The following is a 57,671-nucleotide window of genomic DNA, read 5'->3' as shown; positions in this document are numbered from 1 at the left end:
TCGCCGACCACGAACACGTGGCCGGAATCGCCGGCCAGCACGCGCACGAAGGCGTACTGGATGGCGTTGGTGTCCTGGAACTCGTCCACCAGGATTTCGCGGAAACGGGCGCGGTAGTGCGCCAGCAGGGCCGGGTTGTCGCGCAGCAGTTCGTGCGCGCGCAGCAGCAGCTCGGCGAAGTCGACCAGGCCGGCGCGGTCGCAGCGTGCCTGGTACTCGATGTAGGCCTGGCGCATGGTTTCCAGCCAGGCGTCATGCGGCTCGGGCTGGATGTGCTGCGGGCGGCGGCCCTCGTCCTTCTGCGCGTTGATCCACCACGCGATCTGCTTGGCCGGGTACTTGCCGTCGTCCAGTTCCAGCGCCTGCACCACGCGCTTGACCAGCCGCAGCTGGTCGTCCGAATCCATCACCTGGAAGCCTTCCGGCAGCTTGGCGTCCTGCCAGTGCAGGCGCAGCAGGCGGTTGGCCAGTCCGTGGAAGGTACCGATCCACATGCCACGGCTGCCATTGGGCAGCTGGGCGTCGATGCGGTGGCGCATTTCGCCGGCCGCCTTGTTGGTGAAGGTCACCGCGAAGATGCCGTGGGTCGGCACGCCGTCGACTTCATGCAGCCAGGCGATGCGGTGGGTGAGTACGCGGGTCTTGCCGGAACCGGCACCGGCCAGCACCAGGTGGTGGCCGGGGGGAGCGGAGACGGCTTCGCGCTGGGCCGGGTTCAGGCCATCAAGCAGGTGGGAGACATCCATGCCCCCATTTTACGGCATCGCCGTCGCGGCTCCTGCGACCACCTGGGTTGCCAGTGCGTGCGCCTGCTGACGCAGTTCAGGCACCGCCAGGCTTTCCCACAGGCTGCCGATGCGCAGGCTGCCGAGCACGCCCAGCCGCGCCTGCGGCTGTCCACCAGCGGCACACAGGCGGTCGCCCGGCACCGTGCTGTCCAGGCCCAGCCCATGTGGGCCGGGGCGCGCCATGCCGTCGGCCTGCAGCTGCTGCAGCAACGGATTGCGCAGCGCGCTGGCGCGGGTCTCCACGCCGGTGGCGTTGATCACCCCGCTGATCGTCCACTGCTGTTCATTGCCCGAGGCATCGCGGCCGGACAGCTGCAGCGCATTGCCGTCGCGCCAGACGCGTTGCAGGCGGGACCGGTGGATACGCAGCTGGCCGCTGTCCTGCAGGGACTGCAGCTGCGCATCCACTTCTTCGGCGATGCGGTGGCGATGCACGTCCCAATAGCGCACCACATGGCGCAGGAAGCGACGCTGGTCCGCCTCATCGAGGCTGCACCACAGCGCCTGCCCGTGCGGACGGATGCGGTCCATCACGCCCTGCCACGGCAGGCCGTCGGCCTGTGCCTGGCGCGCGAAGCCACGCAATGCGCGCAGGCGCTGGCGCAGGTTCATCGGCAGCAGCGTGGCCGGGTCGAACGTGGGCAGGCCACCATGCGCGTGCGGCAACGGCAGCAGGCCATGGCGCGAGATCACATGCAGCGGGCCGGTGTGGCCGGCAGCGACCAGCGCCAGCACGGTGTCGGCCATGCTCAGGCCGGAACCGACAATGGCCACGGCCTGCTCACCGGCCAGGGTGCGTACGCCGTCGTAGTCCCAGGCCTCGATCACGTCATCCGCAGGCAGCGCATCAGCACCGGCCACCGGCAGCGGGCGCATGCTGTTGCCGGTAGCCAGCACCGCCTGTGCGGCGTGCAGCGTCTGGCCATCGCCCAGCTGCAGCCGGTAACCGTGGTCATCCGGCTGCAGGCCCAGTACCGGCTGCGCGATCACCTGCAGCTGCGCCGGGCTGGCTGCGGCAGCGTCCTGCAGGCGCTGCTGCAGGTAGGCCGCGAAGTAGTGGCGGCACACGTAACGCTCGCCCAGCACCTCGCGCGCCTCGCCCGGGTAGGCGTTGGCGGCCATCAGGTAGTCGAGGAAATCGCCGGGCTGGTCGGCAAACGCACTCATCTTCGCCGCCGGCACGTTCAGCAGATGCTCCGGCCACGGCGTGGCATAGGCGATGCCCTGGGCCAGCTGCGAGGCGGGTTCGAAAATGGCCAGCGCCAGCGGCGCCTTGGCCTGGCGCAGTACCTGGATCGCCACCAGCACCCCGGCCGCACCACCACCGATGATTGCCAGGTCCAGTTCGCCATTACGCGGTGAATCAGTCATGTGCCGATTGTAGGCCATCGGCGATGACAGGCCGGATTGCCGAAGCGGGCGGCCGGCATTGCCTTACATCAACGCATCGGCCAGCCGTGCGATGCCCTCGCGGCTGCGCCGCCACGTGGGGCGGCTGCGCCACTGCTGCAGATCCAGCTGCCGCGACTCACGCAGATAACCATCCTCGATCTCGCACAACTGCGTCACCAGCGCGCGGTCGTAGCAGATCAGGCCGATCTCGGCATTCAGCGCAAACGAGCGGATATCCATGTTGATCGAGCCGAGCACGGCGATGTCCTCGTCCACGCTCATGTGCTTGGCGTGCAGGAACTGCGGTTCGTACAGGGCGATGCGCACACCACAGCGCAGCAGCTCGTCGTAGTACGCCTCCTGCGCCCACGAGGTCAGCCGCTGGTTGTTGCTGGCCGACAGGATCAGCTGCACGTCCACGCCGGACAACGCCGCGATGCGCAGCGCGCTCAACGTGGCTTCGTCGGGCACGAAGTACGGCGTGACCATCACCAGCCGCCGCCGCGCCAGGTGGATCAGCGCGGCCACCGCATCGCGTGCGTTGCTGTACGGATAGGCCGGGCCGCTGGGCAGCAGCTGGGTGGCGATGTCATCGCTGCACTCGGGCACATCGGCGATCACGTCCAGACGCTGGCCGGTCTCCATGTACCAGTCGCTGGCGAACACCGCTTCCAGATGCGCCACCGCCGGGCCACGCACGCGCGCCACCAGTTCGCGGTTCGGGTGGCCGGGCACGAACCCGGGGCCGGCCAGGTTCTGCGAACCGACATACGCCACTTCGTTGTCGATCACCGCGATCTTGCGGTGGTTGCGCAGGTCCATGCGCCCGCTGCGCCGCCAGCGCAGGCCACCGGGCAGCATCGCGCGCACTTCGATGTCGCGCGCTTCCAGGCGCTTGCGATAGGCGCGCAGGCCGCGCTTGGCACCCACCGCGTCGAGCAGCACGCGGCACTGCACGCCACGCGCGGCGGCACGCTGCAGCGCCTCGACCACCGCCTCGCCCACCGCGTCATCGAACATCAGGTAGTACAGGAGGTGCACGCGGTCTTCGGCCTGGTCGATGTCGGCGATCAGCGTGTGCAGCGATTCGTCGTAGTCGGTCAGCAGGTCCACCGCGTTGCCGTGCACCGGCATGAAGTCGCCCTGGCGCTGCACCAGCGGCACGATCTCGGCGCTGGCGGTGTCCGGCTGCGGGGCCCAGCGCAGGCGATGCTGCAGCGCCTGTTCCTCGCGGATCACCTGCGAGGCCTCGGCCTGGCGGCGGATGCGCTCACGCGACAGCCACGGGTGGCCGAACAGCAGGTACAGCGGCAGGCCCAGCAGCGGCACGAAGCCGACCAGCAGCAGCCAGCTGCGCGCCGCCCCCGGCGTGGTGCGGGTGGGAATCCAGCACAGCGCGACCAGCCGGATCAGCCAGTCGATCAGCAGCAGGTAGGAACCCAGCAACCACTCGAACAGCATCGCGTCGCCCGTCGGGAGGTGATGGGTCATTCTGCCCAGCGGGGTGTGTAGAGTCGAGCCGCGCTCGACTGCTTTGAAGCCGTGTGCCAACCAAGGTTGGCACCTACCGGGTGAAGGGACAGCGTGTCGACCAAGGTCGACACCTACCGGGGGCGGGACAAGTTGCCAACCAAGGTTGGCACCCACCATCTGGATGCCAGGCATGAAAAAACCCGCCACAAGGGCGGGTTTCTTCGCGGGGATCAGCAATCCTTGCGGATTACTTGATCTTGCCTTCCTTGTACAGGACGTGCTTGCGCACGACCGGATCGTACTTCAGGAATTCCATCTTCCCCGGGGTGTTCTTCTTGTTCTTGTCGGTCGTGTAGAAGTGGCCGGTACCGGCCGAGGAAATCATACGGACCTTATCGCGCTTGCCTGCCATGATGCTTTACTCCTCAGACCTTTTCGCCGCGCGCACGCAGCTCAGCCAGAACGGAATCAATGCCGTTCTTGTCGATGGTGCGCAGTGCATGCGCGGAAACACGAAGCTTGACCCAGCGGTTCTCGCTGGCCACCCAGAAACGGCGCTCGTGCAGATTCGGCAGGAAACGACGACGGGTCTTGTTGTTGGCGTGCGAGACGTTGTTACCCGTCTGCACTCGCTTGCCGGAAACCTGGCATACGCGGGACATTGCGCACCTCGATAGTAGTAGTTGTCAGCCCGTAGCCCGGGAGACGGCGGCCTCGATGGTTGCCCACCACACGTCAAGAGAATCAAAGGGTTACGCTGGCGTTGGGCGGCCGGGGACGTGTTCCCGGGGGCGCCGCCCGGTAGAAAACCGGACACAGCCAGCCGCGCATTATGCACGGGTTCAAGCACTTGCGCAAGTTACCCACAGGCTGGGGCTGAACGCGACGGCCGCCTTCCTGTAGAGCCGAGCGTGGGCTCGGCTCTACACAAGCGGCCGGGCCGGCTCAACGCAGGTGCGGAATCACCTGGGCCAGCAGATGGGCATCCTTCAACGCGCCATGCAGGCCGCGGTTGCCGGGAATGCGCAGGCGCTGCAGCACATCATCCAGCTTGTTGCCCTGGCCGGGCCAGCGCCCGCGCGCCAGCTTCAGGCTGCAGGTGATGCGGCAATGCTGGGCCAGGCTGGCGGGGATGCCCGCCAGGCGCAGCTCGTTGTCCAGGAACCCCACGTCGAAGGTGGCGTTGTGCGCGACCATTTCGCTGCCGCGCAGGAAGTCCAGCAGTTCGGCGGCCTTGCTGGAAAACAGTGGCTTGCCCACCAGCATCGCATCGCTGATGCCATGCACGCGCTGCGCGCCCCAGTCGACCTTGCGCTGCGGCTGCAGGTAGGTGTGGAACTGGCGGCCGCTGAGCTGGCCATCGATCAGTTCGACAGCACCGATTTCGATCACCCGGTGCCCCAGGCGGTGGGAGATGCCGGTGGTTTCGGTATCCAGTGCGACGATGCGGCTCATCAGGGTGTGCGTTCTCCAGTACGTGCAGCCGGATTTTCGCACGCGACCGATGCACTCACCCCAACGCTTCCACCACCCAATCAATGAATACCCGCATCCGCTGGCTCATGTGCCGGTTCGGCGGGAACATCACATGCATCGGCATGGGCGGCAGCTGCCAGTCCTGCAGCACCGGCAGCAGCTCACCACGCGCCACGTGCGGTTCGGCCATGTAGCTGGGCAGCGCCACCACGCCCAGCCCCGCCAACGCAGCCGCCAGATAGGCGTTGCCGTCGTCGAAGCCGACCGTGTAGCGGCCCTGCACCTCGACGCGCTCATCGACGCGCTGCGCGCTGAACGCCCGGGCCCGGCCACTGCGCGGGCTGAGGAAACCGACCATGTGGTGGTCCGGCCCTTCCAGCGCGCGCGGATCGGCCGGCAACCCGAAACGCTGCGCATAGCCCGGGCTGGCATGGAAACCGATCGGCAGCGCGCCGAGCGGCCGCGCCACCAGTGCCGGGTCGGCGGGGGTGCCACCACGGATCACGCAATCGACGTTGTCGGCGATGACGTCGACCTCGCGGTCACTGACGCCGATATCCAGCTGGATCTCCGGGTAGCGCGCCTGGAAATCCGGCAGCGCCGGCACCAGCCGCAAGCGCGCGTACGGCCCGGGCACATCCACGCGCAGGCGTCCGCGCGGCTGGGTGGCCGCGTCGCCCAGCCCGCCCTCCACCTCTTCCAGCTCGGCCAGCAGGCGGGCGATGCGCGGGTAATAGGCGGCGCCATCGGCGGTGACGCTGACCCGGCGCGTGGTGCGGTTGAGCAACCGCAGCCGCAGGTGCGCCTCCAGCTGCTGCACCAGCTGGGTGGCCGTGGTGCGGCTGATCTGCAGGGTCTGCGCGGCGCGGGTGAAGCTGCCGGTTTCCACCACCCGGGCAAAGGCCCGCATCGCCTCGAAACGGTCCATGGCTGACCATGATTGTTTGGGATCAGCAATCAATCTAGGCCGATCATCGCGGTTTATCCAGACAGCGCTGGCGCGGAGGATGGGCGTTCTCTCCCACGGGATCTTCCCCATGTCACAGCGTGATGTCGTTTTCCCCGCCGGCCGCCAGGCCCTGTACGAGCGCAACCGCTACTCGCCGGCGATCCGGTCCGATGGCTTCCTGTTCGTCTCCGGCCAGGTCGGCAGCCGCGAGGACGGCTCGCCCGAGCCGGATTTCGAAACCCAGGTGCGCCGCGCCTTCGGGAATCTCAACGCGGTGCTGGCTGCCGCCGGCTGCACCTTCGACGACGTGATCGACGTGACCATGTTCCTGGTCGATCCGGAAACCAACTTCGAGAAGGCGTGGGCGATCGTGCCCGAGTACTGGGGCGAAGCGCCACACCCGACCCTGACCGGTATCGGCGTGACCTGGCTGTACGGGTTCCAGTTCGAGATCAAGGTGATCACGAAGCTGCCTGCAGACCGGTAGTGCCGGCCGCTGGCCGGCGACGGCAGGCGATTGCCTGCGCTCGTGAGGTTGCCGGCCAGCGGCCGGCACTACCCAGACGAAGGGCACTGCCCCCGCGCGGCCATCATTCCGCAGCAAATTCCAGTGTCCGACGCCAACGCAATGGCTTGGTCGCACGCGCCGGGTCAGGGCCGAACTGGCTCAACCAGCCAGCGGCCATTGCACGGGCACGCAAGCGTTCGCCAACGCCTTCGGCGACTTCCACTTCAACGCGGGTTACCTTGCCTTCGGCATCCACGTCCAGCACCCAGACCAGCTTGCCCACCCATTCGGCCGCCGGGACGGACGGGTCGTAGTTCGGGCGGCCAGCAACGTAGGGGCCGTCGTGCCCTAGATACAGCGGAGACTCCTCCAAGCGGTGATCGACACGAACGGCGGCTTTGCCGGTCCGGCCGTCGCCAAGAACGGCATCCACCGTCCACGTGCCGGCCGTCCCCGCAGTGCCAAGGTCCGCTGGGAAACAGGTCTTGCGGCCACGGAAACCGTCATGCCGGACCTGCGAGATGCGAACGCCATTGGCGTCGCGAATGGTGAGTTCCAATCCGCCCACATCGGCGTCTTCTCCACCGGCGGCAACGCAGATGCGGTGGTCGTGCAGTCCGTCGGCAACGAACTGGTAGGCCACTGATCGCGCGATGGCGTCCGCGGGTGTCGGCGACCACAGTAACTCGACGTAGACGTCATCCGAAGCCTGGACAGCGGGGCTGACCAACACCATCAGCAGCCCAACAGCAGCGACGCGTGCGTTCATCGTTCCCTCCCTGGTGACGAATCCCGATCGTCACCGAAGGCGTTGCAAGGTGCAATGGACCGCCCGTGCAAGGGCAATCCGCAGTGCAGGACGCCACCTGAACGGGAGATTCCGACGAATTCCCGAAGCGTCCATTGATATTGTATCCGGCGAAAACCGCTTGCTAGCCTCCCCTCCATGCGCCGGATCTCCCGCCACCTTCGCTCGTACCTGCTGATGCTGCTGATGGCGGCATTCGTGGTCGTGCCGGTGGCCGACGCGCTGGCCTGCACGGTGGAACCGCACGCCAGCACGGTGCATGTGGAGTCCGCTCCGGATGCCGATGGCGATGGCGATGCCGACGGCAAGCACGTCGGTGCCTGTGGCCACAACCACTGCCACCACTCCAACCTGAGCCTGCCGGCCAGTACCCTCGCCGCCTTCGGTGCGCCACTGCCGTCGCGCTGGATGAATGCCGGCGACGCGGCGACCTATGCGGTCGCCCAGGATGAATTGACGCGTCCCCCCCGGGCGTGAGTTGAGCGCGTCCCGCGATTGCGGGCTCCCGTTTCACTCACAACCGGAATCCCCCTATGTCGATCCTGACACCTCGGTCGCCGCGCGCGGCCGGGCTGGTCGTCGCCGTGTTGCTGGGCCTGGCCCCGGCGGCATCGGTGATGGCGCAAGCCGCCCCTTCCTACGACACCCTGCTTGAACGCCTGGACCAGCTGCCCGGTACCCGCGTCGGTACGGCGCTGGCCGAGGCCGCCGACGCGCGCGCCGACCAGGCCCGTGCGCTGCCCAATCCTTCCCTCTCCTACTCCGCCGAGAACGCCTGGGGCACCGGCTCCTATGGCGGCATGGGCAAGGCCGATACCGTGCTCACCCTGTCCCAGCCGCTGGAGGTCTGGGGCCAGCGTGGCGCGCGTGTCCGTGCCGCCCGTGCCGAGGCACAGGCCGCCAACCTGCGTGGTGCCCAGAGCCGCAGCGACGTGGCCAGCCAGCTGGCGGTGGTCTACGCACAGGCGGAAAGTGCACTGCGCCGCTACTCCCTGGCCGAGGAGGCGCTGACCCTCACCCGCGATGACGCCAGCGCGGTCAACGCGATGGTCAAGCAGGGCCGCGAGCCACAACTGCGCGCGGTGCAGGCGCAGAGCGAAGTGGCCAATGCCAGCGCTGCGCTGGATGAAGCGCAGGCGTTCCGCGACGCCGCGCTGGCCCGCCTGGCCGGTGCCGCGCTGCTGGATGCGCCGGTGCAGTCGATCGACAACAGCCTGCTCGACCGTGCCCCGCCGCTGCCGCGTGGCGCCACCGACGTGGCGCTGGCGGTGCGCATCGCCGAAGCCGAAGCCGATGCAGCCGGCAAGCTGGTCGACGTGGAGCGCAAGCGCGCCCTGCCCGACCTCAGCGTCACCGCCGCGCAGACCCGCTTCCGCGAAGGCGGCGAGCGTGCCTACAACCTCGGGGTCAGCCTCAGCATCCCGCTGTTCGACCGCAACCGCGGTGGCATCCGCGCCGCCAATGCCGACCAACGCGCGGCCGAGGCACGCCTGGACCAGCAGCGCCGCGACAGCGAGGCCGAACGCCTGTCCGCCGTGGCCGGGCTGAAGGCGGCCGGCAGCCGCACCCGCGCCGCCGATGAAAGCGTGGTCGCCGCCGAAGAGGCGTATCGCCTCGCACGCGTCGGCTTCGACGCCGGACGCATCTCGCAGCTGGAACTGCGCAGCACGCGCAGCGCCCTCATCGCCGCCCGCGGCACCGCCGTGGATGCGCGCCTGTCGCGCGTCGGCGCCGAAATCGATCTTGCCCGCCTTGAGGGGCGCGCACCTTTTGTGGAGGCCAAATGACTCTCTCCCGTACTTTCCCGCTGATCGGCGGCGTGCTGCTGACCATGCTGCTGGCCGGCTGCGCTGGCAACGCGCAGACGCCTGCCAATGAAGACCCCGCTGCGGCCAAGGCCGGCACCGACGATGGCCACGGCCATGCCGCCGACAGCAAGGAGGCCAAGGCGGAAACCGCCAAGGCCCCCGCCGACGCCGATGAAGGCGTGGTGCAGCTGACCCAGGAACAGATCAAGGCCTCCGGTATCGAAGTGGTCGCGATCGGTCGCGGTGGCGGTGGCTCGACCCGGCTGTCCGGCAGGGTCGAGCCCACCGTGGGCGCCCGCGCGTCGGTGGCATCCACGGTGACCGGCCGCGTCGAACGCGTGCTGGTCGCGCCAGGCACGGCGGTGAAGCAGAACCAGGCGCTGGCGATCGTGGTCAGCGGTGAGGCTGCGGTGTTCCGCGCCAATGCGCTGGCTGCATCGGCCGAAGCCGAGGCCGCGCGCCTGGCCTATGGCCGCGACAAGGCGCTGGTCGACCAGGGTGTGGTCGCCCGCCAGGAACTGGAGGCCTCGCGCGCCCGCTCGCTGGCGGCACAGGCCCAGGCCGCTGCCGCGCAGGCCCAGGCCGCCGCCAACGGTGCGCCCGATGCCAGTGGCCGCGTGCGCATCACCAGCCCGGTGGCCGGCATCGTCGGCAACGTGCAGGTCACCCCGGGCGGCGTGGTCGCTGCCGGCAGCGCGGTGGCCGATGTCGCCGATCCGGCGATGAACGAACTGGTGTTCACCGCGCCGCCCGCGCTGGCCGCACAGGTCACGCCCGGCATGAAGCTGGAAGTGAGCGTGCCGGGTGGCAGCTTCACCGCCACCGTCACCGGTTCGGCCGCTGATGTGCGCCAGCAGGGCGGCGTCGCGGTGATCCGCGCCACGCCGGTGGACGCTTCGCTGCCGCCGGCCGGTTCGCCGGTATCGGCGGTGGTGGTCACCGAAGGCCAGGACGGTTCGCTCAGCGTGCCCGCCGATGCGGTGCAGAACGTCGATGGCGGCAGCGCGGTGTTCGTTGCCGTCGACGGCGGCTTCAAGGCTCAGCCGGTGCTGGCCGGGCGCCGTGCCGGCGACCGCATCGAGATCCTCGGTGGGCTGACCGGCAACGAGCGCATCGTCGGTGCCAACGCCTTCCTGCTCAAGGCCGAACTGGCCAAGGGCGAAGCCGAGCACGGCCACTGAGGAGGCGACCATGTTCAAGCTGATCATTGAAACAGCGGTGCGCCACCGCTGGCTGGTGGTGTTCATGGCGGCGCTGATCGCTGCCGTGGGCCTGTTCCAGCTGGGCAAGCTGCCGATCGACGCGGTGCCGGACATCACCAACCGCCAGGTGCAGATCAACACGGTGGCACCGGCACTGACCCCGGAGCAGATCGAGCGGCAGGTGACCTATCCGCTGGAAACCGCGCTGGCCGGCATTCCCGGCCTGACCACCACGCGTTCGCTGTCGCGCAATGGCTTCTCGCAGGTCACCGCGATCTTCACCGATGCGACCGACATCTACTTCGCCCGCCAGCAGGTGGCCGAACGCATGCGCGAGGCATCCGAAGACCTGCCCGATGGCGCGTCGCCGATGCTGTCGCCGGTCACCACCGGCCTCGGCGAAGTGCTGATGTGGACCGTGGACTTCACCGCGTTCGATCCGGCCAGGCTGGCCAAGCCCGGTGAAGCCGGCTGGCAGGCCGGCGAGGTCTACCGCACGCCGGAAGGCAACCTGCTGCGCACGCCGGAAGAACGTGCCACCTACCTGCGCACCGTGCAGGACTGGATCATTGCGCCGCAGATGCGTTCCAGCCCGGGGCTGGCCGGCGTCGATACGGTCGGCGGCTACGTCAAGGAATACGGCGTGCATCCGGACAGCGCCCGACTGGCCGCGCACGGCCTCGGCCTGGCCGATCTGGTCACTGCCCTGCAGCGTTCCAACGTGCAGGCCGGTGCCGGTTTCGTGCAGCGTGCCGGCGAAGGCCTGGTGGTGCGTGCCGATGGCCTGGCGCTGACCACCGACGACCTGGCACAGGCCCCGGTGGCCACCCGCAATGGCGTAGTGGTGCGCGTGGCCGATGTGGCCGAGGTCGAGCTGAGCCGCGCGCCACGCCTGGGTGCGGCCAGCCGCAACGGCCATGAAGCCGTGCTGGGCACCGCGCTGATGATCGCCGGCGGCAACAGCCGCACCGTGGCCCAGGCCGCCGCCGCGCGCCTGGAACAGGTGAACAAGTCGCTGCCGGCCGACATCGTGGCGGCACCGGTGCTGGACCGCAGCGTACTGGTCAATTCCACCATCAAGACCGTGGCCAAGAACCTCACCGAGGGCGCGCTGCTGGTGGTGGTGGTGCTGTTCCTGCTGCTGGGCAACCTGCGTGCGGCGACGATCACCGCGCTGGTGATTCCGCTGTCGTTCCTGTTCGCAGTCATCGGCATGAACCGCTTCGGCATCAGCGGCAACCTGATGAGCCTGGGTGCGCTGGACTTCGGCATCCTGGTGGACGGTGCGGTGATCGTGGTCGAGTCGACGCTGCTGATGCTGGGCCAGCGCCGTGCCGAACTGGGCCGTGCGTTGACCGCGATGGAACGCCTGCGCGTGGCCGCCGATTCGGCGATGAAGATGGCCCGCCCTGCGGCCTTCGGCCAGCTGATCATCCTGCTGGTGTTCGCGCCGATCCTTACCCTGGAAGGCGTGGAGGGCAAGACGTTCCACCCGATGGCGGCCACCTTCATGCTGGCCCTGGTCGGTGCCTTCATCTTCTCCTTCACCTTCGTGCCGGCGATGGCCGCACTGCTGGTGCGCGAGCCCAAGGTGAAGGACGGCGATACACATGCTGACGATGGCGAGCACGAGACGAAGCTGATCCGCGTGCTGCGTGCGCGCATCGAGCCGGTGGTGCGCAAGGCCGTGGCGCATCCGCGCACGGTGCTGGCCGGTGCGGTGATGATGGTGGTGGTGGGCATCGGTTCGTTCTCGCTGCTGGGCCGCGAGTTCATGCCGACGCTGGACGAAGGCAACGTGGCGATGCAGGCCCTGCGCGTGCCGTCGACCTCGCTGGAGCAGTCGCTGGCGATGCAGCTGGCACTGGAAAAGGCAATTGCCAAGCAGCCGGAAGTAGAAACCGTGTTCTCGCGCACCGGTACCGCCGAGGCGGCGATCGACCCGATGCCGACCAACATCTCCGACAGCGTGATCGTGCTCAAGCCACGCAAGGACTGGCCGGATCCGAAGCTGGGCAAGGACGCGCTGGTGGCACGCTTCGAAACGCTGGCCGGGCAGCAGCTGGGCAACAGCTTCGAGTTCAGCCAGCCGATCGAACTGCGCTTCAACGAACTGATCTCCGGCGTGCGTACCGACCTTGCGGTGATGATCTTCGGCGATGACTTCAGCCAGCTGCAGAAGGTGGCCGATCAGGTAGCGCTGAAGCTGCGTGCGGTGAACGGCGCGGCCGACGTGCGGGTGGAACAGATCTCCGGCCTGCCCACGCTCAACGTGGCCATCGACCACGTGGCGGCGGCGCAGTATGGGCTGACCGCGGCGGACGTGAGCGATGCACTGTCCACCGGCATTGGTGGCACGGCGGCCGGCAAGATCTTCGAGGGCGACCGCCGCTTCAACGTGGTGGTGCGCCTGGACGATGCCTCGCGCAACGATCCGGACCAGTTGGCGTCGTTGCCGATTGCTACGCCATCGGGGCTGGTGATTCCGCTGTCGTCGGTCGCGCGCATCACGGTCAGCGAAGGGCCGAACCAGATCAGCCGCAACAACGGCAGCCGCCGCGTGGTGGTGCAGGCCAACGTGCGCGGCCGCGACCTGGGCGGTTTCGTCGGCGAAGCGCAGGCCGCAGTGGCCGACGTGGCACTGCCGCCGGGTGCCTACCTGACCTGGGGTGGCCAGTTCGAGAACCTGCAGCGCGCGGAAAAGCGGCTGGCGACGGTGGTACCGGTGGTATTCCTGCTGATCGGCAGCCTGCTGTTCATGGCCCTGCGCAGCGGCAAGGAAGCCATTCTGGTGTTCAGCTGCGTGCCGTTGGCGCTGGTCGGCGGCATCCTCGCGCTGCTGCTGCGTGGCATGCCGTTCTCGGTGTCGGCGGCGGTCGGCTTCATCGCCGTCTCCGGCGTGGCCACCTTGAACGGTCTGGTACTGATGCAGGCGATCCGCGAGCGCCTGGATGCCGGTGACCTGCCGCTGCAGGCGGCGATCAACGGTGCGTCGAGCCGCATCCGCGCGGTGCTGACCACGGCGCTTGTGGCGATCGTCGGCTTCATTCCGATGGCGATCGCCAGTGGTTCCGGTGCGGAGGTGCAGAAGCCGCTGGCGACGGTGGTGATCGGTGGCCTGATCACCGCCACCGTGCTGACCCTGCTGGTGCTGCCGACCTTCGCGGCACGGGTGGCCAAGCCGCGGGCGGTGGGGTGATGTGATGCCGGGGTCGGAGCCCTTTCCGTGGGAAAGGGATCCGACCCCATGACCGGGCCGGATTGCCGGCCAGCGGCCGGCACTACCCTTGCACGGTCAGGCCTTCTTGCGTTCGGCGATGTAGGCCTGGATCTGCTGTTCCAGCACCGGCAGCGGCACCGAGCCCTGCTTGAGCAGGGTGTCGTGGAAGCCCTTGATGTCGAACTTGTCGCCCAGCTCCTTCTCGGCCTGCGCGCGCAGGCGCACGATGGCGATTTCGCCCAGCTTGTAGCTCAGCGCCTGGCCCGGCCAGGAAATGTAGCGGTCCACTTCGGTGGTCACTTCATGCTCGCTCAGCGCGGTGTGGTCACGCAGGTAGGCCAGCGCCTGCTCGCGGCTCCAGCCCTTGCTGTGCACGCCGGTATCGATCACCAGGCGTGCAGCGCGCCACATTTCGTAGGTCAGGCGGCCGAAATCCTCGTACGGGGTTTCGTAGATGCCCATCTCCACGCCCAGCTTCTCGCAGTACAGCGCCCAGCCTTCGCCGTAGGCGGAGATGTAGGCGTTGCGGCGGAACTCGGGCAGGTTCTTCTGCTCGGCGGCAATGGCACCCTGCAGCGCGTGGCCCGGATCGGATTCATGCAGGGTCAGCGCCGGCAGGTTGTACAGCGGGCGCGACGGCAGGTTGTAGGTGTTGAGCCAGTAGGTGCCCATGCCACCACGGCCGGCGGTCCAGAACGGCGCGATGTCCGGCGGCACCGGCACAATGGTGAAGCGCGCGCGCGGCAGCGTCATGTACTTGCCGAGCTGGCCATCGGCCCGCTTGGAGATCCACGCCGCGCGCGACAGCAGTTCCTCCGGCGTCTTGGCATAGAACTGCGGATCGGTGCGCAGGAAGGTCAGGAACTCGGCGAAGCTGCCCTTGAACTTCACCTGCTTGATGATGTCGTTCATTTCCTTCTGGATACGCGCGACTTCACCCAGGCCGATGCGGTGGATCTCGTCCGGCGACAGGTCCAGCGTGGTGTATTCGTGGATCTGCTGCTTGTAGTACGCCTTGCCGCCCGGCATCGCTTCGGCGGCCAGGGTGGTGCGCGCCTGCGGCACGTACTCGCTGACGAAGAAGGTGCGCAGCTGCTGGAACGCAGGCACCACCTTGCCACTGATTGCTTCGCGCGCCTGCGCCTGCAGCCTGGCCTGCTCGGCGGCCGGGATGCTGTTGGGCAGCTTCTTGAACGGTGCGTACAGCGGCGACTCGGTGGGATCCATCAGCTCGGCGACGGTGGCGATGGACACCTCGCGGCCATCGAGCACGGCACGCGGCACGCTGAAGCCACGCTTCAGGCCGGCGCGCATGTTCTCGGTCTGCTGGCCGAAGTAGCGCGGCACATCGTTCAGGCGGGCGATGTAGTTCTGGTAGTCCTGCGCGGTCTTCATCTCGCGCCGGGCCATGAAGGACAGGTTGGACCAGAACGAGGAGTCGGCGTTGAACGGCATCTCGTAGCCGCGCAGGCGCACGTCTTCGGCCAGGTTGAACACCTGGTCGCGGTAAATCGCGTAGTTGACCTGGTTGTCGGGCGACAGGGTCTTCGGGTCGATCTTCTTCAGCGCGGCCAGGGTCTCGTCCCACACCTTCAGGCGTGCCTGCTGCGCCGCCGGGCCGACGTCGGGCATGCGGGTGGCATTGGCCGGGGCATCCTCGTCCTCGCTGGCCTCGCCGCCGCCCTCCTGGCGCCACTTCCATTCCTTCTCGTACACCGCACGGAAGGCGGCGTCGGCAGGCGATTCGGTGGCCACGCTGGCCGGTGCGGCGGTGGCGGGCGGCGCGGCCAGGGCCACGGCGGGGGCGGACAGGGCGATCAGCAGGGCAACGGCAAGACGGGTTTTCACGAGCACAGGTTCCCGGGAAGGCAGACCCCGATCATGGCACCGCCCACGGCCCATGGCATGGGACGAAGGTCCTGCCTGCAACGCAGACCGGAGCCCCGGTAGCGGCCAACCTTGGTTGGCCCCCCAAACCCAGCGCCGACCAAGGTCGGCATCTACCGTAGCGTGGCAGACCGGGGCTCCGGTAGCGGCCAACCTTGGTTGGCCCCCAAACCCAGCGCCGACCAAGGTCGGCACCTACCGGATGGGGCCCCGACGGCCTAGTGGCTGGCCTTGTCCCGCTTCCAGCCCCGGTGCTTGATGTCCAGCTGCAGGCTGTACAGCGCGGTGAACGCCGGGAACAGGTTCTGCAGCACGCCCACCGAGTCCTGCTTGGCCGAGAACAGGAAGTAGCTCAGCGTCATCAGGCTGCCGACCACGCTCATGTACCAGAACAGGCGCGGGATCACCGGCTTGCCGGCGCGCTTGGAGGCGATGAACTGGACCAGCCAGCGGCCACCAAACATCAGCGCGCCGGTATAGCCGATCAGCTTCCAGCCGGTCACATGCAGGCCGGTCCAGTACAGCCAGGTCAGCGGCTGGTCGAGCCAGTGCAGCTCCAGGCCCATCACCGCTCTTCCACCGCGGTGCGCTTGCTGCGGGTGATCAGCCAGGCCACGCCGCGCAGGTCACGGATGCCGACCAGCGCGCGGCCGAGGTTGTTGTACTTGGAGACGCCGGAGGTACGGTGGCGGTGGTTGACCGGCACGCTGGTGGTCTTCCAGCCGGCACGCTGCATCAGCGCCGGCAGGTAGCGATGCATGTGGTCGAAGTACGGCAGGTCGAGGAACGCACTGCGCTCGAACAGCTTGATGCCGCAGCCGGTGTCGGGCGTATCGTCGCGCAGCATGCGTGCACGGATGGCGTTGGCCCAGCGGCTGGCCCAGCGCTTGCTGCCGCTGTCCTGGCGGTTGACGCGCCAACCGGCGAACAGCTTCACCTGTGCTTCGGCGGCATCGCGCGCAACCAGCAGCTTGGGAATATCCGCCGGATCGTTCTGGCCATCGCCATCCAGGGTGGCGATCCACGGTGCACGCGCGTGCTTGACCCCGGTGCGCACCGCCGTGCTCTGCCCGCTCTGGTTCACGTGGTGCAAGACCCGCAGTTCCGGCGTGGTCGCCTTCAGGCCCTGCAGCACCGCCAGGGTGTCATCGCGCGAGTGATCATCGATGTAGACGATCTCGAACGGCAGCCGGCCGCGCAGCGCAGCGGTGATTTCGGCGACCAGCGGGGCGACATTGTCGCGCTCGTTGAACACGGGGACGACAACGGAAAGCTCGGGTTGGCTCATAAGGCACTCGGCCAAGGGGGGACAAAGACCGCGCATTCTCCGAAACCGAGGTTATCCGAAGATGAACCCGGCCGCGTGAGGATTGCGGCTCAGGCGCGGTCGCCAAAATACTCGCGGCACCACTGCACGACAGGCGGCAGCCCTTCTTCGATCGGGGTCACCGCGTCGAAGCCGAAGGCGTCATGGGCGCGCCGGGTATCGGCCATCGTGCGCACCATGTCGCCGGGCTGCATGGGCTTGTAGACCTTCTGCGCGGGGCGGCCGGCGGCCTGCTCGATCACGCTGATGAAGCGCTCCAGCTCGACCGGCGTATGGTTGCCGAGGTTGAACACCCGGTGCGGCACCGGACCGTCGGCCGGATGCGCGAGGGCGCCGAGGATACCCGACACGATGTCGGAAACATGTGTGAAGTCGCGCTGCATGCGGCCTTCGTTGAACACGTCGATCGGCCGCCCGGCCAGCACCGCGCGCGAGAACAGCAGCGGTGCCATGTCCGGCCGGCCCCACGGGCCATACACGGTGAAGAAGCGCAGGCCGGTGGCGTGCAGGCCGTACAGCTGCGCGTAGGTGTAGGCCATCAGCTCGTTGGCCGCCTTGGTAGCCGCGTACAGCGAGCGCGGCTGGTCCACGCGCTGGTCCTCGGAGAACGGCGGTGTGGCCGAATCACCGTAGACCGAGCTGCTCGACGCATACACCAGGTGCTGCACGCCACGGTGGCGGCACAGCTCGAGGATGTTGACGAAGCCGACCAGGTTGCTGTCGACATAGGCATGCGGGTTTTCCAGCGAGTAGCGCACGCCGGCCTGTGCGGCCAGGTGGATCACCGCAGTCGGCTGCACTTCGTCGAACAGCGCGGCCAGGCCTTCGCGATCGGTCAGGTCCAGCGTGCGCAGGTCCAGCGCCGGGCACAGCGCGGCCACGCGGTCGCGCTTGATCTGCGGGTCGTAGTAGTCGTTGAAGTTGTCCAGGCCAACCACCGGCTGGCCCGCCTCCAGTAGCGCGCGGGCGGTGTAGGCACCGATGAAGCCGGCAGCGCCGGTGAGCAGGATGGTCATTGCAGTTGCCTGGAAATCAATGAGTACAGGTGCAGAGGATACGCTGCGGGCTCAGAACAGCCCGAAACGCTTCCTGGCCACGTTGGTGCGGCCGGGTTCGATCACGTCCTGGATGTTCTTCGCATCGAAGCGATCGAGCAGCGCCTCGGCGCCCTTTTTCAGCTTCAGGTCCATCTCCTCCGGGTACAGCGGCATCAGGGTCATGAAGGCGATGGTCCTGCCATCTTCCAGCACCAGCTCGGCGAATTCTTCCGGGGTGGTTACCGGCGGCAGCACGATGGCGCCGTCGAAGCCCACGCCGGGCGCATAGGGCTCGCTGGGATGGCCGTTGGGAATGGTGTGGCCGAAGCCCAGCCAGGTGTCGTACTCGTGCGGCAGCCGCGCCATGCCCTTCAGCAGGCGCACCGGCCAGTAGTTGCGCTCGTCCTCGAAGGCGTCCTGCGAGATCGGCCAGTCGGCCGGCAGGGTCACCATCAGCTCCATGTAGCGCGGCACGTCCGCCTCCACTTCGGCGGGCACGGTCATCGGCAGGTCGCTCATGCCGGAGGTCACCAGCCGCAGATACGGGAACTGGTCGGTGGCCGGCACCACGTGCACGTCGATGTGCACCAGGTCGGAGATGATCTCGTGGAAGACACCGGACACCGGGCCCAGATGGCGCTCGATGTGCGCGCCGATCGCCTCGATGTGTTCTTCGCCCTGCGCCGGCGTGAAATCCTTCTGGCGGCTGTGCACCAGGATCGGGCTGCCGCCCGGGCTGACGTCGTCGAATGCGTTGCTCATGTCCTGCTCCCTGGATGAGGCCACGGACCGGAGAGCAGTGCATCCCCCGGCACGCGCGGCGGTGCGTTCCCTGTCATCGGCAGGACGCGGCGGGAACGGGCCGCGCCCCCTGTCACCGCGCCGGGCTCAGCCCTGGCGCGTGCGCAGCTTTTCCAGCACGCCGTCCAGGGTGTCCAGGTCGGTGTAGTGGATGATCAGCTTGCCCTTGCCGCCGCGACCATGGTTGATCGCCACCTTGGCCCCCAGGGCTTCGGACAGCTCGGTTTCCAGCGAGGCGATGTCGGCCTGCTGCACCTTCGGCGTGGCCACCGGGCGGTTGCTCGGCACCTTGCCGGCAGCGAAAGCCTGCGCACGGCGCTCGACCTCGCGCACCGACCAGCCTTCATCGGCCGCTTCCTGCGCCAGCTTGCCGGCCAGCTCGGGGGCCAGGGTCAGCAGCGCGCGGGCGTGGCCCATTTCCAGGCGGCGGGTTTCCAGCAGTAGGCGGATCGCCACCGGCAGCTCCAGCAGGCGCAGCAGGTTGGACACCGCCGCGCGCGAGCGGCCGACGGCCTCGGCGGCCTCGGCATGGGTCAGGGTGAACTCGCTGATCAGGCGCTGCAGCGCCTCGGCTTCTTCCAGCGGGTTGAGGTCTTCGCGCTGGATGTTCTCGATCAGCGCCATCGCGATGACGGTGCGGTCTTCCAGCTCGCGCACCACCACCGGCACTTCGTCCAGGCCGGCCAGCTGCGATGCGCGCCAGCGGCGTTCGCCGGCAACGATTTCGTAGTTGCCCGCCGGCAGCTGGCGCACCAGGATCGGCTGGATCACGCCCTGCGACTTGATCGAGTCGGCCAGCTCGGAGAGCTTGCCCTCGTCCATCTCGCGACGCGGCTGGTACTTGCCCGGCTGCAGCTGGCCCACGGCCAGCTTGCGCAGCACTTCACCCGGCAGCGGCTCGATCACCGCGGTGGTGGCCTGCACCTGGCTGACCGCACCCTTGGGACCCAGCAGGGCATCCAGGCCACGGCCGAGGCCTCGCTTCTTGGCTGCCGGCTTGCTGCTGGTCATCAGACGGTCTCCACGGCCTTGGCGGCCTTGTTGCGTTCGTTGTTGCGGCGGATGATCTCGCCGGCCAGGCCCAGGTAGGCCACGCCACCGCGCGAGGCGCGGTCGTAGCCGACGATGCTCTGACCATGGCTGGGCGCCTCGGCCAGGCGCACGTTGCGCGGCACGATGGTGCGGAACACGCGGTCGCCGAAGTGCTCGGTGAGCTCGGCCGAGACCGCGTTGGCCAGGTTGTTGCGCACATCGAACATGGTGCGCAGCACGCCTTCGATCTCCAGCGCCGGGTTCAGGCTGGTGCGCAGCGCCTCGATGGTCTCCACCAGCGCGCTCAGGCCTTCCAGCGCGTAGTACTCGCACTGCATCGGCACGATCACCGAGTCGGCGGCGGCCAGCGCGTTGAGCGTCAGCAGCGACAGCGCCGGCGGGCAGTCGATCAGGATGTAGTCGTACTCGTCGCGGATCGGCGCCAGCGCGCGCTTGAGGCGCTGCTCGCGCTCGCTCTGGCCCATCAGCTGGATCTCGGCGGCGGTCAGGTCGATGTTGCCGGGCAGCAGGTCATAGCCTTCGGCGGTCTGCACGCGTACATCGACGGCGCTGGACTCGCCCAGCAGCAGATCGTAGGTGGAGGAGACCAGCTCACGCTTGTCCACGCCACTGCCCATGGTCGCGTTGCCCTGCGAATCCAGGTCGACCAACAGCACGCGCTTGGGTGCGTTGGCCAAGGAAGCGGCCAGGTTGACGGCGGTCGTGGTCTTGCCGACGCCACCCTTCTGGTTGGCGATGGCGATGATGCGGGCCATGCGGGTGTGCCTCGTCGACGTGTGCTGGGACCGGTCATTATGCGTACAACCGGCCCCTTGCGGAAATCGTGAATCGCCAACCCGTTGTTCCACAAGGGGCTGGCGGCGGGAATCAGGGACCTGTAACGGTAACCAGATGGCGTTCGCCGGCCAGGCCAGGCACGCTCAGCGGGGTCACCTCACGCACCTGCCAGCCATCCGGCAGGTCCGCGATCTCTTCATGCGGGTAGACGCCCTTCATGGCCAGCAGTACGCCGCCGGGGCGCAGCAGGTGGCCACCGACGCGGACGATCCCCGCCAGGGTGTCCATCGCGCGCGCGGTCAGCTGGTCGTAGCGGCCGGCCTCGTCCAGCGCCTCGGCGCGCGATTCGGCCACGCGGGCGTTGTCCAGGCCGAGCTGGCGCACGGCCTCGCGCATGAAGCGCGCCTTCTTGCCGTTGCTTTCCACCAGGGTGACCTGCAGGCCCGGGCAGGCGATCGCCAGCGGGATGCCGGGCAAGCCGGGACCGGTACCGAGATCGGCCAGGCTGCCATCAGCCACGAACGGCTGCATCGCCAGCGAGTCGAGCAGGTGGCGGGTGACCATCTCCTGCGGATCGCGGATGGCGGTGAGGTTGTAGGTGCCGTTCCAGCGGTGCAGCAGGGCCAGGTAGCGCAGCAGCGGCGGCGCCAGCGCGGCGTCCAGGCCCATGCTGGCCAGGCCCTGTTCCAGCGTGGCAGCCACGCTGGCGGGAAGTGGGTGTTCGCTCATGCCGACATTATCGCCGGTTTTGCGCGCTGATTCCCCGCTTCAGTGTGGATACCAGGCCAATGCCGCACGGAACTGGCCGGTGGCCTGCCATTCGTGCAGGTGCCAGCGCGCGGCTTCGCCCAGTTCCGGGTCGCACCAGCGCAGGTGCAGGGCGCCATCGGCCCCCGGCGCCAGCTGCAGGCGGTGCAGGCCGAACGAGATGCCCTGCCCGTGCGCCTTCAGCATCGCTTCCTTGGCACACCACACGCGGAAGAACCAGTGCTCGCGCCCGGCCTCGTCCAGGCTTTCCAGCCAGGCCACTTCCTGGGGGTGGAAGAAACGCTGCACGATCTCCAGCAGGCGGGCCCGCGGCCGCAGCAGCTCCAGATCCACGCCCAGCCGCACGCCTTCGCCCAGCGCCACCAGCAGCACCTCGCCGCTGTGGCTCCAGCCGGTGCCGTAGTGGGCCAGCGCACCGCTCAGCTCCGGCCGGCCCTTGTCATCACGTACCAGTGGCAGCGTGTCCGGGTCGGCGCCCAGCGCCTGCGCCAGCACCTGCCGCGCCTGCGGTTCGCCGCGCTGGCCCGGCACGTGTGGGCGCCGCCAGACCGTCACCGGGCCGAAGCGCCACGGGCCGTCGAGGGTGGCTGGCAGGCTCATCCGCACGCGCCCATCACGCAATTCCACGACGGGTTCACGGCCGTGCGCGTCAACTGGTCACAGTTCCCCACCGGAGGTTCGATCATGGGCATCATCATCTGGCTGATCGTCGGCGGCATCGTAGGCTGGCTGGCCAGCATCATCATGAAGCGCGATGCCCAGCAGGGCATCATCCTCAACATCGTGGTCGGCATCGTCGGCGCGCTGATTTCCGGCTGGCTGTTCGGCGGCGGCATCAACGAAGCGATCACCATCCGCACCTTCCTGTTCTCGCTGATCGGTGCGGTGATCCTGCTGGCGATCGTCAACCTGTTCACCCGCAAGAGCATACGGTGATCTGAGGGTAGTGCCGGCCGCTGGCCGGCAGATGTTTCAGAACGGGCCCGGCAATCGCCGGGCCCCGTTCGTTCAACCCAACTGCACCCATGCCGGCGCGTGGTCACTCGGCCGTTCCCAGGTACGCGGCTCGCGGTCGATGCCCGAGGCCACCGCGCTGCCCTTCAGCGCGTCGGAGACCAGGGTCAGGTCGATGCGCAGGCCCAGGTTGCGGCGGAAGCCCGCGGCACGGTAATCCCACCAGCTGAAGGTGCCCGCCTCGTCATTGTGCAGGCGGAAGCCATCGTGCAGGCCCAGCTGCAGCAGCTTGTTGAGCGCGCCGCGCTCGGCAGTGGAGGTCAGGATGTGGTTGTCGTTCCACACCTCCGGGTCGTGCACATCGCGCGCGTCCGGGGCGATGTTGAAGTCACCCATCACGATCAGCTTCGGGTGGCGCTGCAGCTCCTGCGCGATCCAGGCATGCACCGCTTCCAGCCAGCGCAGCTTGTAGTCGTACTTGTCGGTGCCGATGTCCTGGCCGTTGACCACGTACAGGTTGATCACCCGCAGGTCGCCGAAGGTACCGGCGATGACACGCTTCTGCTCGTCCTCGAAGCCGGGAATGCCGATCTGCACGTCCTGCGCCGGCTCACGCGACAGCAGCGCCACGCCATTGTAGGTCTTCTGGCCGGCGAACACGCTGCGGTAGCCCGCGGCGATCAGCGCCGAATCGGGGAACTTGTGGTCCTCCAGCTTGGTTTCCTGGATGCCGACGATGTCCGGGCCGAACTCCTTGAGCCACTGCTCCAGGTGCGGCAGGCGGACATTGAGCGAATTGACGTTCCACGAGGCGATCTTCATGGGGGCATTCTACCCGGCCCAGGTTTGGTAGACGCCAACCTTGGTTGGCACATGGGGTTCACGCGTGCCAACCAAGGTTGGCACCCACCGGAAGGGGCCGCGCTGGTTGGCACCTACCGGTAGTGCCGGCCGCTGGCCGGCAACCCCATGAACCGTCGGCAAGACCCTGCAGTTGCCGGCCAGCGGCCGGCACTACCGCAAGAGGAACTTCAACAACCCCGCAATCTTCGAATACGGCGGCCGCAGCCGATCGCTGGCGGCCCAGCGCGACTGCCACAGCACCGGCAGCCGCTTGCTCATCGCATCGAACCCGGCCCGCCCGTGGTACGCACCCATGCCGCTGGCGCCCACCCCGCCAAACGGCAGGCCGTCGGCGGCGAAGTGCAGCAGCGTGTCGTTCACCGTCACCCCACCGACCACCACCTGGCCGAGGATGCGCTCCACCGTCGCCGTGTCGTGGCTGAAGGGATACAGCGCCAGCGGGCGGTCTCGGGACAGCACGTCGGCCAGCGCCGTCTCCAGGTCCGGGTAGGCGCGCACCGGCAGGATAGGCCCGAAGATCTCCTCGCGCATCAGGTCCAGGTCGTCCGGCGGGTCCAGCACCACGGTCGGCACCAGCAGACGCTCGCGGTCGGCGCGCGCCTCATCCACCTGCGCCAACGGAATCACCGGCACGCCGCGTTCGCGCGCCTGCGCCAGATAGCCCTGCAGGCGCCGGTACTGGCCTTCGTTGATGATGCGCGTGTAGTCGTCGGCGCTGCTGAAATCGCCGTAGCGCTCGCGTACCTGCTGCTGCAACGCCTGGACGAACTCGCGCTGGCGCGCGGTGTCGATCAGCACGTAATCCGGCGCGATGCAGGTCTGCCCTGCGTTGAACCACTTGCCGGTGGCCAGCCGCGCAGCGGCCTTCTCCAGCGGAAAATCGCGGCAGACGATGGCCGGCGACTTGCCGCCCAGCTCCAGCGTGACCGGCACCAGATGCTCGGCGGCGGCCGCCATCACCTTGCGGCCAACCGCCGTCGAGCCGGTGAACAGCAGATGGTCCAGCGGCAGCGAGGACACCGCCGCGGCCACATCCGCCCCACCCTGCACCACCGCCACGCGATCGGGCGGGAACACACTGGCCAGCAGATCGGCCAGGAACGCACTGGTGTGCGGCGTGTGTTCCGAGGGCTTGAGTAACACGTGGTTGCCGGCGGCGATGGCGGTGACCAGCGGCACCAGTGCCAGGGTGACCGGGTAGTTCCAGGGCGAGATCACCCCGACCACGCCCAGCGGCGTCGGCCGCAGTTGCGCGCGCGCCGGCCACAGCCGCCAGCCGGCGCCGACGTGCTGCGGCTTCGACCAGCGCCGCAGGTGACGGCGCAGGTGGTCGATGGCCGACAGCACGCTCATGCCATCGGCCAGCTTCGATTCGACGTGGGCGCGATGGCCGAAGTCCTCGGCGATGGCCTGGGCCATTTCGTCCAGACGCGGCTTCAACGCCTCGCGCAGGCGGCGCAGGTCATTCTCGCGCTGGTCCAGCGACGGGCGCTGCGACTGCCACGCGCTGCGCAGGGTGTGCAGGATGGCGGGGAGGTCTGCCGGCGTGGTGGTGGTCATGGGCCGACTATACGGGGTGCAGCACGTCTCGATGGGGTCAGATCCCTTTCGCAGGCGAAAGGGATCTGACCCCAAAAACAGGGAAACAAAAAGGCCGCGGTCTGCACCGCGGCCCCTGAAACCCGGTGGGTGCCGACCGTTGGTCGGCACGCCGGTTATTTGGTGATATCCACGTCCTTGGTCTCGCGCAGGAACAGGCCGCCGATCACCACCGACATCAACGCGATGATGATGGGGTACCACAGGCCGTAGTACAGGTTGCCGGTACCGGCCACCAGCGCGAACGAGATCGCCGGCAGGAAGCCACCGAACCAGCCGTTGCCGATGTGGTACGGCAGCGACATCGAGGTGTAGCGGATGCGGGTCGGGAACAGTTCGACCAGGTAGGCGGCAATCGGGCCGTAGACCATGGTCACGTACAGCACCAGCAGCCACAGCATGAAGATGGTGCCGGCGATGTTGATGCGTGCACCATCGGCCTTGGCCGGGTAGCCGGCGGTGGTCAGGGCGGTCTTCAGTTCCGCACCGAACGCATCGGCCTTGGCCTTGCCGTCTTCCTTGGTCAGGCCAGCGGCTTCATACGAAGTGACGCTGGCACTGCCCACGTTCACCATCGCCAGCGAACCGGCGGCGGCGGGCTGCACGTCGTACGGCACACCGGCCTTGGTCAGCGCGGCGGTGGCCACGTCGCAGGAGCTGGTGAACTTGCGCAGGCCGACCGGATCGAACTGGAACGAGCAGGTGGCCGGATCGGCCACGACCAGGGCCGGCGAGCTGCTGCGGGCTTCTTCGATGGCCGGGTTGGCGAAGTGGGTCAGGCCCTTGAAGATCGGGATGTAGGTGACGGCGGCCAGCAGGCAACCGGCGAGGATGATCTTCTTGCGGCCGATACGGTCGGACAGCCAGCCGAAGAAGATGAAGAACGGCACGCCCAGCGCCAGCGCGGCCGCGATCAGCAGGTAGGAAGTGGTGGCATCGACCTTCAGCATGCTGCTGAGGAAGAACAGCGCGTAGAACTGGCCGCCGTACCAGACCACGGCCTGGCCGGCTGCAGCGCCGAGCAGGACCAGCAGCATCAGCTTCAGGTTGCCGCCCTTCAGGCTGTCACGGAACGGCGTCTTGGAACCCTTGCCCTCGGACTTCATCTGCTGGAACAGCGGCGATTCGCTCAGCTGCAGGCGGATCCACACGGACACGCCCAGCAGCAGGATCGAGACCAGGAACGGAATACGCCAGCCCCAGGCTTCGAAGGCTTCGTTGCCGAGGAAGTAGCGGCAGGCCAGGATGATCAGCAGCGACATGAACAGGCCGAGCGTGGCGGTGCACTGGATGAAGCTGGTGTACAGGCCGCGCTTGTCGTCCGGCGCGTGCTCGGCCACGTAGGTGGCGGCACCGCCGTACTCGCCGCCCATCGCCAGGCCCTGGGCCAGGCGCAGGATGATCAGGATCACCGGTGCGGCGAAACCGATCGAAGCGTAGTTGGGCAGCACGCCGACCAGGAAGGTCGAGATGCCCATGATCAGGATGGTGACCAGGAAGGTGTACTTGCGGCCGATGCGGTCGCCGAGGCTGCCGAAGAAGGCCGCGCCGAACGGACGCACGAAGAAGCCGGCAGCGAACGCCAGCAGGGCGAAGATCATGCCCGTCGTTTCATTGACGCCACTGAAGAACTGCTTGGCGATGATGGCGGCGAGCGAGCCATACAGGAAGAAGTCATACCACTCGAAGACCGTACCGAGGCTCGAGGCGAAGATGACTTTCTTGTGGCCCTTGGTCAGGGTGCCCGCTGGATTGTGCGGGCTTGATGCAGTGCTGGACATGGGACGTTTTCCCTCTGTAGATGCTGGCCTTGGCCGGCACTCAATCTCGGTGGGTGCCGACCTTGGTCGGCACTCAATCTCGGTAGGTGCCGGCCGCTGGCCGGCACGCTCTTAGAAGCTGTACTTCGTGGTGAACTGCAATCGGGTGATGTCACCCTTGTTGCCGTTCTCCACTTCGCGACGGCCGTACATCAGCTCCGCACCGATATCGACCTTGGGCAGCGGCGAATAGAAGATGTTGCCGCGGATGCTCTGCACACTCTTGGTCACCAGCGGGCCGAGGATGCTGTCGTTGTCGTAGTCGCTGCGCGCGTAGATCAGGTTGGTGCGCAGCTTCGGCGAGAACGCATGCCGCCAGCCCACGTAGCCGGCAAGCACGCCGGTCGGGTTGAGCTCGTCGCGGGCCACGTCGTAGGCACTGTCGGCGGTGATGCCCAGGCCGATGTAGCGGGCGATGCCTTCGCCGCCGGTCAGCTGGTAGTGCAGCGAATCGCTGTCGCCCATCACCCACTTGCCGCCCAGGGTCAGGCCGCCGGCCACCTTGTCGGCCTTGGCGCCGGTGGCCTGGTTGTCGACCTTCAGCTGGCGGACGATGCCGCCGACACCGAAGGTGCCCCAGTCGCCCTTCCAGCCATAGCGCATGGTCAGATCAGGCAGGCTGCCACGATCGGAGTTGGCGCTGGCGTTGGTCCAGGCGCCGGTGACCGGGTTGCGGGTACCGGTGAGGGTGGTGGTTTCCGGGTTTTCCAGCGCGACGCTGAAGCCACCCTGGGTGTAGCGCACCTGGGCCTGGCGCACGAAGATCACGCCGTCGGTGGGGCCGACGAAGTCGACCGCTTCCGGCAGTGCGGCCGCGTCCATGAAGTTGGACCAGGTCTGGCCGGCCATCCAGTTGTTCCAGTACATGTAGGCGTGGCGCAGGGTCACACCGTAGGTATTGGTCGCGGTCTGGTTGCCCAGCGAGTTGCCGAAGAAGTCCATCTCGAAGAACGCACCGGCCTTGTTGCCCGATTCGCTCACGTTGTCGATGCCCAGGTTGAAGCGCGAGAACTTGGCGTGGGCGTTGAAATCGGTGCCCGAGCGCTTGCCGCTGCCACCGGCGCCTTCCACCGGGGTCTGGCCCGGCAGGTACAGCGAGCGGCCGGTGGCGTCGTCGGCCAGCTGGCCATCGCTGGTCTGGGTGGCGAGGAAATCGGCCTTGATGAAGCCGCCGATCTTGACCGTGGTGCCCGGCGCGGCGCCCGGGGTGATGGTGGTGACCTGGATCGGCTGCTTGCCCGCCGGCACCGAGGCGACCGGCTTCTGCTCGGCCTGCACCGTGCGGACTTCGGTCACCGCCTGCTGGGTCTGGCTGATCTGGGTCTGTTGTTGTTGCTGCGAAGACAGCAGCAGCTGGACCTGGCGTTCCAGTTCGGCAACGCGTGCTTCCAGCGCTTTCTCTTTGGCGGTCTCAGCGAACGCCATGCCCGGTGCGACCAGGGCGACCAACAGGCAGGCCGCCAAAGGTTTGCGCACGGCTTTCAACGTACGGTGGCTCATGTTGCCCTCTCTCCCAAGTGGCAAGGTGATGCCGCGCGTGGGGCACGGTCGAGCCGAGACTGCGGGGCGATTATGTATAGCGGCTATTCGCCATTGGTCGAACCCGGCCCTGCTGGGCGCTCACTTTCGACCATGGTCTAACCAGAGTGGTGACGCGGCCGGGGGTGGATGGGGCAAACTGAAGGGGATCGGTCGCTGCGATGCTGCGACCGCACATACAAAGTCAACGTGCAAGTGAGGGTGCCATGGCTGATATCTACCCCGTCGATCCGCAGTTCGCCGCCAAGGCACGCATCGACAAGACGTCGTACGAACAGCAGTACCAGGCTTCGGTGACCGACCCGGATGGTTTCTGGGGCAAGGCCGCCGAGCGCCTGGAGTGGATGCGCAAGCCGACGAAGATCAAGAACGTCAGCTACGACCTGTCCGATTTCCACATCAAGTGGTTCGAAGATGGCGAGCTCAATGCCAGCGTGAACTGCCTGGACCGCCAGCTGGAGAAGCGTGGCGACAAGACCGCCCTGCTGTTCGAGCCGGACGGCCCGGACGCACCGGCGCAGCACGTGACCTATCGCGAGCTGTACGAGCGCACCTGCCGCCTCGGCAACGCGCTGCGCAACCTCGGGGTCAAGAAGGGCGATCGGGTCACCATCTACCTGCCGATGATCGTCGACGCCGCCGTGGCCATGCTGGCCTGCGCACGCATCGGTGCGATCCACTCGGTGGTGTTCGGTGGCTTCGCACCGAACTCGATCGCCGACCGCGTCAGCGACTGCCAGAGCAAGCTGATCATCACCGCAGACGAGGGTCTGCGCGGTGGTCGAAAGATTCCGCTGAAGGCCAACGTCGATGCCGCGCTGAAGCTGCCCGGCACGAACACGGTTGAAACCGTGCTGGTAGTGCGCCACACCGGTGGCGCGGTGGACATGCAGGCGCCGCGCGATCGCTGGTTCCACGATGTGGTGGACAGCCAGCCGGCTACCTGCGAACCGGAACGCATGAACGCGGAAGACCCGCTGTTCATCCTCTACACCTCCGGTTCCACCGGCAAGCCGAAGGGCGTGCTGCACACCACCGGCGGCTACCTGCTGTACGCGGCCTACACCCATGAAGCGGTGTTCGATCTGCGCGAGGACGACATCTACTGGTGCACCGCCGACGTCGGCTGGGTCACCGGCCACAGCTACATCGTGTACGGCCCGCTGGCCAACGGCGCGACCTCGCTGATGTTCGAAGGCGTGCCGAACTATCCGGACACCTCGCGCTTCTGGAACGTCATCGACAAGCACAAGGTGACCATCTTCTACACCGCCCCGACCGCCATCCGTGCACTGATGCGCGAAGGCGAGGAGCCGGTGAAGAAGACCTCGCGCGCGTCGCTGCGCCTGCTCGGCAGCGTCGGCGAGCCGATCAACCCGGAAGCCTGGCGCTGGTACTACGAAGCGGTCGGCGACAGCCGCTGCCCGATCGTCGATACCTGGTGGCAGACCGAGACCGGCGGCATCCTGATCTCGCCGCTGGCCGGCGCGATGGACCTCAAGCCGGGCTCGGCCACCCTGCCCTTCTTCGGCGTGCAGCCGGCGCTGGTCAATGCCGATGGCGAGATCCAGGACGGCCCGACCGAGGGCAACCTGATCATCCGTGATTCCTGGCCGGGCCAGATGCGCACGGTGTACGGCGACCATCAGCGCTTCATCGATACGTATTTCCGCACCTACCCGGGCAGCTACTTCACCGGCGACGGTTGCCGCCGCGACGAAGACGGCTACTACTGGATCACCGGCCGCGTCGACGACGTGATCAACGTGTCCGGCCACCGCATCGGCACCGCCGAAGTGGAAAGCGCGCTGGTCTCGCACCCGAAGGTGGCCGAAGCGGCGGTGGTCGGCTTCCCGCACGACGTGAAGGGCCAGGGCATCTACGCCTACGTCACCCTGGTGGCCGAAGAAGCACCGAGCGACGAACTGCAGAAGGAACTGGTCGCCTGGGTGCGCAAGGAGATCGGCCCGATCGCCACGCCGGACCACCTGCAGTGGGCGCCGGGCCTGCCCAAGACCCGTTCGGGCAAGATCATGCGCCGCATCCTGCGCAAGATCGCCGAGAACGCGCCGGACCAGCTCGGCGACACCTCGACCCTGGCCGACCCGTCGGTGGTGGCGTCGCTGGTGGACGAGCGCAAGGTACGCTGACGTACGACCCGGGGTCAGATCCCTTTCCGCCAGGAAAGGGCTCTGGCCCCATAGAGTTTCCCCCACGGTTCCCCCCGACCATGACCACCCTCCTGATTGCCGATGACCACCCGCTGTTCCGCGAAGCCCTGCGTGGGGCGGTGCAGCGGGTCATCCCCGGCGTGCAGCTGTTCGAGGCCGACAGCGTGGAAGCGCTGTATGCGCTGGCCGACCAGCACAACGACGCCGACCTGGTCCTGATGGACCTCAACATGCCCGGTGCGCAGGGTTTCAACGCGCTGGTGCACATGCGCTCGCTGCACCCGCACCTGCCGGTGGTGGTGGTATCCGCGCGCGAAGAAGCCACGGTGATGCGCCGCGCGCTCGACCACGGCGCGCTGGGCTTCATTCCGAAGTCTGCGGATTCGGACACCATCGGCCACGCACTGGGCACCATCCTTGATGGTGAGACCTGGGCGCCGCCGGAAGCGCACAACGTGCCGCCGACCGAGCGCGAGGAACGCGAAGTCGGCCAGCGCCTGCGCGAACTGACCCCGCAGCAGTTCCGCGTGCTGCAGATGCTGGGCGCCGGCCGCTTGAACAAGCAGATCGCCTACGACCTCAACGTCTCCGAAGCGACGATCAAGGCCCACGTCACCGCCATCCTGCGCAAGCTGGGCGTGACCAACCGCACCCAGGCCGTGCTGATGGCCGGCAAGCTGGCGATCGACGACGACGCCATCGTGCTGCCGCCGGAAGAAGACTGAAGGTAGTGCCGGCCGCTGGCCGGCAATCCCCTGAAACGCGCGACATCATCTGAAACCGCACTGGTAGGTGCCAAGCTTGCTTGGCACGCTCTCGGCGTTGCGCATGCCGGCCAGCGGCCGGCACTACCAGGCACCGCTGCGCTCTCGATATAGCCATCGCTATACAAACCAGCCCTGCCTGCGCGTTTCGCTGGAAATGCGCCACGCGCGGATCGCGGTGCTAAGCTTCGCGTCCCCTTGGGGAGTAGCCGGATTCCTTCGCAGGAATCGTCCACGTCAACATACTCGGCCAGTGCGCCGTGGCGTGGACAACCATGATGGTTGGCGAGACCAGCGGCCCGCGCGCGCAACGTCAGGTTGGGCGCGAGCGCAGGCCGTGCGTCCGTCCTAGCCCGACCTCAGCCACCGCCCATGTCCCCCATTTCGATCCTCCTGATCGGCTTTGCCATGTCCACCGATGCCTTCGCCGCTGCCATCGGCAAAGGTGCGGCCATGCGCAAGCCGGTCTTCCGCGACGCACTGCGTGCCGGCATCATCTTCGGCGTCATCGAGGCGATCACGCCCATCATCGGCTGGCTGCTCGGTCGGGCCGCCCTCCAGTACGTCGAAGCCTTCGACCACTGGATCGCGTTCGGCCTGCTCGGCGCGCTGGGCATCCACATGATCTACAACGGCCTGCGCCCGGACAGTGCCGAGGAAGACGAAGACCCCTCGCAGCACCATGGCTTCTGGAAGCTGGCGCTGACCGGTTTCGCCACCAGCATCGACGCGATGGCGGTGGGCATCGGCCTGGCCTTCATGGACGTGCATATCGGCGTGATGGCTGCGGTGATCGGCCTGTGCACGCTGACCATGGTCACCGTCGGCATCATGCTCGGCCGCGTACTGGGCAGCATGGTCGGCAAGCGTGCGGAGATCATCGGTGGCGTGATCCTGGTGATCATCGGTGCGACGATCCTGTACGAACACCTGCACGGCGTGGGGTAACGCACCCGCGATTACGTGGTTGCCGGCCAGCGGCCGGCACTACTGCGCATCGCGCAGCGCGCCCAGGAAGGCGCGCAGCGAGGCGGGCTTGATCGGCTTGGTCAGCACGCGGTAGCCGCGTTCGCGCGCCATCCGTTTCAGCTCGTCGCGGCCATCGGCGGTCAACAGTGCGCCGGGCAGCGGGTAACCGGCTGCCTCGCGCAACGCCACCAGCGCATCCAGGCCGTCCATGCGGTCGTGGAGGTGGTAATCCACCAGCATCACCTGCGGGCGCTCGGCGATCTTTTCCAGCGCCTGGTCAACGGTGGCGGCGGTGATCACCTGCACCTGCCAACGGCCGAGCAGTGCGCGCATGCCGTCGAGGATCTCCTCGTCGTTGTCCACGCACAGCACGCGCAGGCCCGCCAGCGAATCGCTGCGTACCGGTGCGGCCACCGCCTGTACCGGCGTGGCCAGCTCGGTATAACCCGGCAATGGCGCCACCCGCGGCAGGATGATCGAGAACATCGAGCCCTTGCCGACCCGGCTGCGTGCGTTCAACCGATGGTCAAGCAGGCGCGAGATGCGCTGGCAGATCGACAGCCCCAGTCCCAGCCCCTGCTCACCCCAGTCGAACGGCTGCTGGTAGCGGTGGAACTCGTCGAAGATCTGCCGCATGTGGTGCTCGGGAATGCCGGGCCCGGTATCCCACACCTGCAGCTCCACTTCGTCGCCGCGCTGGCGCACGGCCAGCACGATGCGGCCCTGGCGGGTGTAGCGCAGCGCGTTGGCCAGGAAGTTCTGCAGCACGCGGCGCAGCAGGCGGCGGTCACTGCGCACCCACGCCGGGCGCGCGAACAGGTCCAGGCGTAGGCCACGACCAGCGGCGACCGGGGTGTACTGCGCGGCCAGTTCGCGCATCAACGCGCTCACGTCGAACTCGCCGATCACCGGGTGCAGGCCACCGGCATCCAGACGCGATACATCCAGCAGGCCATCGAGCAGTTCTTCGGCCGCGCGCAGCGACGCGTCCACGCGCTCGGCCAGATGCTTCTGCTCGTCACTCACGTGATCACTGTCGCGCAGTGCCGAAGCGAACAGGCGCGCTGCGTTCAGCGGCTGCAGCACGTCGTGGCTGATCGCTGCCAGGAAACGGGTCTTCGACTGCTGCGCGACCTCGGCCTCATGCGAGCGTTCGGCCACACGCTGTTCCAGCGTCTCGTTGGCTTCCAGCAGCGCTTTTTCCGCGTGCTTGTAGTCGGTGATGTCGTTGTAGCTGGTCACGTAGCCGCCACCGGGCAGCGCCTGGCCGCGCATCTCGATCACCTTGCCATCGCTTCGGGTGCGCTCGAACACGTGCGGTGAGCCAGCGCGCATGTAGCCGATGCGGCGATTGATCTGCACCTCGATATCGCCCTCGCCCAGCTCGCCGCGCTCGGCGTTGTAGCGGATCAGGTCGGCCACCGGGCGGCCCACGTAGAGCATGCCGTCGGGGTAGCCGAACATGTCCTGGTAACGTCGGTTCCACGCGGTCAGGCGCATGTCCGGGTCGACCACGCTGACCCCGGCGCTGATGTTCTCCAGCGTGGTCGACAGGATCTCGCGGTTGAAACGCAGCTCCTGCCCCGCTTCGTCCAGCACCGCCACCACTTCACCCAGATCCATGCCCGAGCCACGCAACAGGCTGGTCAGCAACAGGCGTGCCGACGCCGCACCGATCGACGCGGCCAGCAGGCGCTCGGTGAACTGCACCCACGGCCGGTCCGCAGGCGCCGAGGATTGCAGCTCGCGGCCCAGCGACTGCGCCTGCTCGAAGAACGAACGCCGCGCATGGCGCTCGCCAACCACGCGCGAGGCCAGTGCCAGCAGGTCACCCACGTGCACGTGACCAGGCCAGCCACCGGCCACCGACGGGCGCTCGGCATACGGGTCGAGGAAGGGTGCGGCGCGCAGCCGCTCGTCGACGCCGGGCCGCCAGCGCGCGGACACCAGCATCATCGTCGCTGCATTGACCAGCAGCGACCAGAACGTGCCGTGGGTCAGCGGGTCCCAGCCGGTCATGCCGAACAGCTGCTGCGGCCGCAGCCACTCGATGCCGAACGGGCCGTGCTGCACCCAGGCGGCATCGACCCAGCCGGCCATGGTCATCGCCGGCAGCAGCAGGGTGTACAGCCAGGTGGCGAAACCGAGCAGCATGCCCGTCTCGACGCCACGACGGCTGGCGCCTCGCCAGTACAGGCCGCCGATCAGACCGGGCGCGAACTGCGCCACCGCTGCGAACGCCATCAGGCCATACGAGGCCAGCGTGCTGTCGTTGCTGCTGGTGCGGTAGTAGCTGTAGGCCATCAGCGCCAGCAGCAGGATCGCCAGGCGGCGGATCCACAGCACGCGCGAGGCGACGTCGGCGGCCTCCTGGTGGTCACCGCTCCGGCGCAGCAGCACCGGCATCACCAGGTCGTTGCTGACCATGGTGGCCAGCGCGATCGACGACACGATCACCATGCCGGTGGCCGCCGAGAAGCCGCCCACATAGGCGATCAGCGCCAGCGCGTTGCGGCCCTCGGCCAGCGGCAGGGCCAGCACCATCGAGTCGTCGGCGACGCTGCCACCGGTGCCGAACAGGGTCACGCCGGCGGTGGCGATCGGCAGCACCATGCCCGAGATCAGCACCAGGTAGCCGCCGAACATCCAGCGCGCGCGGCGCACATCGCGCACGTCACCGCACTCGACCACGGCCACGTGGAACTGGCGCGGCAGGCAGATGATGGCGAGGAAGCTGAGCAGGGTCTGCGAGATGAAGCCCACCGGCGGCAGGCCGGTGAACAGCGTATGCACCGACTCGACCACCGCGTCGGTGCGGTTGCTCAGCCACAGGTAGGCGAACACGCCCACGGCCAGCATCGCCAACAGTTTGATCACCGATTCGAAGGCGATCGCCAGCATCATGCCGTGATGGTGTTCGGTGGCATCGACCTGGCGGGTACCGAACAGGGTGGCGAACAACGCCATCAGCAGCGCCACGTACAGCGCGGGATCGGTGAAGAAGCCAGTGGGGCCGGTGTTGCCGGTCAGTACCTGCAGGCTCATCGCCACCGCTTTGTACTGCAGGGCCAGGTACGGAATGATGCCGATCAGCGCGATGATCGCCACCAGCGCCGCCAGCCGCCGCGAGCGGCCGAAGCGCGATGAGATGAAGTCGGCGATGGACACCACGTTCTGGCTGCGTGCGATCAGCGCCAGGCGCTCGATGATGCGCCAGCCGAACAACAGCAGCAGCAACGGACCGATATAGATCGGCAGGTAGCCCACGCCGTTGCGCACGGCGGTGCCGACCGCGCCGTAGAAGGTCCACGACGAGCAGTACACGGCCAGTGCCAGGCTGTAGACCACCGGCCGCAGCCACGGCCGGTCGGGGTACATCGGCCGACGGTCACCCCACCACGCCACGCCGAACAGCAGCGCGGCATAGGCAACCGAGACCAGCAGCAGGATCCAGCTGGAGACCACGCGCGCGTTTCCGTCGGAGGAACCCGCAGTGTAGGCCAGGCATGGCCGGGTGTACGGGCTCGTTGGGGGCAACCACCCCCACCAGGGTGGGGGCTTCCGCGGTGCGGGCCACGACCGTTGGTCGTGGCCGGCTTCTTACTGGGCCGGCACGCCCATTTCCTTCAGCAGTTCCGGCGCCGGGTAGACCTTGGCCAGCAGCCAGCGCAGGTAGCGCATGTCCACGTGCACGGCGCGCTTGTAGCGCGGGTCGAACCACCAGCTGGCGCTGACCGATTCCCAGTTGCTGTCGAAGTTCAGGCCGATCAGTTCGCCCTTGGCGTTGAGCACCGGCGAGCCGGAGTTGCCGCCGGTGGTATCCAGGTTGGTCAGGAAGTTGACCGTCTGGGTCTTCAGCGCCGGGTCGGCGGTGCTGCCGAAGTCACCCTTGGCGATCGCGGCCAGCAGCGGCTTGGGCGCATCGAACGGATAGGCGTTGGTGTTCTTCTCGACGATGCCGGCCACGGTGGTCACCGGCGAGTAGGTCACGCCGTCGCGCGGATGCAGCGCCTCGACCTTGCCGTAGCTGATGCGCAGGGTGCGGTTGGCATCCGGGTACACCGCGCGGCCCTGCTTGGCACGCCAGGCGAACAGCGCCTGCATGTAGGCCGGGCGCAGGCGCAGCTGCTCGCCTTCGCGGGTCTTGCTTTCGTTCTCGATGCGCAGCTGCGCGGCCACCAGCGGGCCGGCCACGGTGATCAGCGGATCGGCGGCCAGCGCCTTGCCTTCGCGCGCAGCAGCGAAACGGGACAGGCGCTGTGCCTCCTCACCCAGCTGGGTGCCGGCGTACAGGATATCCAGCGCCGCTGACAGCTGCTCCGGGGTACGGCCGAAGGCCGCGTCGAACTCGGCCACGCGCTGCGCGTCCGGCAGCTGCTGGTAGCGGGTCAGCAGGGTGGTCAGCAGCGCCTTCTCGACCTCCGGCGCGTAGCGGCGCTGGACCTGCTTGAGCACGCCTTCGATCATCGCCTGGTCGCGCTGCTGGAAACCGCTCTCGCGCTGCGCGTCCGGCTTGGCCGATTCGATGCGCAGGCGTTCCAGCAGCAGCGCCGAGCGCAGCAGCTGGCTCTGTGCGGCCATCTGGTCCAGCAGCAGGTCGCGTTCGCCCACCGCCGCGCCCTGCGACAGGTTGGTCAGCAGCGCCTTGATATCGCCCTGGTACTTGCGGTCGGTGGCAGCCAGCATCGCCGTCTCGTCGGCGGCACGCTGGGCCTTGGCGTCGCTGCGCAGCAGGCCTTCCAGCTCACCGGCGGCGCGCTTGCGGTTGTTCTTCAGCGACTGCAGCTGCGAGGCGTAGCGGGTACGCGCCTGCGCGTCCTTGGCGCTGGCGGCCTCGATGGTGTCGATCATCTGCTGGAACACCGATACGCGGCGCGGCAGCACAGTATCGATCTGGCCAGCGAATTCGGCCGCGGTACGGTGGCGATAGGTGATCCCCGGGTAACCGGCCAGCATCGCGTAGTCACCTTCCTTCGGGCCTTCCACCGACATCTGCAGGTGCGCCGGCGCCTGGTAGGGCACGTTGTCCTTGCTGTACGCGGCCGGCTTGCCGTCCTTGCCGACATAGGCGCGCAGCAGGGTGAAGTCGCCGGTGTGGCGCGGCCACATGAAGTTGTCGATTTCATCGCCATAGTTGCCGATCGCACGCGGCGGCGCGTACACCAGGCGCACGTCGCTCAGTTCCAGCTGGGCGATGCGGTAGAAATCGGTGCCGTAGTACATGTTGGCCACCGAGCAGCGCACGCTGCCGTCCTTCTCGCACTCGGCCACGATCTGCTTGCTGGCCGCATCCACGGCATTGAAGTAGGCACGGCCGGTCTTGCCACGCGCCTGCGCCAGCACCTGGTCGGTCACCTTGTCGAAGCCGACGGTGACCAGTACGCGGAAGTCCGGGTTGGCCGGGCGCTCGTCGGCGCGGTCCCTGGCGATGAAGCCACCGTTGATCAGGTCGTGCTCGGGCGAGCTGTTGTACTGGATCACGCCCATCGCCACGTGGTGGTTGGTCAGCAGCAGGCCGTCGCTGGACACGAACGAGCCGGTGCCACCACCGGCACGCACCACCGCGCTCAGCGGCGGCGCAGTGACGTTGGCCAGGTCGGCCGGATTGCCCTTGAAGCCTGCGGCCTGCAGCGGCTTGGCCAGTTCCGGCAGCTGGGTCGGCATCCACATGCCTTCATCGGCGTGGGCACCGGCGGCGAGGGTCAGGCCCAGGGCCAGGGCGGTGGGAAGGGCTTTGCGTGGTGACATGGGCAATCCGGTACGACAGAACAGCCCGGGACCATAGCCGTTGGGGCCGGATGGGGCAACGGCCGATGGTTGGGGGCGTCGTGCACGGTAGTGCCGGCCGCTGGCCGGCAACCCACGCAACTCGGGAGATACGGTGCAGTTGCCGGCCAGCGGCCGGCACTACCGCATCGTTACTTCTCCCGTCGCCAGTTGATCGAACCGCGGTTTTCCACCGTGCTCGATTCCACTTCCACGTCGAAGCCGCGACGCAGCAGGTACTTCAGCGTGATCACCGAACCGGCACCGACCAGCGACACGCCGTAACCGACGTACAGCTTGGGCGAGATGTACTTGCCGACACCGATCACCGAGCCACCCAGCGCGCGCGACTGGCTTACGCCGGCATCGTCCAGGCCCAGCTTGGCGCCCAGCTGCGAGGCCAGCAGGCCACTGCCTGCAGAGAGTGCCGCCGAGGCCGCGTTGACCTGCTGGGTCTGGTCGCTGCTGGCACCGGTCAGGCTGCGTCCCAGCACCAGGTAGGCCAGCGCTTCGGACTGCGACATCGCCGGATCGGACCACACATCGGCACGCGGCTGCTGCGCACGTCCGGTGACGTCGATGCCGGCGGTGACATCACCGACCCGGCGCTCGGCACGGATGTTGACGCGCGGGTCGGACACCGCGTTGTAGTTCCAGGTGAGGTTGCCACGGGTGATGGTCAGGTCCTGCCCATACGCCTTGTAGCGGCCGCTCACTTCCAGCCCACCATTGGCGGTCATCTCGCGGCCGGGCTTGGCCCAGACCTGCATCTTGCCGGTCAGCGCGCCCTTCAGCCCGAAGCCGGTCATCTTCACCTTGTCGCCGAGGCTGACCACCAGATCCATGTCCAGCGGCGAGGTGCGTGACTCTTCCGGGTCGGCCGGATCGAGCACCACCACGTCTTCAGACACCGAGGTGCCGCGGTCCAGCCGCTCGATGTCGATGTCCGCTTCGGGCACGTGCACGGTACCGCGCAGCTCCATCGCCGCCTTGGCCAGGGTGAAGTCGAGGTTGGGATTGGCGACGATGCGCAGTTCACTGGTGTTGGACAGCAGCACGTTCTCGCCGTGGATCTTCAGCTGCAGCGGCTGTGCATCACCGAACCACGACAGGCCACCGTCGACATACAGCGTGCCCTGGCCCGAGTTGGCCTGCGCGGTGATCTTGGCCGAACCGTCGGGCTGGGCGACGAAGCTGCCCTTGCCCTGATCGAAAGTGAGGCCGAGCGCGGGGAATTCGCCCTTGAAGTTGCTCAGCTGCGCATCACCGCCCAGCGACGGCTGGCCACGCGTGCCACGCAGGCTGACGTGGCCTTCGATCAGGCCGGTGGGGCGCACGATGTCCGGCGAGAACAGCTCCAGCCAGTACAGCCGCGACATGTTGAGGTAGAGCTCGCCGTTCAACGGCGCGCTGGCTTCCCAGCCGGTCTGCATCTTCGCATCGACGAAGCCGTTGCCCTGGAAGCCCATGCCCAGGTAGCCCTTGATGCTGGCCGGGGTCATGTCGAGCTTCAGCGAGAACTGGTCATAGCGCACCAGTTCGCCACGGGTGGTATCGCCCACGGTGTTGCGGCTCTCGCCCAGGCGCACGCCGCCTTCCTTCGAGCGCACTTCCACGTGGCCTTCCCAGGCGTTGCCGCGCGGGCGGATCTGCGCGTCCAGGCTGACATCGCCGCGCAGGTAGATGCGACGACCGGACTGCGGCGGCAACCATGGCTGCACCAGCGCCAGCGGCAGCGCATCACTTCGTACCACCAGGCCCTCGCGTGGCCAGTTGGCCTGTGCACACAGTGCACCGCTGCTGGCGGCGGCCAGGCAGGCTTCGCCCAGCGTGTAGCTGCTGCCATTGATCGCGAACGCCGCCGGCGCACGCAGCGACCAGGCATCGCCCTTCACCGGTGCGATGCGCAGCGCGGCCAGCTCGCCACGCCATTGCGCGCCTTGTTGGCGGATACTGCCCTGCAGCTCGACCGCCCCCATCTCGTTGCGGGCCTGCGCCGCCAGGCGCAGGTTGGAGACACTCCCCTGCGCATCCACGTTCAAGCGTTCCAGCAGCATGCCGGCATTGACCTGCTGGCCCTGCACCGCCAGCGTGCCGCTGTCGCCGCGCCACGGCAGGTGGCCCTTGATGCTCACGCTCTCGGCGCCGTAGCCGTCCCAGTTGAGATTGTTGCCAACCAGGTCGGCGGTGATGTCCGGCGCATCGCGCGGGCCCTTCACCTGCACCTGGCCACGCAGGCCACCATCGGCGCCCGGCAACAGGTCGCTCAACTGCAGCGGCTCGAAGCGCGCATCGATGTCGAGGCGGTCACCGACCTTGCCTGAAGCGGTCACCCGGCTGCTGCCCAGCGACAGTTTCAGGTCACCCTGGCCCTGCTCGCCCTGCAGCGCGAACTTGCCCTGTGCGTCGAGGTTGCGCTGGCGCAGCACGCCTTTCAGCGACGGCAGGTCAACCGTGGCTTCCAGCGTACCGGCGGTGCCAGGCGCGGCATTGGCCGGCGGCGGCAGCTGGCGTCCCTTGGAGGCCAGGTTGCCGGACAGGCGACCGTTCCAGCCTGGCACGAAATAGCCGGGGTCGAAGTCCTTCAGCGTGGCCTTGGCGTCCCAGTCCAGCTGCGGCGCCCAGGCCACCTGGCCTTCCACCTGCAGCTGGCCACCCGGGGTCTGCGCCTGCAGCTGGTGGATCGACGCGGCCTGGTCGTTGCCGCGCACGTCGAAGCGCAGCTGCGCCTTCTGCGCGTCACGCTCGACCTCGGCGCGGCCGATCGCGGCCCAGGCCTTCAGGGTACCGGCGAGGCCGAAGCGCGCTTCCTTCAGGGTCACCGGCACCGGTGCGCTGCCGGCGGTGTTCGGATCGGGCGCCGGCACGTAGGTCAGATCGTGTGCGACCACCGAGAAATTGAGCTTCTGCTGGTCTTCCTGGCTGAAATCGGCCGTGCCCTCCAGGCGGGCTTCGCCACCGAGGCCCTTCACCAGCAGCGGCGAGACCTTCAGGACCTGGTCCTGCAACGACACCACCGACGGTGCCAGTTCCAGTTCGTGATCGCCCTGCTTCACCTTGCCACGCAGGTTGGCGTTGCCGCCCTTGCCGGCGGCGGTGAAGTCCAGCGCCAGCGGTGCGATCGCCGAGCTGGCCAACGCCGGTGACAGCAGCGCCAGGTCCAGTTCGTCGCTGCGCACCGTGGCGCTCCAGGTCGGGTCGGTGCGGCCATCGAACACCAGCATCGCGTGCAGCGGCTTCGGCGCACGCCCGGCCACCGCCACTTCCATGTGCGACAGGTCACCGCGTGCCACCAGCCCCACCGTCGCTGCGGTACGGCCACGCGGGGCCGGCAACACTGCGGTGACGGTCACGTCGGTGTCGTAGTCCTTGGCCGGGATGTAGCGGCCCTGGGCGGTGAAATTGCCCATGTCGCTGTCCACGACCAGTTTGTGCGCCTGGAACTCGCCGTTGGCGATCTCGATGCCACCACGCACACGGCTGATGTCGATCACCGGCTCGTTGGCCTGGCTGATGCGGAAGCCGTCGATGGCAATGGCATCGGCCTGGATCGCCAGCGGCATTTCGATCTGCGGCAGCGAATCGGGCCACGACGGCAGCTTGAACGGCTCGTCACTCTTGGCCAGGTTCAACGTCGCGTTGGTCAGCTCCAGCTTGTCCAGCAGCAGCTTGCGGCCCAGCAGCGGGCGCAGGTCCGGCTCCAGATGGGCACGCTCGGCGTGGAAATGGATGTCGTCGTAGCGGAAGTCGACGTTGTACAGGGTCAGCGGACCGGCCACCGGGCCGTCCACCTTGTCCCAGGTGAAGCTGGCGCCCACGGGCAGCCGCGCCACCACCTGTGCCAGCAGCACGTCGCGGCCGGCCACGGTCTGCAGCAGCCAGTACACCGCCAGCAGGGCCAGCAGCACCAGGCCGATCACGCCGGCGCCGGACCATGCCCAGAAGCGGCGGCGACGATAGAAGCGCACGCGCGGCGGCGGCGTATTCGGGGTCGGAGTCGGTGCGGGCGTGCTCACAGGTCCGCTCCGATGTTCAGGTACAGCTGGAACTGCGAATCCGGGTTGTTCAGGCCGTGCGCCACGTCGATGCGCACCGGGCCCACCGGCGATTTCCAGCGCACGCCGAAGCCAACGCCGGTATGCAGGTCGATGGTGTTGTCGAAGGCACTGCCGGTATCGACGAACACCGCCGCGCCCCAGGGGCCGCCATTGAAATAGTGCTCGTACTCGGCCGAGCCGATCACCAGGTTCTTGGCCCCGAGCGCGTACTTGTCCGGTGCCGGGGTCCGCGGACCGACTTCGCGGTAGGCATAGCCACGGATGCTGCGGTCACCGCCGGCGAAGTAGCGCAGGCTGGGCGGCATTGCCACCAGATCGCTGGTCCAGGTGGTGCCGCCTTCGCCACGCAGGATCAGGCGGTTGCTTTCGCCCACCGGGATGTACCAGCGCAGCACGGCATTGGCCTGCACGAAACTGGTGTCCGAGCCGGCACCTTCGACGCCGGCACGCATCGTCGCGGTACCGCTGATGCCCTTGCGCGGGAACATCTCGTCATCGACGTTGACGTAGTCGGCAACCATCTGCGGGTAGACCAGCGTCGACGTGTTGTACACCGCACTGGTGAACTCGGTGCCTGAGGCATAGCGCCAGCGCTCGCGCAGCGCATTGATGGAGGCGATCGCGGTCCAGTGCTCGTTGATCTCGCCGCTGCGGCTGGCAATCAGCTTGAAGTTGCGCAGGTCGATGTAGTCGGTCTGCTCGTCGTACGCGCTGGCGGCGAAGGTGTACCAGCCATCGAGCCAGTTGAACGCCGGGATACGGTAGCTGGTGACCAGGCTCTTGCGCTTCTGCGCATAGTCCAGCTGCGTGTTCATCTTGTGGCCGCGGTTGTTCAGGAACCGCCGCTCGATGCCCCCGCGCACGCCCGGGCCGCTTTCGCTGCCGTAGCTCAGACCGGCGGTATAGATCGTGCGCTTGGCGCGGGTCAGCTTCACGTCCACCGGCACGTCGCCGTTCTCGTCGGCCTCGTCCGGGCGCGGCTGGATGTCGATCACGCTGAAATAGTCCAGCTTGGTCAACGACTGCCGCAGGCGGTCCAGCTTGCCCTCGTGGTAGTAGCTGCCCTGGTCCCAGTACACCAGCGGATCGAACAGCTTGTCGACGAAGTAATCCTGTTCGAAGCGCACCGGGCCCATGTTGTAGCGGCGGCCGCTGTCCCAGGTCAGGTCGATATCGGCGGCATTGTCGGCGCGGGTGATCTGCACCTGGCGCTGGGTGTAGTCGGCGTCGAAGTAGCCGCGCTCGGCCAGGCGGCGTGTAATGGTGATCTTGCTGGCTTCGTACTGGGTATGCACGAAGCGCTGGCCCTTGCGCGGTTTGAACGCGGCCAGGTCGTCCTGCAGGTACTGGTCGTACATCGCCGGGCCGGTGATGTCGATGTGCTCGCGGCGCACGGTGACCGGGGTGCCCTTGTCGACGTGGATCAGCACGCGGACATGCTCGTCCTCGCGCGGCGCCTCGACCTTGATCACCGGGTTGTAGTACCCGAACGGTTCCAGTGCCTGGCGGGTCTGCCGCTCGGCCTGGGACAGCAGGTACTCCAGGCGCGATTCGCCCTGTTCCTTGCCGATCGTGTCGTACAGCGACAGCGATTCCTGGATGTTCTCGATGATTGCGGCGTCGTCGCCCTTGTCCAATCCCTTGATGTCCACCTTGTCGATGGTGCCGCGCGCGTGGACCACGGAGGTGGCGGCCAGCGACAGGACCATCAGCGGCAGGGCGTATTTCTTTGGCTGCATGCGGCACAGCATACCGACCGAAGGTGACGATGCGAAATGCATCACGTCATTCGGGATCGGTTGTTAAGTGGCGGTCAAAATACGCGCCTTTGTGGCGATCATCGCAATCGAAGGCGAGGTTGCCGGCATCGTGCGCGATGCCGGCAATGACCCCGATGGACATCCGCCAGCGGTGATCCGGTAGTGCCGGCCGCTGGCCGGCAACCCACAGATCGATCCGATGCGCGGTGGCAATGCCGGCCAGCGGCCGGCACTACCGGTACGGGCATCAGCTCGACAGATGCTCGATCGCCGCGACCTTGCCCAGGCGCTCGCCCAGCATGGTCAGCAGCGCCAGGCGGTTGCCGCGCAGCGCCGGATCTTCCGCATTGACCATCACGCCGTCGAAGAACGCGTCGACCTGCGGGCGCAGGCGGGCCAGGCGTGCCAGCACAGCCACGTAGTCCTTGTGCTGCAGGCTGGCGCCGGTGTCGTCGATGGCCGCGGTGACGGCTTCAGCCAGCGCGCGCTCGGCGTCTTCCTGCAGCAGCGCCGGGTCGATCTGGGCCGGAATGTCGCCTTCGGCCTTGCGGAGGATGTTGCGGATGCGCTTGTTGGCCGCAGCCAGCGCCTCGGCTTCCGGCAGCGCGGCGAAGGTGCCGATCGCATCCAGGCGGCGGTCGAAGTCGTACAGCGAGGCCGGCTTCAGCTCGGCCACCGCGTTGAAGTGCGTGGCCGGCACGCCCTTGTCGCTGTAGTAGCCCTTCAGGCGGTCGAGGATGAAGTCGTACAGCTCACCGACGTCGGCCTGCACGTTGCGCGCGGCCAGGCCGGCGTTGGCGCTGGCCAGCAGCGCGCGCAGGTCCAGCTCGTAGCCGCTTTCGATGATCGTGCGGGCCAGGCCCAGCGCATTGCGGCGCAGGGCGAACGGGTCCTTGTTGCCGGTCGGCTTCAGGCCTGCGGCGAAACCGCCGGCCAGCGTGTCCACGCGTTCAGCAATGGCCAGCACCTTGCCCAGCGGTGACAGCGCGATGTCGTCACCGCCGAAACGCGGCTGGTAGGCCTCGTCGATGGCCAGCGCCACTTCTTCCGGTTCGCCACCGGCCACGGCGTAGTGGCGGCCAGCGATGCCCTGCAGCTCCGGGAACTCGTTGACCATGCGCGACTGCAGGTCGTTCTTGGCCAGTTCGGCGGCACGCCTGGCCTGCCCGGCGTCGGCACCCACCTGCGGTGCGATCACTTCGGCCAGGGCGGCCACGCGCGCCACCTTGTCGGCCACGCTGCCCAGCTTGGCCTGGTAGGTCACCGTCTTCAGGCCGTCGCCCATCGACACCAGGCCCTGCTTCAGGTCCTCGTCGAAGAAGAACTTGGCATCGGCGAAGCGCGGGCGGATCACGCGCTCGTAGCCCTTGGCCACTTCGGCCACGTCCTTCGATTCGATGTTGGCGATGCCGATGAACTTCTCGGTCAGGGTGCCAGCGGCATCCAGCACCGGGAAGAACTTCTGGTTGATCTCCATCGTCTCGATCAGCGCTTCCTGCGGCACCGCCAGGAACGCGCGTTCGAAGCTGCACAGCACTGCCGACGGCCATTCGACCAGGTTCACCACCTGCTCCAGGTTGTCGTCGGTGATGCGGGCGCTGCCACCGGCCTTGGCCGCAGCGGCCTCCACCTCGGCAACGATGCGCGCACGGCGTTCGCTCGGGTCGACCAGCACGAAGGCGGCACGCAGGGCTTCAACATAATCCTGCGGCTGGGCCAGCGACACCGCCTGGTCGTGGTGGAAACGATGGCCACGGCTGACGCGACCGGCCTGCAGGCCGAACAGCTCGGCCTCGACCACGTTGGCACCGTGCAGCAGCACCAGCCAGTGGGCCGGGCGCGCGAAGCCCCAGGCGTGGTCACCCCAGCGCATCGGCTTGGGAATCGGCATCGCCGCAATCGCCTCGCGCAGGATCTCCGGCAGCAGGCTGGCGGTGCTCGCGCCCGGGGTCACCGCGCGGTGCACGAAGCGCTCACCCTTGTTGTCGGTGGTCTTTTCCAGCGCGGTCCAGTCGATCCCGGCCTTGGCGGCAAAGCCCTGCAGGGCCTTGGTCGGCTGGCCTTCGGCATCCAGCGCGATGTTCAGGTACGGGCCCAGCACTTCGCTGTGCTGTTCCGGCTGTTCCAGGCCCACGCCCGGCAGCAGCACGGCCAGGCGGCGCGGGGTCGACAGCGGGCGCGCATCGCCCAGCTCGAGTGCGACGCCGCGCTTGCGCAGGCCGTCGACAACGCCATCGAAGAACGCCTGGGCGAGGCCCGGCAACGCCTTGACCGGCAGCTCCTCGGTGCCCAGTTCGATCAGCAGGGGGGACAGTTGGCTCATCGTTTCAATCCTGTGGTGGGGGCGCAGCGCGCGACGCGTCCGGCGCCCCGGAGTAAGGGGGAGAGCGGCCGTCAGGCCTTCTTCGCGCCCGGGAAGCCCAGCTTCTCGCGCTGCTCGTAGTACGCCTTGGCCACCGCCTGGGCCAGCGCGCGCACGCGCAGGATGTAGCGCTGGCGCTCGGTCACGCTGATCGCGCGGCGCGCATCGAGCAGGTTGAAGGTGTGGCTGGCCTTCATCACCTGCTCGTAGGCCGGCAGCGGCAGGTTCACTTCCACCAGCTTCTGCGCTTCGCGTTCGCAGGCGTCGAAACGGTGGAACATCTCTTCCACGTCGGCGTATTCGAAGTTGTAGGTGCTCTGCTCCACCTCGTTCTGGTGGTAGACGTCGCCGTAGGTCACCGGCTGGCCGTCCGGGCCGTAGGTCCAGACCAGGTCGTAGACGTTGTCGCAGTTCTGCAGGTACATGCACAGGCGCTCGAGACCGTAGGTGATCTCGCCCAGCACCGGACGACACTCCAGGCCACCGGCCTGCTGGAAGTAGGTGAACTGGGTCACTTCCATGCCGTTGAGCCAGACTTCCCAGCCCAGGCCCCAGGCGCCCAGCGTCGGCGATTCCCAGTTGTCCTCGACGAAACGCAGGTCGTGCACCAGCGGATCGATGCCCAGTGCCTTCAGCGAATCCAGGTACAGCTGCTGGATGTTGTCCGGCGCCGGCTTCATCGCCACCTGGTACTGGTAGTAGCGCTGCAGGCGGTTCGGGTTCTCGCCGTAGCGGCCGTCGGTCGGGCGCCGCGAGGGCTGCACGTAGGCCGCGTTCCAGCTTTCCGGACCGATCGCACGCAGGAAGGTGGCCGGGTGGAAGGTACCGGCGCCCACCTCCAGGTCGAGCGGCTGGATGAGCACGCAGCCCTGCTGGGCCCAGAACTGGTTCAGGGTCTGGATCAGGCCCTGGAAGGTGATCGGAACGGTCGGGGTCGCGGACATGCGGACGATTCTTGGCCGGCAAAGGGGGTGCGCTAGTATAACGGCCGACCTGCGGGGCATTCCGTACCCGGGAGGAGCAGGCAGATGGAACATCGGCTGCCGGTCGGCACGCCCGGCGAAGCGGGCGGCGTCGCGCTGCCCTGGGGACGGCTGCATTTCGAGCAGATTGCCGCAGCCCTGATTGCCGATGGCCTGGTGGCCGAGCAGGACCGCGAGCGCATGCGCTTTTCCGCGCAGGGCGCGCGCAACGCCAGTGAAGTGCACCCGCTGGTGCTGCTGTCCAACCTCAAGCTGGCCGCCAACGGCGGTGGCGAACTGACCCTGGAGCGCCTCACCGAATGGCTGGCGCAGCGCACCGGCAGCCGCTACCTGCGCATCGACCCGACCCGGGTCGACGTCGCCGCGGTCACCGCGCTGGTCTCCCATGCCTACGCGCGCCGGCATCGCTTCCTGCCGCTGGCAGTGGATGCCGAGCGCGTGCTGGTGGCCACCAGCGAGCCGCTGGTACAGGAATGGCGCCGCGACCTGCAGCACCTGACCCGGCGCCGCATCGAACTGGCGGTGGTCAATCCGCTTGACCTGCACCGCTACACCATGGAGTTCTACGGGGTGACCCGCTCGGTGCGCGGCGCCCGGGGTGACGTGCGCGGCGAAGCCAACACCACCCTGCCCAGCTTCGAGCAGCTGGTAGAGCTGGGCCGCACCGGCGACGTCAATGCCGACGACCAGCACATCGTGCATATCGTCGACTGGCTGCTGCAGTACGCCTATGAACAGCGCGCTTCGGACATCCACCTGGAGCCGCGCCGCGAGATGGGACGCATGCGCTTCCGCATCGACGGCGTGCTGCACAAGGTGTTCGAGGTGCCGCCGGCGGTGATGACCGCCGTGGTCAGCCGCATCAAGGTGCTCGGCCGCATGGACCTGGCCGAGCGCCGGCGCCCGCAGGATGGCCGCATCAAGACCCGTTCGCCGGGCGGCCGCGAGGTCGAGATGCGCCTGTCGACCATGCCCACCGCCTTCGGCGAGAAATGCGTGATGCGCATCTTCGACCCGGATGCCGCCTTCAAGAGCATCGACCAGCTCGGTTTCAGCCCGCAGGAGGCGGCGGGCTGGAATGCGCTGGTGGAGCGTCCGCACGGCATCGTGCTGGTGACCGGCCCGACCGGCTCGGGCAAGACCACCACCCTGTATTCGACGCTGAAGCGCCTAGCCACGCCGGACGTGAACGTGTGCACGGTGGAGGACCCGATCGAGATGATCGCGCCCGAGTTCAACCAGATGCAGGTGCAGACCAACATCGACCTGGATTTCGCCAGCGGCGTGCGCACCCTGCTGCGGCAGGACCCGGACATCATCATGATCGGCGAGATCCGCGACCTGGAAACCGCGCAGATGGCGGTGCAGGCCTCGCTGACCGGCCATCTGGTGCTGTCCACCCTGCATACCAACGACGCGCCCTCGGCGGTCACCCGCCTGCTCGACCTGGGCGTGCCGCACTACCTGCTGGCCAGCACCCTCAACGGCATCCTCGCCCAGCGCCTGGTGCGCACGCTGTGCCCGCACTGCAAGCAGCCGCACAGCCTCGGCGCCGCCGACTGGGCGGTGCTGGCTGATAGCCATGCCGCATATCCAGATGCCGCCACGCCCTGTCGGCCGGTCGGTTGCCTGGAGTGCCGGCGCACCGGATTCCTCGGCCGCATCGGCCTGTATGAGTTGCTGCCATTGGGCTCGCGGCTGCGCGGGCAGATCCGCGCCGACATGGATCTGGCCGGTTTCACCCGTGCCGCGCGGGCTGAAGGGCTGCGAACCCTGCGTCAGGCCGGGCTTGAAAAGGTGGCGCAGGGGCTGACTACAATCGAGGAAGTCCTGTCAGTCCTGCCGCCCCCGGATGAACCCAGCCCCGTTCCTGATCCTTGAAACCGGCCGACCGGTGCCGTCGCTGCGCCGCTACGGGCGCTTTCCGCACTGGATCCGCGTCGCCGCCGGGCTGGAAGAGCACGAGACGGTGGTGGTCGATGTCGAACACGGGGATGCCCTGCCCGACCCGCATGGCTTCGCTGGCGTGCTGGTGACCGGCTCGGCCGCCTTCGTCACCGACCACGCCGAATGGAGTGAGCGCAGCGCCGCATGGCTGCGCCAGACCGCGCACGACGACCTGCCCGTGTTCGGCATCTGCTACGGCCACCAGCTGCTGGCGCACGCGCTGGGTGGCGAGGTGGCCTACAACCCGGCTGGCCGCGAGTCCGGCACGATCGAGCTGGAACTGCAGCCGCAGGCCGCGCAGGACCCGCTGTTCCAGGGTCTGCCGCAGCATTTCGCCGCCCATGCCACCCACCTGCAGACCGTGCTGCGCGCGCCGGAAGGTGCCGAAGTGCTGGCACGTTCGCCGCTGGACGGCTGCCACGCCTTCCGCTGGGGCCGCCAGGCGTGGGGCGTGCAGTTCCATCCGGAATTCGCCACCCACCACATGCGCGGCTACGTGCGCGCCCGCGCCGACTGCATCGGCCGCCACGGCGGCTGCGCCCGCAGCATCGAGCGCGCGGTCAGCGCCGCACCGCTGGCCCGCCAGCTGTTGCGCCGCTTCGTCCGCCAGGCGCGGCTGTCTTCAGCCCAGCCGGTGGCAAAACAGGGATAATCGGCGGCACGGGCAGCCGCCCGGCCCCCTCCTGTCCTTCCCGGATGTCCATGAAAGAGATTCGCAAGCTGCCGGCCTCGGCGGGCGCCCAGTGGTTGCTGGATACGTTCTCCCTGTACCGGCGTGCGCCGCTGCAGCTGGCCCGGATCGGCCTGACCTGGCTGCTGGTGAGCTGGGTGGTGACCCTGCTGTCGACCTTGATTCCCGGCGCCGCCGGCATGGCAGTACAGCTCATGACCCTGGCCATTTCGCCGATCATGTTCGGCGGCATGCTGTATGCCGTGGGCGAGATCGACGAAGGCCGCCCGGGCCTGGCCTCGCACCTGCTGCAGCCGATCCGCGACCACCGCGTCAGCCACCTGCTGGTGCCGCTGGCGATCCAGGTGCTGGCGGTCCTGCTGCTGGGCGCGCTGTTGTTCATGATGATCGGCCGCGAGGGCTTCACCGCCTTCAGCGAGGTCATGACCAAGATGGAAGAGATCAGCCGCAGTGGCCAGCAGATCAAGCCGGATGATGCGGCCGCGCTGGTCGCCAACCTGCCGGCCAAGCGCATCGCGCTGTGGATGCTGCTGGTGTTCCTGAGCGCGGTGGCACTGTCGCTGGCGATGTTCACCCAGCCGGCGCTGGTGGTGTTCGACAAGCAGAGCGGCATGCATGCGCTGCGCCTGAGCCTGCAGGGCTGCATCGAGAACATCGGCGCGATGTTCGTGTTCGCCGTACTCGGCCTGATCGCCGCGTTCTGCATGTACATCCTGTTCGTGATCGTGATCCAGATCGCGATGCTGATCGGTGGCCCGCTGGCCGCCGCCTTCATCGCCCAGCTGGTGCTGACCACGGTGCTGATGCCGCTGTATGTCGGCGCGGTCTACGCCGCATGGAAGCAGATGTTCGTGCACCGCGGCAGCCGCGCCGCACCACCGATCCCGACCACGCCGACCTCGAGCGACGTGTTCCACGCCTGACGGAAAAAGGGGACGGAGGGGATTAAGTCGTTAGCTGCACACACTGGGCATGAACGACTTAATCCCCTCCGTCCCCTTTTTTCTTTCAGGCGGCGGGTTTCTTCACTACCGACGACGGCACCAGCCAGCGTGCGGCGTGGATGCCCAGCTCGTAGAGCAGGCACATCGGGATCGCCAGCATCAGCTGCGAGACCACGTCCGGTGGGGTCAGCACCGCCGCCACCACGAAGATGCCGACGATCGCGTAACCGCGGCCTTCCTTGAACTGCTGCGGCGTCACCCAGCCCAGCAGCACCAGGATCACCATCGCCACCGGCAGCTCGAAACTGCCGCCGAAAGCGAAGAAGATCGCCAGCACGAAATCCAGGTAGGCGTTCGCATCCGGGGTGATCGCGATCACGTCCGGGCTGAAGGTGGTGAGGAAGTGGAACACCGCCGGCAGCACCAGGAAGTAGGCAAAGGCACAGCCGGTGTAGAACAGCAGCACCGAGGACACCAGCAACGGCACCGCCAGGCGCTTCTCGCGCGCATACAGGCCGGGCGCGACGAAGGCCCACAGCTGGTACAGCAGCCACGGCACGGCCACGAACAGGGCCACGAAGAAAGTCAGCTTCAGCGGTGCGAAGAAGGCACCGGCCGGATTGGTGGCGATCATCGTCTGCCCGTTCGGCAGCTGCGAGACCAGCGGTTCGGCCAGTGCGTTGTAGAGCTTCTGGGTAAACGGCAGCAGGCCCAGCAGCACCACGCCCAGTCCCAGCAATGCGCGTACCAGGCGGCCACGCAGTTCCACCAGATGCTCAACCAGCGAGCTTTCGCCGAAATCCTGTTCACTCATGGCTGGCGCTCCGTGCTCTGCGGCGGCGTCGCACCGGCTTCAGGGGGTGTTGCCGGCGCCGGCTCGGGAGCAGCGCTCTCCGGTACGGGCACATCGGCGTCGGGCGCGGTGCTCATGTGCGGCGGAAGATCCGCGGGCGCCGGCGCGCGTACTTCCTGCACCAGGTCATCACCCTGCTGCTGCGCCTGCTGGGCTTCGCGACGGATCGCTTCGCCGCTGGCACGCAGCTGGTTCTCGGTGTCCTGCATGCCCTGGCGCACGTCCTGCATCTGCCGTTTGATCTCTTCGGCCTGCAGTTCGCGTTCCAGTTCCTGTTTCACCGAATCCCACTGATTGCGGGCGCGTCGCACCCACAGGCCAGCGAAGCGGGCCGCCTTGGGCAGGCGCTCGGGACCGAGCACCACCAGGGCGACCACCGCGATCACCAGCAGTTCGCTGAAGCCGATATCAAACACCGCGACCGCTCCGGATCAGCGAGGGGTGCGGTCGTGCTCGTCCTGCGCGGCACGCGAGGCGTCCTGGCTGCGCGACTCGTCGCCCAGCTGCGCGTTCGGCTTGTCCTCGTCGCGCATGCCCTTCTTGAATTCCTTGACCGCCGAACCGAGATCCTTGGCGCCACTGGTCAGGCGCTTGGTGCCGAACACCAGCAGGACGATGGCCAGCACGACCAACCAATGCCAGATGCTGAAACTGCCCATAAAGACGCTCGTTACGTTAGTGATCAGGCTGTCGAGCATAGCGCACCGGGTGTTAGCCGGCGCGCGTGACGAAAGTCAGTTTCCGCCCAGCGTTTCCGTGCGGATCTCGCCGTCGTTGACCGGCTGGAAGCCCTGCTGCTGCGGCGGCGGGTTCTGCGGCACGTTCTGCAGCGGCGCCGTGGTAGCTTCAGCGGGGGCGGCCGGCGCTGCCTGAACAGGCGCCGGAGCTGCCGCCGGGGCCGCTGCCGGGCGCGGCGCGTTGCCACCGTTGCCGTTGCGGTTGTTGCGAGCGGCGTAGGTGGCCTCTTCCAGGCGGTCGCGGAACGCGACCACATCCATCGACGGCGAACCGGCGGCACGGCCTTCAAAGATCATGCGCGGCGTGGTGTTGCTGCCGTAGGCGTCAAGGTTGGCGGCATCATCGATCTGCAGCACCGCACCATCGAGGGCGACGCCCGCAAACAGGCCGCGCGCGCGCGACCAGGACCAGATCTCGGCCTTCAGCTGGCCGTCGGTGGCGGCAGCAGCATTGCGGCCGACCGGACCGGCGGCAACGCCTGCGTCGGCGCCCAGCGTGAACTTGCCGTTGACCAGGTTGTCCAGGCTGCGGTCGTTGCGGAACACCAGCACTACGTCGGAAGACTGCACGCCGGCCTGGAAGCCGATGCTGCCACCGGTCAGCTTGACGAATACCGGGCTGGACCACGCGCCATTGGGCATGCGCACCGACATCAGGCCGTGGCCCCGACGGCCACCAATGACCAGACCGGCCTTGATCGTGTCGGGAATGACGATGACCGCGCGGCCTTCGTCGAGCAACTTGTCCGGAATGCCCTGTTCAGGGATTTCCTGGATTTCAGCCAGCACGCGCACGGCATTGCGCGCACGCTGGTCTTCCTGCGGTCCGGCCATGGCCTGGCTGGACAGCAGGCTGGCGGCGATCAGCAGGGCTTGGATCGGGCGACGCATGGCAGGCTCCAGAAGTCAGTCCATAGGAAGATATAGCAAGTGACTGAAATTAGTAGTGTTGTCATGAATCGCCAATGAGCGCTCCCTGCTCACATAGATGCCCGCTATGCCTGCAATCCGAACCCTGCATCCCGGCGCGGCACCGGATCGGCGACAATGCACCCCATGCTCGACGCACCCGATACCGCCGTGCTGGTGGTCAACCTAGGCACGCCCGAGACGCCGACGGCTCCCGCCGTACGCCGTTACCTGGCTGAATTCCTGTCCGACCCCCGCGTGGTCTCGATCCCGGCACTGCTGTGGCAGCCGTTGCTGCGCGGGCTGATCCTGCCGCTGCGCAGCAGCCGTTCAGCGGCCAAGTACGCCCAGGTCTGGCTGCCGGAGGGCTCACCGCTGATGGTGCATACGCGTCAGCTGGCGCAGGCCATGCAGGCCCTGCTGCCGACCCTGAAAGTGCGCCACGCGATGCGCTACGGCAAACCGGCCCTGGCCAGCGAGCTCGACCGCCTGGCCGCCGAAGGCGCGCGCCGCATCGTGGTGCTGCCGTTGTATCCGCAGTACTCCACCACCACCACCGCCTCGGTCGAAGACCGTGTTGATGCCTGGCAGCGCCGCAATCCTGGCGTCACCGTCAGCCTGGTGCGCGACTATTCGGTCGACCCGGGCTGGGTCGAGGCCGCGGCCGGTTCCATCCAGCGTTACTGGGAACAGCACGGCCGTGGCCAGAAACTGATGTTCTCCTTTCATGGCATTCCGCAGCGCCTGGCTGATGGGGGCGATCCGTATCCGCAGCGCTGCGAAGCCAGCGCACAGGCCATCGCCAACGCGCTGGGCCTGGGCAGGGACGAGTGGCAGATGGGCTACCAGTCGCGCTTCGGCCGCGAGCGCTGGCTGCAGCCGTATGCCGAGCCGAGCCTGTGGGCGCTGGCCGAATCCGGCGTGAAGCAGATCGACGTGGTCTGCCCCGGCTTCGCCACCGACTGTCTGGAAACGCTGGAAGAAGTGGCACTGGGCTTCACCGAAACACTGGCCGAGCGCGGCGCGACGATGCGTTACATCCCCTGCCTCAACGCCGAACCGGAGCACGCACGTGCGCTTGCGCGGCTGGCCGTGGCCTCGCTGGCATGAGTCTGCAACCGTTTGAGCTGGAGGTCGCTGGCGCGCGCGTCGCCGGTCTGCGCAACCACGCCGACGGCCCGCGCGTGCTGGCCCTGCATGGCTGGCTCGACAACGCGGCCAGCTTCGTGCCGCTTGCGCCGCACCTGTCGTCGTTGCAGCTGGTGGCCATCGATCTGCCCGGCCACGGTCACAGCGCACATCTGCCGGCCGGTGCCAGCTACACCACGGCCGCCGCCATCTGCCACGTGCTCGATGTGGCCGATGCACTGGGCTGGGACCGTTTCAGCCTGCTCGGCCATTCAATGGGCGCCGGCATCGCCAGCCTCACCGCCTCGGTCAGTGATCGCGTCGAGCGCCTGGTGGCGATCGAAGCACTCGGCGGCCTGCGTGGTCCCGAGGAAGAAACCGCCAACCGCCTGCGCGAGCATGTGAATGCCACGCGCGCACTGGCACGCAAGCAGCTGCGCGTGTTTCCCGATCTGGCCGCACCCATCCGTGCGCGGATGATGACCAACCAGCTCAGCGAAGGCTGCGCACGCCTGCTGGTCGAGCGTGGCGTGGAACCGGTTGAAGGCGGCTACCGCTGGTGCAGCGATCCACGCCTGATGCTGCCCACCGCGATCCGCCTCAGTGAAGGCCAGATCGACAACCTGCTGCAGGCCATCGCCTGCCCGACACAGGTGATCTATGCCACGCCGGCGCAGTCCTATTATCCCGAGCCGATGCGCAGCGATCGCCTGCAGCACCTGCGTGATGGACGGCTGGCGGTGTTTCCCGGCAATCATCACCTGCACATGGAAGACCCGCAACAGATCGCGGGCGTGATCCTGCACTTCTTCAGCAACGGCAACGCGGGCTGAGCAAAGGTATCCGCGCGCTTCACTCCGCGCGTTTGCGGCCGATACATCAGTTGCGGGCCCCTGCGTCCGCAGCACGCAGGTCCGGTCGGACCTGCGGCGTGTGTCTGGTCCTGCAAGGAAGTCCGCATGCCTGCTCCATCGCACCGTCACCCACAGGATGTGGTCACGGTGCCCCGTCTCCGCGACGTTGATTGCGTCGCATTCCCCGAATTCCCGGTCCCTGCCCTGGCCACGCGCTCATGCGTGCGTCACCGCGTGGCCGCTGTCGTCTGCTGATCCAGGAGTCGCCGATGTCCGCTGCATCCTCCCGTCCCCCCGATACCGTTCGCCTGCCGCATCTGCAGCAGCTCGCTCACCGCGCTGACCGTCGACTGCTGATCGGCAGTGCGGCGTTGGCTATGGCTGGCCTGGTGCTGGCCCTGCGTGGGCCCCACGTACCGGGCGCCGCGTTGGCGGCGGCCGCCGTGCTGCCCGCCCTCTGGCTCGCCGGTCCACAGGCGGGCCGCAGCATCGCCCGCAACGGCCTGGCGTTGCTGCTGTCGCTGCAGTTGGCATTGCTGTGCGCGATCGTCGGCCTGTCGCCAGCGTTGCCGATCGCGTTGCTGCTGGGCGTGCTGCTCAGCCACCGCGATCGCCTGCCGGTATGGCTGGCCGGTGGTGTTGGCACCCTCGCCCTGCTGGTACCGCTGCTGCACGGCGCAGCCGTGGGACCGACGTTGCTGCAGGCCGGCCTGTTCGCCAGCCTGACCGTGTTCCTCGGCCAGGTCGCGCTGCGCCTGCGCCAGCAGACCGAGGCGCTTGGCCACGGCCCGCGCCGCCTGGCGGCACTGGCGCGCGATATCGCTACGGGCACCGATCTGAGCGCACATGCAGATACCGCGGCCTATGCACCCGGTTCGCTGGCCCATGCGCTGGCCGATACCGCCCGCCACGTACAGGCGCAGCGTGGGCGCGAGGCTGAAGCGCATGCCGAGAATGCGCAGATCCGCCAGGCGCTCGATGCCTCGCGCACCGCGATGATGATTGCCGACAACGACCACGTGATCCGTTACGTGAACCGCTCGGTGGTGGCCCTGCTGCGTAACCAGCAGGCAACACTGCGCCAGGCCTTCCCCGACTTCGATGCCGAGCGCCTGGTGGGCAGCAGCATCCACCGCTTCCACGCCAACCCGGACCGCATCCGCGCGATCCTCAACGGCCTGCAGGTCACCCACAACGGCAAGGTGCAGATCGGCCCGGTGCACTTCGCACAGGTGGTCACGCCGGTGTTCGATGCGCAGGGCCTGCGCCTCGGTTTCGCCGTGGAATGGCATGACCGGACGCATGAACTGTCGCTTGAGAACGCAGTGGCCGGCATTGTTGCCGCCGCTGCCGCCGGCGATCTCGACCAGCGTCTGCAGGCGAGCGAAGGTGCGAGCTTCCTGGATGGACTGACCGGTGGCATCAACCAGCTGCTGGATACGCTGGGCGGCACTGTCGACGAGGTGCGGCAGATGCTTTCCGCCTTGGCCAATGGCGATCTGGACCGGCGCATGCACGGCGAGTATCACGGCGCCTTCGCCGCGATCCAGCGCGATGCGAATGCCACGGCCGGCCAGCTGGCGCGCATGGTCGGGCGCATCCAGCAATGTGCGGCCTCGATCAGTACCGCGGCCAGCGAGATCGCCGCCGGCAATGGCGCACTGTCTGAACGCAGTGAACGCCAGGCCGCGCATCTGCAGGAGACTGCTGCATCGATGGAGGAGCTGACCTCCACCGTGCGCCAGAACGCCGCTCATGCCCGTCAGGCCAGTGAGCTGGCGGCGTCTACGCAGAGCGCGGCGAGTGACGGCAACACCGCCATGCAGCGCGTGGTCGATACCATGCAGGCAATTGAAGGTGCATCGAAGCGCATCGGCGATATCACCGGCGTGATCGACGGCATCGCCTTCCAGACCAATATCCTGGCGTTGAACGCAGCGGTGGAAGCCGCCCGCGCCGGCGAGCAGGGCCGTGGCTTCGCCGTGGTGGCCAGCGAAGTGCGCGTTCTGGCGCAGCGGTCAGCCGCCGCCGCGCAGGAGATCAAGAAGCTGATCGACGAAGCCGGACGCCAGGTCGGTGAAGGCGCACAGCTGGTGGCCGACGCTGGTCTGCGCATGCAGGGCATTGCCGGTGGTGTGGAGAACGTCAGTCACCTGATGCGCGAGATCTCGGCGGCCTCGCAGGAGCAGTCGATCGGTATCGAGCAGATCAACCAGACCGTGGTGCAGATGGACCAGGCCACGCAGCAGAACGCGGCATTGGTGGAAGAAGCAACCGCAGCAGCACGCGAGCTGCAGAGCCAGGCCTGGACATTGACCGAAGCGGTCTCGGTCTTCCGCCAGCAGGAACCGCACGAGGTCTCGCGGGCCGCCTGATCCGGGCCTTCAATTCGATCCTGATCAGAACGGCGCCCGCAGGGCGCCGTTTTTTTGCCTGCTTTTGCGTGATGGGTCAGAAAAAGACCGCTTCCAGGCCTTCCGTGGGGCGGTGCCAACCTTGGCTGGCACCGCATCCACGCACGGCATGGATCTGCGGGTAGTGCCGGCCGCTGGCCGGCAACCGCAGCCGCGTGCACTGTCTGGGCCTGCTGCCGGGGTTGGCACCGCTCTTCGCAGGGACAGCCCATCCACGCACGGCGTGGATCTACTGTGGGTCCGCATGCCCTCGGTAGACGCCAACCTTGGTTGGCGCTCTGGCTGCCCGCGGAGAATATCCACACACGGCG

General features: G+C 67.7%; 46 protein-coding genes and 1 riboswitch (1 of these 47 running past the window's edge). Of the genes, 15 read left to right on the top strand and 31 right to left on the bottom strand.

Features of this window, described 5'->3' with window-relative positions; translation table 11 throughout:
• From uvrD to N5D91_RS01705, 7 genes are all read right to left on the bottom strand, one after another.
• Positions 1-746 carry the 5' end (the start) of a DNA helicase II gene (gene uvrD / locus N5D91_RS01735; RefSeq protein ID WP_049398649.1) on the bottom strand. Its footprint begins 1,447 nt before the window's first position, so only the first 746 of its 2,193 coding nucleotides appear in the window; it begins with the start codon at positions 744-746; the stop codon falls past the left edge of the window.
• 9 nt (positions 747-755) lie between these two features.
• Complete coding sequence (locus tag N5D91_RS01730; protein WP_180854146.1) at positions 756-2,177, bottom strand: FAD/NAD(P)-binding protein; 1,422 nt, start codon at positions 2,175-2,177, stop codon at positions 756-758.
• A 45-nt stretch (positions 2,178-2,222) separates the two neighbouring features.
• The gene (gene cls, locus N5D91_RS01725; protein WP_180854171.1) at positions 2,223-3,641 is read right to left on the bottom strand and encodes a cardiolipin synthase; all 1,419 of its coding nucleotides are present in this window, start codon (positions 3,639-3,641) and stop codon (positions 2,223-2,225) included.
• 259 nt (positions 3,642-3,900) lie between these two features.
• The gene (gene rpmG / locus N5D91_RS01720) at positions 3,901-4,068 is read right to left on the bottom strand and encodes a 50S ribosomal protein L33 (protein WP_169411268.1); all 168 of its coding nucleotides are present in this window, start codon (positions 4,066-4,068) and stop codon (positions 3,901-3,903) included.
• A gap of 10 nt (positions 4,069-4,078) precedes the next feature.
• Positions 4,079-4,315, bottom strand: coding sequence for a 50S ribosomal protein L28 (gene rpmB / locus N5D91_RS01715; protein WP_005411638.1), 237 nt, complete (start codon positions 4,313-4,315; stop codon positions 4,079-4,081).
• Positions 4,316-4,598: 283 nt separating this feature from the next.
• Entirely contained in the window at positions 4,599-5,108 is a 510-nt protein-coding gene (dnaQ, locus tag N5D91_RS01710; protein ID WP_180854145.1) for a DNA polymerase III subunit epsilon, read from the bottom strand.
• Between the two features lie 55 nt (positions 5,109-5,163).
• Positions 5,164-6,057, bottom strand: a complete 894-nt coding sequence (locus N5D91_RS01705; RefSeq protein ID WP_180854144.1) for a LysR family transcriptional regulator — start codon at positions 6,055-6,057, stop codon at positions 5,164-5,166.
• 109 nt (positions 6,058-6,166) lie between these two features.
• Here N5D91_RS01705 and N5D91_RS01700 point away from each other — a divergent pair, with 109 nt between their 5' ends.
• Positions 6,167-6,565: a RidA family protein gene (locus N5D91_RS01700; RefSeq protein ID WP_180854143.1), complete on the top strand. Its 399-nt coding sequence runs from the start codon at positions 6,167-6,169 to the stop codon at positions 6,563-6,565.
• 103 nt (positions 6,566-6,668) lie between these two features.
• Here N5D91_RS01700 and N5D91_RS01695 read toward each other — a convergent pair whose 3' ends face one another.
• Complete coding sequence (locus N5D91_RS01695) at positions 6,669-7,355, bottom strand: hypothetical protein (RefSeq protein WP_228756494.1); 687 nt, start codon at positions 7,353-7,355, stop codon at positions 6,669-6,671.
• Between the two features lie 177 nt (positions 7,356-7,532).
• On the opposite strand from N5D91_RS01695, the gene N5D91_RS01690 reads away from it, so the two are divergent.
• The 4 genes from N5D91_RS01690 to N5D91_RS01675 are packed head-to-tail and all read left to right on the top strand — an operon-like array spanning position 7,533 to position 13,603.
• Complete coding sequence (locus tag N5D91_RS01690; protein ID WP_164161675.1) at positions 7,533-7,871, top strand: hypothetical protein; 339 nt, start codon at positions 7,533-7,535, stop codon at positions 7,869-7,871.
• 56 nt (positions 7,872-7,927) lie between these two features.
• Entirely contained in the window at positions 7,928-9,181 is a 1,254-nt protein-coding gene (locus N5D91_RS01685) for a TolC family protein (RefSeq protein WP_180854142.1), read from the top strand.
• Positions 9,178-10,383, top strand: coding sequence for an efflux RND transporter periplasmic adaptor subunit (locus tag N5D91_RS01680; protein ID WP_153856979.1), 1,206 nt, complete (start codon positions 9,178-9,180; stop codon positions 10,381-10,383). Before N5D91_RS01685 ends, N5D91_RS01680 begins: the two co-directional genes overlap by 4 nt.
• A gap of 10 nt (positions 10,384-10,393) precedes the next feature.
• A complete protein-coding gene (locus tag N5D91_RS01675; protein ID WP_153856980.1) occupies positions 10,394-13,603 on the top strand; it encodes a CusA/CzcA family heavy metal efflux RND transporter in 3,210 nt (1,069 codons plus the stop codon).
• A gap of 96 nt (positions 13,604-13,699) precedes the next feature.
• Here N5D91_RS01675 and N5D91_RS01670 read toward each other — a convergent pair whose 3' ends face one another.
• The 9 genes from N5D91_RS01670 to N5D91_RS01630 all read right to left on the bottom strand — a co-directional run bounded on the left by N5D91_RS01670 (position 13,700) and on the right by N5D91_RS01630 (position 21,874).
• Positions 13,700-15,472 (bottom strand): DUF885 family protein, encoded by a 1,773-nt coding sequence (locus N5D91_RS01670; protein ID WP_110714175.1) that lies wholly within the window; start codon positions 15,470-15,472, stop codon positions 13,700-13,702.
• A 257-nt stretch (positions 15,473-15,729) separates the two neighbouring features.
• Positions 15,730-16,077, bottom strand: a complete 348-nt coding sequence (locus N5D91_RS01665; protein ID WP_043399630.1) for a lipid-A-disaccharide synthase N-terminal domain-containing protein — start codon at positions 16,075-16,077, stop codon at positions 15,730-15,732.
• Positions 16,077-16,799: a glycosyltransferase family 2 protein gene (locus tag N5D91_RS01660; RefSeq protein WP_180854141.1), complete on the bottom strand. Its 723-nt coding sequence runs from the start codon at positions 16,797-16,799 to the stop codon at positions 16,077-16,079. Before N5D91_RS01660 ends, N5D91_RS01665 begins: the two co-directional genes overlap by 1 nt.
• Before the next feature lie 89 nt (positions 16,800-16,888).
• Positions 16,889-17,854 (bottom strand): NAD-dependent epimerase/dehydratase family protein, encoded by a 966-nt coding sequence (locus tag N5D91_RS01655; RefSeq protein ID WP_180847336.1) that lies wholly within the window; start codon positions 17,852-17,854, stop codon positions 16,889-16,891.
• Between the two features lie 51 nt (positions 17,855-17,905).
• Positions 17,906-18,637: a suppressor of fused domain protein gene (locus tag N5D91_RS01650; RefSeq protein ID WP_180854140.1), complete on the bottom strand. Its 732-nt coding sequence runs from the start codon at positions 18,635-18,637 to the stop codon at positions 17,906-17,908.
• Between the two features lie 126 nt (positions 18,638-18,763).
• Complete coding sequence (locus tag N5D91_RS01645) at positions 18,764-19,687, bottom strand: ParB/RepB/Spo0J family partition protein (RefSeq protein WP_008267278.1); 924 nt, start codon at positions 19,685-19,687, stop codon at positions 18,764-18,766.
• A complete protein-coding gene (locus N5D91_RS01640) occupies positions 19,687-20,484 on the bottom strand; it encodes a ParA family protein (protein WP_088028059.1) in 798 nt (265 codons plus the stop codon). Before N5D91_RS01640 ends, N5D91_RS01645 begins: the two co-directional genes overlap by 1 nt.
• 112 nt (positions 20,485-20,596) lie before the next feature.
• A complete protein-coding gene (gene rsmG / locus N5D91_RS01635; protein ID WP_110714179.1) occupies positions 20,597-21,235 on the bottom strand; it encodes a 16S rRNA (guanine(527)-N(7))-methyltransferase RsmG in 639 nt (212 codons plus the stop codon).
• Positions 21,236-21,274: 39 nt separating this feature from the next.
• Positions 21,275-21,874: a 4'-phosphopantetheinyl transferase superfamily protein gene (locus N5D91_RS01630; RefSeq protein ID WP_164161693.1), complete on the bottom strand. Its 600-nt coding sequence runs from the start codon at positions 21,872-21,874 to the stop codon at positions 21,275-21,277.
• An 84-nt stretch (positions 21,875-21,958) separates the two neighbouring features.
• Between N5D91_RS01630 and N5D91_RS01625 the strand changes: the two genes are divergently transcribed.
• Positions 21,959-22,210 (top strand): GlsB/YeaQ/YmgE family stress response membrane protein, encoded by a 252-nt coding sequence (locus N5D91_RS01625; protein ID WP_005411656.1) that lies wholly within the window; start codon positions 21,959-21,961, stop codon positions 22,208-22,210.
• Between the two features lie 72 nt (positions 22,211-22,282).
• Here N5D91_RS01625 and xth read toward each other — a convergent pair whose 3' ends face one another.
• The 4 genes from xth to N5D91_RS01605 all read right to left on the bottom strand — a co-directional run bounded on the left by xth (position 22,283) and on the right by N5D91_RS01605 (position 28,011).
• Positions 22,283-23,050: an exodeoxyribonuclease III gene (xth, locus tag N5D91_RS01620; RefSeq protein ID WP_180854139.1), complete on the bottom strand. Its 768-nt coding sequence runs from the start codon at positions 23,048-23,050 to the stop codon at positions 22,283-22,285.
• A 192-nt stretch (positions 23,051-23,242) separates the two neighbouring features.
• Positions 23,243-24,652, bottom strand: a complete 1,410-nt coding sequence (locus N5D91_RS01615; protein WP_180854138.1) for a coniferyl aldehyde dehydrogenase — start codon at positions 24,650-24,652, stop codon at positions 23,243-23,245.
• Between the two features lie 155 nt (positions 24,653-24,807).
• Positions 24,808-26,472, bottom strand: a complete 1,665-nt coding sequence (locus N5D91_RS01610; protein ID WP_014038977.1) for an MFS transporter — start codon at positions 26,470-26,472, stop codon at positions 24,808-24,810.
• Between the two features lie 111 nt (positions 26,473-26,583).
• Positions 26,584-28,011: a DcaP family trimeric outer membrane transporter gene (locus N5D91_RS01605; protein WP_049399159.1), complete on the bottom strand. Its 1,428-nt coding sequence runs from the start codon at positions 28,009-28,011 to the stop codon at positions 26,584-26,586.
• Positions 28,012-28,256: 245 nt separating this feature from the next.
• Here N5D91_RS01605 and acs point away from each other — a divergent pair, with 245 nt between their 5' ends.
• From acs to N5D91_RS01590, 3 genes are all read left to right on the top strand, one after another.
• Complete coding sequence (gene acs, locus N5D91_RS01600; protein WP_180854137.1) at positions 28,257-30,200, top strand: acetate--CoA ligase; 1,944 nt, start codon at positions 28,257-28,259, stop codon at positions 30,198-30,200.
• An 80-nt stretch (positions 30,201-30,280) separates the two neighbouring features.
• Entirely contained in the window at positions 30,281-30,946 is a 666-nt protein-coding gene (locus tag N5D91_RS01595) for a response regulator transcription factor (protein WP_005411662.1), read from the top strand.
• A 233-nt stretch (positions 30,947-31,179) separates the two neighbouring features.
• A riboswitch (yybP-ykoY riboswitch) is annotated at positions 31,180-31,269 on the top strand.
• 88 nt (positions 31,270-31,357) lie between these two features.
• On the top strand, positions 31,358-31,933 hold the full coding sequence (locus tag N5D91_RS01590; RefSeq protein WP_010482394.1) for a manganese efflux pump MntP family protein: 576 nt from the start codon (positions 31,358-31,360) through the stop codon (positions 31,931-31,933).
• A gap of 39 nt (positions 31,934-31,972) precedes the next feature.
• Here N5D91_RS01590 and N5D91_RS01585 read toward each other — a convergent pair whose 3' ends face one another.
• The 6 genes from N5D91_RS01585 to glyQ all read right to left on the bottom strand — a co-directional run bounded on the left by N5D91_RS01585 (position 31,973) and on the right by glyQ (position 46,844).
• Entirely contained in the window at positions 31,973-35,419 is a 3,447-nt protein-coding gene (locus tag N5D91_RS01585; protein ID WP_121504100.1) for a PAS domain-containing hybrid sensor histidine kinase/response regulator, read from the bottom strand.
• A gap of 135 nt (positions 35,420-35,554) precedes the next feature.
• A complete protein-coding gene (locus tag N5D91_RS01580; RefSeq protein WP_180848193.1) occupies positions 35,555-37,702 on the bottom strand; it encodes a S46 family peptidase in 2,148 nt (715 codons plus the stop codon).
• Positions 37,703-37,872: 170 nt separating this feature from the next.
• Positions 37,873-41,736: a translocation/assembly module TamB domain-containing protein gene (locus N5D91_RS01575; RefSeq protein ID WP_180854136.1), complete on the bottom strand. Its 3,864-nt coding sequence runs from the start codon at positions 41,734-41,736 to the stop codon at positions 37,873-37,875.
• Positions 41,733-43,529 carry an autotransporter assembly complex family protein gene (locus N5D91_RS01570; RefSeq protein ID WP_110714188.1) on the bottom strand — a complete coding sequence of 599 codons (1,797 nt, stop codon included), beginning with the start codon at positions 43,527-43,529 and terminating at the stop codon, positions 41,733-41,735. The genes N5D91_RS01575 and N5D91_RS01570 overlap by 4 nt, the downstream gene beginning before the upstream one ends.
• Before the next feature lie 256 nt (positions 43,530-43,785).
• Positions 43,786-45,861 carry a glycine--tRNA ligase subunit beta gene (gene glyS, locus N5D91_RS01565; RefSeq protein WP_164162416.1) on the bottom strand — a complete coding sequence of 692 codons (2,076 nt, stop codon included), beginning with the start codon at positions 45,859-45,861 and terminating at the stop codon, positions 43,786-43,788.
• A gap of 71 nt (positions 45,862-45,932) precedes the next feature.
• Positions 45,933-46,844, bottom strand: a complete 912-nt coding sequence (glyQ, locus tag N5D91_RS01560; protein ID WP_006403404.1) for a glycine--tRNA ligase subunit alpha — start codon at positions 46,842-46,844, stop codon at positions 45,933-45,935.
• 84 nt (positions 46,845-46,928) lie between these two features.
• Between glyQ and N5D91_RS01555 the strand changes: the two genes are divergently transcribed.
• From N5D91_RS01555 to N5D91_RS01545, 3 genes are read left to right on the top strand one after another with little or no spacing between them, the layout of a single operon-like run.
• Entirely contained in the window at positions 46,929-48,764 is a 1,836-nt protein-coding gene (locus tag N5D91_RS01555) for a GspE/PulE family protein (RefSeq protein ID WP_180854135.1), read from the top strand.
• Positions 48,736-49,482: a glutamine amidotransferase gene (locus N5D91_RS01550; RefSeq protein WP_094002232.1), complete on the top strand. Its 747-nt coding sequence runs from the start codon at positions 48,736-48,738 to the stop codon at positions 49,480-49,482. The genes N5D91_RS01555 and N5D91_RS01550 overlap by 29 nt, the downstream gene beginning before the upstream one ends.
• A gap of 50 nt (positions 49,483-49,532) precedes the next feature.
• Positions 49,533-50,444, top strand: a complete 912-nt coding sequence (locus N5D91_RS01545; RefSeq protein WP_110714191.1) for a BPSS1780 family membrane protein — start codon at positions 49,533-49,535, stop codon at positions 50,442-50,444.
• Between the two features lie 85 nt (positions 50,445-50,529).
• Here N5D91_RS01545 and tatC read toward each other — a convergent pair whose 3' ends face one another.
• The 4 genes from tatC to N5D91_RS01525 all read right to left on the bottom strand — a co-directional run bounded on the left by tatC (position 50,530) and on the right by N5D91_RS01525 (position 52,946).
• Positions 50,530-51,279, bottom strand: a complete 750-nt coding sequence (gene tatC, locus N5D91_RS01540; RefSeq protein WP_110714192.1) for a twin-arginine translocase subunit TatC — start codon at positions 51,277-51,279, stop codon at positions 50,530-50,532.
• Complete coding sequence (gene tatB, locus N5D91_RS01535) at positions 51,276-51,734, bottom strand: Sec-independent protein translocase protein TatB (protein WP_180848214.1); 459 nt, start codon at positions 51,732-51,734, stop codon at positions 51,276-51,278. Before tatB ends, tatC begins: the two co-directional genes overlap by 4 nt.
• A gap of 15 nt (positions 51,735-51,749) precedes the next feature.
• On the bottom strand, positions 51,750-51,977 hold the full coding sequence (gene tatA / locus N5D91_RS01530) for a Sec-independent protein translocase subunit TatA (RefSeq protein WP_164162418.1): 228 nt from the start codon (positions 51,975-51,977) through the stop codon (positions 51,750-51,752).
• A gap of 75 nt (positions 51,978-52,052) precedes the next feature.
• Positions 52,053-52,946 (bottom strand): YSC84-related protein, encoded by an 894-nt coding sequence (locus N5D91_RS01525; RefSeq protein ID WP_164162419.1) that lies wholly within the window; start codon positions 52,944-52,946, stop codon positions 52,053-52,055.
• Between the two features lie 165 nt (positions 52,947-53,111).
• Here N5D91_RS01525 and hemH point away from each other — a divergent pair, with 165 nt between their 5' ends.
• The 3 genes from hemH (at position 53,112) to N5D91_RS01510 (ending at position 57,321) form a co-directional block, all read left to right on the top strand.
• Positions 53,112-54,074, top strand: coding sequence for a ferrochelatase (gene hemH, locus N5D91_RS01520; protein WP_180854134.1), 963 nt, complete (start codon positions 53,112-53,114; stop codon positions 54,072-54,074).
• A complete protein-coding gene (locus N5D91_RS01515) occupies positions 54,071-54,925 on the top strand; it encodes an alpha/beta hydrolase (protein ID WP_153857053.1) in 855 nt (284 codons plus the stop codon). The genes hemH and N5D91_RS01515 overlap by 4 nt, the downstream gene beginning before the upstream one ends.
• 290 nt (positions 54,926-55,215) lie before the next feature.
• The gene (locus N5D91_RS01510) at positions 55,216-57,321 is read left to right on the top strand and encodes a methyl-accepting chemotaxis protein (protein WP_180854133.1); all 2,106 of its coding nucleotides are present in this window, start codon (positions 55,216-55,218) and stop codon (positions 57,319-57,321) included.
• Positions 57,322-57,671: the final 350 nt, after the last annotated feature.

Source organism: Stenotrophomonas sp. GD03794 (assembly GCF_029842145.1).
In the GTDB taxonomy this organism is placed as follows: Bacteria; Pseudomonadota; Gammaproteobacteria; order Xanthomonadales; family Xanthomonadaceae; genus Stenotrophomonas; species Stenotrophomonas riyadhensis.
Note: the sequence above shows the minus strand (reverse complement) of the source record. Positions and strands in the feature narration are given on the sequence as shown.

Excerpts from the sequence above, each read along its gene's own strand:
- N5D91_RS01730 (WP_180854146.1), bottom strand. The coding sequence starts at position 2,177 with ATGGCCTACAATCGGCACATGACTGATTCACCGCGTAATGGCGAACTG.
- cls (WP_180854171.1), bottom strand. The coding sequence starts at position 3,641 with ATGCTGTTCGAGTGGTTGCTGGGTTCCTACCTGCTGCTGATCGACTGG.
- rpmB (WP_005411638.1), bottom strand. The coding sequence starts at position 4,315 with ATGTCCCGCGTATGCCAGGTTTCCGGCAAGCGAGTGCAGACGGGTAAC.
- dnaQ (WP_180854145.1), bottom strand. The coding sequence starts at position 5,108 with ATGAGCCGCATCGTCGCACTGGATACCGAAACCACCGGCATCTCCCAC.
- N5D91_RS01705 (WP_180854144.1), bottom strand. The coding sequence starts at position 6,057 with ATGGACCGTTTCGAGGCGATGCGGGCCTTTGCCCGGGTGGTGGAAACC.
- N5D91_RS01700 (WP_180854143.1), top strand. The coding sequence starts at position 6,167 with ATGTCACAGCGTGATGTCGTTTTCCCCGCCGGCCGCCAGGCCCTGTAC.
- N5D91_RS01695 (WP_228756494.1), bottom strand. The coding sequence starts at position 7,355 with ATGAACGCACGCGTCGCTGCTGTTGGGCTGCTGATGGTGTTGGTCAGC.
- N5D91_RS01690 (WP_164161675.1), top strand. The coding sequence starts at position 7,533 with ATGCGCCGGATCTCCCGCCACCTTCGCTCGTACCTGCTGATGCTGCTG.
- N5D91_RS01685 (WP_180854142.1), top strand. The coding sequence starts at position 7,928 with ATGTCGATCCTGACACCTCGGTCGCCGCGCGCGGCCGGGCTGGTCGTC.
- N5D91_RS01680 (WP_153856979.1), top strand. The coding sequence starts at position 9,178 with ATGACTCTCTCCCGTACTTTCCCGCTGATCGGCGGCGTGCTGCTGACC.
- N5D91_RS01675 (WP_153856980.1), top strand. The coding sequence starts at position 10,394 with ATGTTCAAGCTGATCATTGAAACAGCGGTGCGCCACCGCTGGCTGGTG.
- N5D91_RS01665 (WP_043399630.1), bottom strand. The coding sequence starts at position 16,077 with ATGGGCCTGGAGCTGCACTGGCTCGACCAGCCGCTGACCTGGCTGTAC.
- N5D91_RS01660 (WP_180854141.1), bottom strand. The coding sequence starts at position 16,799 with ATGAGCCAACCCGAGCTTTCCGTTGTCGTCCCCGTGTTCAACGAGCGC.
- N5D91_RS01655 (WP_180847336.1), bottom strand. The coding sequence starts at position 17,854 with ATGACCATCCTGCTCACCGGCGCTGCCGGCTTCATCGGTGCCTACACC.
- N5D91_RS01650 (WP_180854140.1), bottom strand. The coding sequence starts at position 18,637 with ATGAGCAACGCATTCGACGACGTCAGCCCGGGCGGCAGCCCGATCCTG.
- N5D91_RS01645 (WP_008267278.1), bottom strand. The coding sequence starts at position 19,687 with ATGACCAGCAGCAAGCCGGCAGCCAAGAAGCGAGGCCTCGGCCGTGGC.
- N5D91_RS01640 (WP_088028059.1), bottom strand. The coding sequence starts at position 20,484 with ATGGCCCGCATCATCGCCATCGCCAACCAGAAGGGTGGCGTCGGCAAG.
- rsmG (WP_110714179.1), bottom strand. The coding sequence starts at position 21,235 with ATGAGCGAACACCCACTTCCCGCCAGCGTGGCTGCCACGCTGGAACAG.
- N5D91_RS01630 (WP_164161693.1), bottom strand. The coding sequence starts at position 21,874 with ATGAGCCTGCCAGCCACCCTCGACGGCCCGTGGCGCTTCGGCCCGGTG.
- N5D91_RS01625 (WP_005411656.1), top strand. The coding sequence starts at position 21,959 with ATGGGCATCATCATCTGGCTGATCGTCGGCGGCATCGTAGGCTGGCTG.
- xth (WP_180854139.1), bottom strand. The coding sequence starts at position 23,050 with ATGAAGATCGCCTCGTGGAACGTCAATTCGCTCAATGTCCGCCTGCCG.
- N5D91_RS01615 (WP_180854138.1), bottom strand. The coding sequence starts at position 24,652 with ATGACCACCACCACGCCGGCAGACCTCCCCGCCATCCTGCACACCCTG.
- N5D91_RS01610 (WP_014038977.1), bottom strand. The coding sequence starts at position 26,472 with ATGTCCAGCACTGCATCAAGCCCGCACAATCCAGCGGGCACCCTGACC.
- N5D91_RS01605 (WP_049399159.1), bottom strand. The coding sequence starts at position 28,011 with ATGAGCCACCGTACGTTGAAAGCCGTGCGCAAACCTTTGGCGGCCTGC.
- acs (WP_180854137.1), top strand. The coding sequence starts at position 28,257 with ATGGCTGATATCTACCCCGTCGATCCGCAGTTCGCCGCCAAGGCACGC.
- N5D91_RS01595 (WP_005411662.1), top strand. The coding sequence starts at position 30,281 with ATGACCACCCTCCTGATTGCCGATGACCACCCGCTGTTCCGCGAAGCC.
- N5D91_RS01590 (WP_010482394.1), top strand. The coding sequence starts at position 31,358 with ATGTCCCCCATTTCGATCCTCCTGATCGGCTTTGCCATGTCCACCGAT.
- N5D91_RS01580 (WP_180848193.1), bottom strand. The coding sequence starts at position 37,702 with ATGTCACCACGCAAAGCCCTTCCCACCGCCCTGGCCCTGGGCCTGACC.
- N5D91_RS01570 (WP_110714188.1), bottom strand. The coding sequence starts at position 43,529 with ATGCTGTGCCGCATGCAGCCAAAGAAATACGCCCTGCCGCTGATGGTC.
- glyS (WP_164162416.1), bottom strand. The coding sequence starts at position 45,861 with ATGAGCCAACTGTCCCCCCTGCTGATCGAACTGGGCACCGAGGAGCTG.
- glyQ (WP_006403404.1), bottom strand. The coding sequence starts at position 46,844 with ATGTCCGCGACCCCGACCGTTCCGATCACCTTCCAGGGCCTGATCCAG.
- N5D91_RS01555 (WP_180854135.1), top strand. The coding sequence starts at position 46,929 with ATGGAACATCGGCTGCCGGTCGGCACGCCCGGCGAAGCGGGCGGCGTC.
- N5D91_RS01550 (WP_094002232.1), top strand. The coding sequence starts at position 48,736 with ATGAACCCAGCCCCGTTCCTGATCCTTGAAACCGGCCGACCGGTGCCG.
- N5D91_RS01545 (WP_110714191.1), top strand. The coding sequence starts at position 49,533 with ATGAAAGAGATTCGCAAGCTGCCGGCCTCGGCGGGCGCCCAGTGGTTG.
- tatC (WP_110714192.1), bottom strand. The coding sequence starts at position 51,279 with ATGAGTGAACAGGATTTCGGCGAAAGCTCGCTGGTTGAGCATCTGGTG.
- tatA (WP_164162418.1), bottom strand. The coding sequence starts at position 51,977 with ATGGGCAGTTTCAGCATCTGGCATTGGTTGGTCGTGCTGGCCATCGTC.
- N5D91_RS01525 (WP_164162419.1), bottom strand. The coding sequence starts at position 52,946 with ATGCGTCGCCCGATCCAAGCCCTGCTGATCGCCGCCAGCCTGCTGTCC.
- hemH (WP_180854134.1), top strand. The coding sequence starts at position 53,112 with ATGCTCGACGCACCCGATACCGCCGTGCTGGTGGTCAACCTAGGCACG.
- N5D91_RS01515 (WP_153857053.1), top strand. The coding sequence starts at position 54,071 with ATGAGTCTGCAACCGTTTGAGCTGGAGGTCGCTGGCGCGCGCGTCGCC.
- N5D91_RS01510 (WP_180854133.1), top strand. The coding sequence starts at position 55,216 with ATGTCCGCTGCATCCTCCCGTCCCCCCGATACCGTTCGCCTGCCGCAT.